Raw genomic sequence first — 54,991 nt, 5'->3', positions numbered from 1 at the left:
GCAGGAAGTGCGGCGAGGTAGAAGCGCGTGTCGAACACCCGCCGCGCGCGGTGCGCCGGCACCCACCGCGCAAACGGCACCAACGCCGCGGGATCGATCGTGAAGCCGCCCGCGTGCAGCGCCGCACCCAGCGCCACACCATCGTGCAACGCTGCCCGCAGGCCCGCCAGCGCCACCGCATCGGGCATCGGCGTAAGGCCGACCGGCACGCCGGCTTCCTCGATCGTCTCGCGGATCGCGGCAATCCGCGCGGCAATGTCGTCGGGATCGCCGTCGAACCCTGCCGCCAGCGCATGATCGCCCGGATCGACCCGCCCGCCGGGGAACACCGTCGCGCCGCCCGCGAACGCCATCGCCTTCGCGCGCTCGACCATCAGCAGGTCCGGCACGGCACCGTCCCGGTCGCGGAAGATCACCAGCGTTGCGGCGGGGACCGAAGTTTGCGGATCATCCATCGCAGCCGATCTAGGGCGGCGCACCCCGCGCGGCAATCCGCGCGCGCTTACTCGACTTCCGCGGTGCCGGCGCGCGTCTCGCCCAATCCCCAGATCGTCACCAGCAACGCCATCGCCACCACCGCCATCGTATACCACAGCCCCGAATACGGGTTGCCGGTGCGCGCGATGATGTACTGGCTGATGAACGGCAGGAACCCGCCGAAATAGCCGGTCCCGATATGATAGGGAATCGACATCGAGCTGTAGCGGATGCGCGGCGGAAACATCTCCGACAGCAGCGCCGCGACCGGCCCGAAGGTCAGCCCCGACAGCGCGCCCAGCATCACGATCGCGACCAGCATCACCGCGATGTTGCGGACCGACGGCACGACCTTGTCGAGCTGGTAGCCGGCCTGCGTCAGCGCCGCGTCCAGCCCCGCGCGGCTGGTATCGCGCACCGCCTCGCCGCCGATCAGCACCAAGGTCACCGGGGTATGCGCCTTGCGGTACGGCACGCCCTTCTTCGAGAAATAATCGAGCAGCTTGCCGCAGGCATCGGTCTGCTTCTTGGCGAACGGATCATAGGCGCAGTGCGGCCCCGACACGACCACCGGCGCGCGGCGCGACGCCTCGGCCAGCGCGGGGTTGGCGGCACTGCCCATCATCCAGTAGATCGGGAACAGCAGCAGGAGCGTCGCCGCATAGCCGACCACGATCGGCGTCTTGCGCCCGATCCGGTCGGACAACCAGCCGAACAGCACGAAGAACCCCAGCCCGCTCGCAGCCCCCACGCCGATGATGATCTGCGCGGCGGTATCGTCGACTCGCATCGTGCCGAGGAACACCAGCACGCTGAACATCGCGGTGTACCAGATCACCGTCAGCCCGGCCGAAATGCCGAACAGGGCAACGAATATCCGCTTGAGGTTACCGGGAAAGGTGAAGCTCTCGACGAACGGGTTCACCGCCGTCTCGCCGCTTTCCTTCATCGCGCGGAACACCGGGCTTTCGGACAGCTTGAGCCGCATCCACAGCGAGATCGACAGCAGCACCAGCGAGAACACGAACGGAAACCGCCAGCCCCAGTCCGCCCACACTGCCGCCGGCATCAACGCCTTGGCCGACAGCACCACGATCAGGCTGAGCAGGAAACCGCCGACCACGCTCGCCTGGATGAAACTGGTGTAAAAGCCGCTCTTCCCCGGCGGCGAATGCTCGGCGACGTAGATCGCCGCGCCGCCATATTCACCGCCCAGCGCCAGCCCCTGCAAGATCCGCAGGCCGATCACGATCACTGGCGCGACCAGCCCGATCGACGCGCTCGACGGCACCAGCCCGACGCCGGCGGTCGCCAGCCCCATCAACGCGATCGTGACGAGGAAGGTGTATTTGCGCCCGAGCCGGTCACCCAGAAACCCGAACAGGATGGCGCCCAGCGGCCTGAACCCGAAGCCGACCGCGAACCCCGCCCACGTCAGCAGCGTCTGCACCGTGACGTTGTCGGTCGGGAAATATGCCTCACCGATATATTTGGCGAGCGTGCCGTAGATGAAGAAATCATACCATTCGAACATGGTGCCGAACGACGATGCGGCGATGACGCGCTGAATGTCGCGCCGCGTCGGCTCGGGCGAGCCCGCTCCTGCTATCATCGTCGCCACGTCCGCGTCTCCCCTGCCCGCACGGATGTTTAACGGCGCGCGCGGCGGCGGCAAGCGGGCCACAGCAAAAAGGGCCGCTGATCCGGCGGATCAGCGGCCCTTTAATGGTGGGCGTGGCAAGGATTGAACTTGCGACCCCTGCGATGTCAACACAGTGCTCTACCACTGAGCTACACGCCCACGCGCTTGGCCCGTAAGCCTTGCGAGCCGCGCCCAATAACGAGGGTTGGCCCCTCGCGCAAGCACGGTTTGTCAGAAAAATCAGCCGCCGCTCACGCGCTCCATCTCGAACATGCGGTCCACCTCCAGCACGAGGTCGCGCAGGTGGAAAGGTTTGGAGAGCACGCGCGCCTGCGGCACTGCGTTTCCGGCCTTGAGCGTGACCGCCGCGAAGCCGGTGATGAACATCACGCGCAAATCGGGCGCGATCACGCCGGCGCGCTGTGCGAGTTCGATGCCGTCCATCTCGGGCATGACGATGTCGGTCAGCAGCAGGTCGAAAGGTTCGGTCTCCAGCAGCGGGACCGCAGCCGTGCCGCGATCGACTGCACTCACCGCATAGCCCGAGCGCTCCAGCGCGCGTGTGAGGTACTCGCGCATCACGCGATCGTCCTCCGCCAACAAGATCCGTATCATCGCGTTTCGCCCAAGCCCTTGGATCGGCGTCTATGCGCAAAGCCCTTAACATTTTCCAGCCGCGATCCCGCGATTGCGGTAGCCCGTGGCCGCGCGTAGGCTCCGCTTGATGGCGCAGGCACTTCCGTCTTTCGATCTGTACGGCGCGGGCGCCCCGGTCAGCCCGATCGTGCTGTCGGTGCCACACGCGGGGCGGGACTATCCGCTGGCGATGCGGGCCGCTCTGCGAGTCCCGCCGGAAACGCTCGTCGGGCTCGAGGATCGCCACGCCGACGCGCTCGCACTGGCGGCGCGCAACGACAAGACGATGATCGTCCAGCGCCGCGCGCGCGCCTGGATCGACCTCAACCGCAGCGAGCAGGAGCGCGATCCCGCGATCGACACGGGCGTCTCCGCCAAATCGCTGCCGGTTGCGACCGCGAAGCTGCGCGGCGGGCTCGGGCTGATCCCGCGCCGCACCGCCAGCACCGGCGAGATCTGGCGGCGCAAGCTCGATGGCCAGGAAGTCACCGCGCGGATCGTTCAGGATTACCGGCCCTATCACGCCGCGCTGGGCGGGCTGCTGGAGGCCGCACGGGCGCGTTTCGGCGTGGCGGTGCTGCTCGACGTGCATTCGATGCCGTCGCTTGGCGGCGGGCAGGCGCGGCTGGTGATCGGCGACCGCTTCGGCCGCGCCGCGCCCTCCCGCATGGTCGCGCGGATCGAGGCCGAGGCCCAGGCCGCCGGCGTGCCGGTCGCGCTCAACGTGCCCTATGCGGGCGGACACATCATCGACACACACGCCGACCCGGCACGGCACATCTTCGCGGTGCAACTGGAGTTCGATCGCGCATTGTATCTCGACACCGCGCTCGACCAGCCCGGCGACGGACTGATCGCGACCGCCGCGCTGCTGCGCCGGATCATCGCCGCGGTCGCCGACGAAGCGCTGCCCAGACCGAGCGCCATCGCGGCGGAATAGCCGCCTGCCCGCACGCGACCCTGCCGAACGCTTCGCACCAGGACACAAAAAAACCACCGCGTGCGGAGCACGCGGTGGCCAAGGTTCAGGGAGGAGATACGCTGAAAGCGTATCGCATGGCCTCGCGAAAGGGGGGACACGAAGCCACGCAACCGCAATATAGGCAGGGGGTATGGGGGCTTCAAGGCTAAAAAATCACATTGCGACGAATGACCGCAAGCGGCGGAAATCTTACGCTTTTGTGACATGTTCACGCCGCATCCGCGGTTGCGCGATCATGATGCGGTGCCGCGCGATGCGCCCACCACCCACCAAACAAAATGGGCTCCCGCGCGTGCGGAAGCCCATTTGTAAACCGGCTCGGAAAAGCGGAGCGGGGTGCGCCCGCCCCGCTCAGCTCGCGAGCGGGGGCAGCGGCACCTTGCCGGCGCGGTTCTGGCGGTCGAACAGTTGCGGCATCAGTTGCAGCGAGAAGAGGTGCGCATACAGCAGCGGCAACATGCCGTTCTTCTGGATTTTCCGTAGCTGGTCGCCGCGCAGCTCGTTGAGCTTCTCCTCGTTGACCATCTGGAAGCCGCGATAGACGAACGGCTGCGGCGCGCCCTCGGGCTGGATCGAAATCTCGCCTTCCATCAGCAGGCCGAGTTCGCGCAGTTCGCGCATGAAATTGCCGGTGCGGGCGCCCGCCTCTTCGAACATCTCGTTGAACTGGAGGATGTTCTGGACGATCGCGGTCGGCTTGCCGTCCTCGAACAGCGGCTCACCCTCCTCGAACGCGCCGATCACGTCGGCGGTCGAATCGAAGCACAGCGACAGTTCCTGCGCATCCGGGGTCAGCCTGGCGAGCATGAACGGATAGCGGCGGACATAGGCCGGAACGTAGGTCGACGGGTCGCTCAGCTTGCCCTCGTCGTCGATGAAGACGTTGACGCCCTCGTTCAGGCCCATCAGCGCGATCGGGACCGGCTCGTCGCCGGCGGTGAAGACGATCGGCATCGACCGCTGGACGTGGATGAACTCATCGACCGTTACGGGAATCGCATGCTGGTTGACGAGGAACGGCGCGCTGTCGATCTGGCGCAGCTTGAACGCGGCATGTGCCCCGCTCGAAAGCGGCTCGAGCGCGTTGTAGAACAAGGGAAGCGAGGCTTGTTGCGGCGCGCTGGCCATATTTCATCTCCAAAGGGTCGTGTAAGCGGGCCTCTATCGAGCGCGCCGATTGGCGGTGGCCTCTATGGTGCGCGCGGGATCGGCGCAAGCGCGACGAGCTTGCCGGGGTTCATAATCCACTGCGGATCGAGCGCGCCCTTGATCGCGCGGAGCGCGGCAAGCCGCGCCGGCGCGGAAAGCCGTTCGAGTTCGTGCAGCTTCATCTGGCCGATACCGTGTTCCGCCGAGATCGATCCGCCGGCGGCGACGACCAGATCGTTGACGAAGCGGGTGATGCCGGGTGCGTCCCCCGCATACCAGAGCGCGGAATCTACGCCGGCGGGCGCACGGACGTGGAAATGCACGTTGCCGTCGCCGAGATGCCCGAACGCCGCGGCGCTGACGCCTGCGAAGCGCGCTTCGCACGCTGTCGCCGCTTCGGTCATGAAGCGCGGCATGTCCGCCACCGGCACCGATATGTCGTGCTGCACCGCCGGGCCGCTGGCGCGCTCAGCTTCGGATAGCGAATCGCGGATTCGCCAGAACGCGTCCGCCTGCGCCTCGCTCGCCGCGATCACCGCGTCGGCGACCTGCCCGTCGGCGATGGCGGGGGCGAGCAGACGTTCGAGCAACGCGGCGGGGGCTTCCTCCTGCGCGTCGCTCGCCGTCGCCTCGATCAGCACATGCCAGCGATGCGCGCCGCCGAGCGGCGCACGCGTGCCCGGGATATGGTCGAGCACGAGCTGCAGCGAATCGCCGGGAATGATCTCAAACCCCTCGATCGCATGAGTCGCCGCTTCCAGCCGGCGCAACAGCGCGAGCGCGTCGGCGGGATCGGCGACGGCGGCCCACGCCACCGCCCGATCTGTCACGGCGGGCACCAGGCGCAGCGTGACCGCCGTGATGATGCCGAGCGTGCCCTCCGCGCCGATCAGCAACTGGTTGAGATCGTAGCCGCGATTGTCTTTTTTCAGCGCTGCCAGCCCGGCGTGCATGCTGCCGTCGGGCAGCACCGCCTCGATGCCCGCGACCAGCCCGCGCATCGTGCCGAAGCGCAGCACCTGCGTGCCCCCTGCGTTGGTGGAGGTCAGCCCGCCGATCGTCGCGCTGCCGCGTGACCCGAGCGTCAACGGGAAACGCCGGCCCCGCTCCGCCGCCGCCGCGTGCAGATCGGCGAGGATCACCCCGGCTTCGGCGACGACGAGGTTGTCCGCCGCAGACATCGCGCGGATGCGGTTCATCCGTCGCAGCGACAGGATCAGCGCCGATCCATCCGCCGGCGGGGTCGCCCCGCCGACCATCGAAGTATTGCCGCCCTGCGGCACCAGCGGCACGCCGCGCGCATGTGCCAGCCTCAGTATCGTTGCGACACCCTCGACGGTGTCGGGCGCGAGGATCGCAGGGGCATGGCCGTGGTAGCGACCACGCCAGTCGTTTTCCCACGGCGCGATATCGTGCCGGTCGGTGACGACGGCCTTGTCGCCAAGCGCGACGCGAACCGCCTCGACGAGCGCGGACTGTGCTGTATTCATGGCAAAGGTGCCTATCATGTGCGCGTTCCGCTCGGCAATCGCGGAGACATGAGCGGCGGTGCGAGTTCATCATCCGTTCAAGCGTTTTCACTAAGCTGAAGAAATCCATGCCGAATCCGGTCACTTCCCTGCTCGCGTTGCTCGCGCTCGCCCCTGTCGCGGCGGCCGACCAGCCGCGTGACGCGCCGATCGAACGGATCGAGATGGCGCAGCTCACTTTCCATTCCCGAATCGTCATTCGCATTCCACGTATGATCGATCCGCGAGCGCGCGAACGGGCGGAGCGGCCGGTGCGCCTGCAGGAAAAGCGCGGGCCGAAATGCGTGCCGCTGACCACGCTCGATCGCGCGGTCATCACCGGGCGCGACAGCATCGATCTGCTCCTGGAAACGGGCGAGCGGATCCGTGCGCGCTTCGACGACAATTGCCCGGCGCTCGACTTTTATCCCGATCTGTACCTGCGCCTGCCCGACGATGGCCTGCTGTGCGCCGGGCGGGACGCGATTCGTTCGCGATCGGGCGGTGTATGTCCGATCGAAACCTTCCGGCGCGTCGTCGAAAGGTGACAACCCGCCCTTTTCCTTGACATTTGCGCGCCAATCCGCAAGCGCTAGGCCGGCCTGCAGGCGCTATCGCCCCGCGGCGCGTTAATATCCGGAACCTTCATGACCTTTGCCGATCTCGGCCTTTCCGACGAACTTCTCGCAGCCGTGACCGAGTCCGGCTATACCGAGCCGACTCCGATCCAGGCGAGTGCGATCCCGAGCGTGCTGATGATGCGTGACATCATCGGCATCGCACAGACCGGCACCGGCAAGACCGCGTCGTTCGTGCTGCCGATGATCGACATCCTCGCGCACGGCCGCAGCCGCGCGCGGATGCCGCGCTCGCTGATCCTCGAACCGACGCGCGAACTCGCCGCGCAGGTTGCCGAGAATTTCGAGAAATACGGCAAAAATCACAAGCTCTCGATGGCACTCCTGATTGGCGGCGTCTCGATGGGCGACCAGATGGCCGCGCTCGAAAAGGGCGTCGACGTACTGATCGCCACGCCGGGCCGGCTGATGGACCTGTTCGGACGCGGCAAGATCCTGCTCACCGGCTGTTCGCTGCTGGTGATCGACGAGGCCGACCGGATGCTCGACATGGGGTTCATTCCCGACATCGAGGAAATCTGCACCAAGCTGCCGCCGCAGCGCCAGACGTTGCTGTTCTCGGCGACGATGCCCCCGGTCATCAAGAAGCTCGCCGATAAATTCCTGAGCAACCCCAAGACGATCGAAGTGGCGCGCCCGGCAACGGCGAACACCAACATCAAGCAGTGGCTGGTGCCGGTAACCGCCTCGAAAAAGCGCGAAAAGCTCGAGGAGCTGCTAAACGCGGTGGATGTGAAGACCGCTATCATCTTCTCGAACCGCAAGACCACTGTGCGCGACCTTAACAAGCTTTTGCAGCGCGCAGGCTTCCGTTCCTCCGAAATCCACGGCGACATGGAACAGGCGCAGCGCATCGCCGAACTCGAACGCTTCAAGAAAGGCGAGGTCAATGTGCTCGTCGCGTCCGACGTCGCCGCGCGCGGACTCGACATCAAGGGCGTCAGCCACGTCTTCAACTATGACGCGCCGTGGCATCCCGACGATTACGTCCACCGCATCGGCCGCACCGGCCGCGCCGGCGCGACCGGCGTCGCCTTCACCTTCGCCACCGCCGACGATGCCGAGAATATCGAGAATATAGAGAAGCTCACCGGGCTTAAGATCGAGCGTTTCGAAGGCGCGATCGACGAAGCCCATGCCGAGGGCGAAGGCCCCCGCAAGCGCACGCGCGGCAAGAAGGTTGAGCCGAAGGCGGCGGCCGCCGCCCCCAAGGCCCAGCCCGTCGCCGAACCCGCTCCGCGCGAAGCCGAGCCGGTCCGCGAGGCGCCCGCGCCCCGCGGGCAACGCCAACCACGCGCCGAACGCCCGGCCCGCGAGGAACGCGCCCCCCGCGACACCCGTCCACCGCGCGACGACCGTGCCCCGCGCCGTGATCGCCGCGAACCCGACGACGGCCCGGACGATGGCTGGAACGGCCCGATGCCCGACTTCCTGATGGCGCGCATCCCGCTCTGATGCCATTGGCAGGGCTGTACGATAACGGCTAGACTCCCGCCAAACGGGAGGAAGTTCAGATGCGTGCCCCAAGTCTCCTGCTGCTGCTCGCAGCCACCGCCCTGCCCGCGCTCGTCACCGCGCGCCCGCAAGCGGCGCCGGTCGCCGAGACGGCGCAGCAGTCGCCCTTCACCTTCGAAAAGGTGATGGTGCCGATGCGCGACGGCGCGAAGATGGAGACCGTGATCCTGCGCCCGCGCGACAGCACCGGGCCGCTTCCGATCCTGTTCCAGCGGACGCCCTACGGCGTGCCCGATGCCGCGCCGAAAGCCGTGCCGCTCGGCTGGCAGTCGCTGGTCAAGGACGGTTACATCTTCGTCTTCCAGTCGATGCGGGGGCGCTTCGGCTCGGACGGAGTTTTCACCCTCTCGACCGCAGTCCACCCGAATGATCCCAAGGCCGTCGATGAGGCCACCGACGCCTATGACGCGATCGACTGGCTGGTGAAATCCGTGCCCGGCAACAATGGCCGGGTCGGGATGTGGGGCGTCTCCTATCCCGGTTTCGCCGCAGCTGTATCGCTGGTCCACCCGCACCCCGCGCTGAAGGCAGTCAGCCCGCAAGCGGCATGGATCGACTATTGGCAGAACGACGACCTCCACCGGAACGGCGCGCTGCGGCTGAGCTATACGACCGACTGGGTCTCCAGCCTTCAGGTCGACAAGACGCAGAACAAGCCGTTCGACTATGGCACTGTCGATACCTACGAATGGTTTCTCGCGCTGGGTGCGGTCGAGAACCTCGACACGCGCTACTTCAAGGGCAGCGTGCCGATGCTGAACGCGCTGCTCGACCATCCCAACCACGACAGTTTCTATACCGGCCAGAACTGGACGACCGCGCTCGGCAAGACGACCGTGCCCACGCTCAACGTGGCCGGCTTCTGGGATCAGGAAGATCCGTGGGGAAGCTGGCAGATCTACCAGAAGCAGCAGGCCAACGATCCCGATCACCTCGCGCAGATGGTGGCCGGGCCATGGGCGCACGGCACCTGGCAGGGCAAGATGGACATGCTCGGCCGCATCCCGCTCGGCCGTGACACCGGCATCGAGTTCCGCGACCAGATCCAGACGCCGTTCTTCCGCTACTGGCTGCACGGCACTGGCGAGCGCCCGAGCTTCGAGGCGAAGATGCTGCAATCGGGATCGAACGTGTGGAAAACCTATCGCCACTGGCCTCCTACCGGAGCCACGCCGACCGATCTGTATTTCCACGCTGACGGCTCGCTCTCGTTCGCTGCGCCGGCCAAGGGCGAGGCATGCCGCGATTACGTGTCCGATCCCGCCAATCCGGTGCCGTTCCGCTCGCGCCCGCTTTCACCGACCTATCCGCGCCCCGAGTGGCGCTGGTGGGAGAGTGAGGACCAACGCTTCGTCGATCATCGTCCCGACGTGCTGAGCTATGTGAGCGCACCGCTCGACGCGGACCTCACCGTAACCGGCAAACTCGCCGCGACCTTGCTGGCGAGCACGAGCGGCACCGACAGCGATTTCGTGGTAAAACTGATCGACGTGCTGCCGCAGACCTACGAGCAGTTCGACATGGCGGCACCGCTGGGTGCCTACACGCGGCAACTCAACGGCTATGAATGGCCGATCGCGATGGAGGTGCGGCGCGGCAAGTTCCTCGCCAGCGATACCGCGCCGCGCGCATTGGTGCCCAACCGCGTTGTCGCATGGGACGTGCCGCTACGCGACCACGACCATGTCTTCCAGAAGGGGCACCGCATCATGGTGCAGGTGCAGTCGAGCTGGTTCCCGGTGATCGACCGCAACCCGCAGACGTTCGTCCCCAACATCGCCCGTGCCAAGCCGGCGGACTTCGTCAAGGCGACGCAGCGGGTTTGCGCGGGATCGCGAATCACGCTGCCGGTGATGCGGTAACACCGTCGCCAAAGGCCAATCGTCATCCCAGCGCAAGCTGGGATCTCGTGGTGTCAGCCGGGCGCCCTCCCCGAAAAGATCCCAGCTTGCGCGGGGATGACGGGCCTTGGATCAGTTTTTAAGCCGCCACCCGGTCCGGAAGATCGCCGCGATCGCCAGCAGGCACGCCACCATGAACGCCGCCGTCACGCCAAGACTTAGGCCGATACTCACGTCACCCTTGCCGAAGAAGCTCCAGCGGAAGCCGCTGATCAGGTACACGACCGGGTTGAACAGGCTGATCGTGCGCCACGGCTGCGGCAGCATGTCGATCGAGTAGAATGCGCCGCCGAGGAAGGTCAGCGGCGTGACGAGCAGCGCCGGCACCACCGAAAGCTGCTCGAACCCGTTCGCCCAGATGCCGATGATGAACCCGAACAGGCTGAACGTCACGCTCGTCAACACCAGGAACGCGATCATCGCCAGCGGATGTTCGACATGCAGCGGCACGAACAGCGCCGATGTGGCGAGGATCAGCAGCCCCAGCACGATCGACTTGGTCGCCGCCGCGCCGACGAACCCCGCCACCATCTCCATCGCGGTGACGGGTGCTGACAGAAGTTCGAACACCGTGCCGGTGAATTTGGGGAAGTAGATGCCGATCGACGCGTTGGAGATGCTCTGCGTCAACAGCGACAGCATGATGAGGCCTGGCACGATGAAGCTGCCGTAGCCGACACCGCCCACCGTGCTGATCCGCGATCCGATCGCACCGCCGAACACGACGAAATACAGGGATGTGGTGATGACCGGGGTTGCGACGCTCTGCCAGATCGTGCGCAGCGAGCGCGCCATCTCAAAGCGGTAGATCGCCCAGACGCCGTGGGTGTTGATGCCGCTCATTGCATGCATTCCTTCAGTTCCGCCGCGAAAGCGGGGCTCCAGAGCCGCATATGCTGCCCTGCGCTGCTCTGGACTCCCGCTTTCGCGCGAGAACGCTGTGGCTCGGCGTTCATGCCGCCTGCTCCTTGTGTTCGACCAGATCGACGAAAATATCCTCGAGGGAAGACTTGCTCGTCTCCAGATCTTTGAAGCCGATGCCGAGTTCGGCGAGCTTGCGCAGCAACGAGGGAATGCCGGTATGCTCGGCCTGCGCATCGAAGACGTAGCGGAGCGTATGCCCCTCATCCTCCAGCGCCAGATGCCATTCGTCGAGGTCCGTCGGGATCGTCGCCATCGGCTCCTGCAGCGAAATCAGCATCTGGCGCTTGCCGAGCTTCTTCATCAGTTCGGTCTTCTGTTCGATCAGGATGATTCGGCCCTTGTCGATCACGCCGACACGATCGGCCATTTCCTCGGCCTCCTCGATGTAGTGCGTCGTCAGGATGATCGTGGTGCCCTTCTCGCGCAGCCGGTGGACCAGCTTCCACATATCGCGGCGAAGCGCGACATCGACGCCGGCAGTCGGCTCGTCGAGGAACAGGATGTCGGGCTCGTGGCTGAGCGCCTTGGCGATCAGCACACGGCGCTTCATCCCGCCCGACAGCTCGCGAATCCTCGCGTTGCGCTTGTCCCACAGCGACAGGTCGCGAAGCACCTGCTCGATATAACTGTCATGCCCGGGCTTGCCGAACAGGCGACGGCTGTACCGCACGCTCGCGAGCACCGTCTCGAACATGTCGACCGAGAGTTCCTGCGGCACCAGACCGATCACACTTCGCGCGGCGCGAAAATCGCGGATCGCATCATGGCCCATCACCGTGATCGTGCCCGTGGACGGCGTGACGATGCCGCAGATGATGCTGATGAGCGTGGTCTTGCCCGCCCCATTCGGGCCGAGCAGCGCAAAGATTTCTCCCTTCGTGATATCCAGATCGACGGGTTGGAGCGCGCGGTGGCCCGAGGCGTAAGTCTTCGAGACGCCCCGGACGGACAGGATCGGTTGCATGTGCTTCCCCTTGTGGCCGCGCAGATAGGGACGACGCTGCGGCACTGCAACGGCGAGCCACGCGATGCGGCTCGTCGCAGCAATGCCACATCCTAAAAGGTTAACGATGTTTTCGCTGCATCTTGTTGTGCACCGCATCGTTCGACCGCGATAAAAGCGTGCGATATTCGGCAAAAAAGGGAGCAACGATGAACTTGGAAGACATGATCGACCTCGCGCGTCGCTCACGCGAATGCGCTGAACGGGCGCAGCAGGAAGCCGCGTTCTGGCAGCAGATGATCGACGAACGTATGCGTACAGACGACCGCGAGATCGATTACGAGGCCGTGCCGGCGTTCTGCTGACAGGCGAAAGAACGGATGCCCTCAGCCCTTCGCCCGTGCCTTTGCAACCAGGTTCTGTAAATCCTCCAGCGGCAGCGCGGAGGAAACGACGTGGTTCCCGATCACCCAGCTCGGCGTACCGGTCAGCCCCAATTGCCGGGCGATTCCCATGTTCGCCGCGATTTCGGCGTCGGCCTTGGGTGCGAACGCCGCGGCTTTGACGGTGTCCACGCCCGCGATCTTTGCCGCGGCGGCGATCGACTGATCGGTGACGGGACCACCCGCATAGAGCGAGTCGTGGAACGGTTTGAACTTGCCCTGCTCGGCGGCGGCGAGGCTCATCCGCGCAGCGCTCGCGCTTGAATCCGCTAGGACCGGGAACTCGCGGAACACGATCCGCAACTTGGGGTCGCTCGCCAGCAATTGCGCGATCGCGGGCAGGCTGGCGCGGCAATAGCCGCAATTATAGTCGTAATATTCCACGATGGTCAGGTCGGGATGCGCGCTCCCCGCCCAGGCGCTGCCGAACGGCTCCAGGATCGCCGCATGATTGTCGGCGATCGTCTTCGCATGCTGCTTGTCGCGCAGCGCATCCATCGCATCTGGCAGAACTTCGGGATGTGCGAGCAGGTAATCGTGAACGACTTGCTCGATCCGTGCCTGATCGCCAGCCGGCGCGAAATGGCCGCTGCCCCATAACATCGCACCCGCGCCGAGCACGGCGCCGAGCAGCGCGGCCAGCGGTATCGTGAATCGGCTCATCGGCGTTTCTTGTACTTTCCAGGATTGTCTTGGATTTCGTTCATCGATGTCATCGCGATATCCTGCGCGCGAATCCAGTCGATGCTGTTCGGCGGCAGCCCGGCCATAGCGGCTCTCGCGCTATAGGCTGCACGAGGTACGTCACCGGTCAGGCTCGCCTGCTCGGCCGTGGCAAGCATCGCGCGCGGCGCGTCGCCCGACAGCTCATAAGCGGTGCCAAGCTGATACCATGCGAACGGATTGTCGTCATCGCGCGCGACTGCGGAGCGCAGCACCTTCACCGCCTCGGGATAATTGCTCTTGTCCTCGGTCGCGATCAACGCGTGGCCGAGTGTCGTCGCGATCAACGGTTCGGTGCGGGTCAGTTCGGTCGCCTCGCGCAAGGGTGCCAGCGCGTCGCGCGGCTTGCCCGCCTCGAGCAGGATCTGCCCGCGCACTTCGAGGAAATACGGGTCGTGCGGCTTGATCGCGAGTAGCGCCTTGGTCTCGGCATCCGCTTTGTCAGGATAGCCGGCCTTGTGCCACGCATACGCGCGGGCATAATACCCGTATTCGGAGGTGTCGCTCGCCGGATAGATGTTGAGCGTGGTCTTCGGATCGGAGACATATCCGGTCAGCTTTGCCTTCACCCGCTTGAAGCGCTCTTCCAGACCGGGGTCGAGCGGAGTGTTATACGCGGGCGAAGCACTCACGTCGGCGGTCAGCGTGGCGATGCGGTCGCCGCTCAGCGGGTGGCTTTGCGCGAACGGGTCGATGTTCTGCAGGCCCACCGCATATTCCTGGCTTTGCAGCTTCTTGAAGAAGGTGAGCATGCCCTTGCCGCTGATCCCGGCCTGGCGGAGAAACTTGGCGCCGGTGGCATCGGCGGTCGATTCCTGGACGCGGCTGAACGCTGCGGCCTTGTAGCCGGCGGCGGTCTGGCCCGCAGCGAGAATACCCGCGCCAGCGTCGCCCGCGCCTGCCGCCATCGCCGCGATACCGAGCACGAGGCTTAGGATCGAAATGCCGAGCGCGGGACGATAGCCGGCATCGGCCAGCACGACATGCCCGTCCGCGATATGGCCGAGTTCGTGCGCGATCACACCCTGCACCTGATTGGCGTTGTCTGCGGCGGCGATCAGGCCCGAATGGATGTAGACGGTCTGCCCGCCGATGACGAAGGCATTGATCGAGTCATCGTTGATGAGGATCACCTTGACAGTGTTCGGCGACAGACCGGCGGCGAGGATCAACGGCCGAGACATATCGTTGAACAGCGCTTCGGTCTCGGCATCGCGCAGGATCGATTGCGCGGCGGCGGGCTGTGTCCACAGCAGGAGCGCGGCGGCAAAGCCGGCGAAGAGGCGTTTCACTCGAAGCATATGTCGGCTCGGCGCTCCTGCTCGGCATGGCGTGAACCCACGGTGAAGCGGTTCCGGCGGGACCTGCCATCAGGCAAGCCCCGCCGGGATCGGTCAGGCCCCGAAGGTGCGCTGCCACCAGCCGCGCCGCGGCGATCCGGCCTCGCCCGGATCGGGATCGATCTCGCCAGGCGTAGCACCTTGCGGGGTTGCGGCGGCTTCGGCCTCCGGCTCCGCTGCGGCGGGAGCCGCCTCGGCTACGGCGTCATCGGCCTTGCGACGCGGCGCACGACGCTTCTTGGGCTTGGCTTCTTCTTCCACCACCGGAGCTTCGACGACGACGGTTTCGGCGGCAGCCATCTCGGCCTTGGTGCGGCGCTTGCGCTTCGGCTTTTCGGCCTCGGCGACGGGCGCTTCCACCGCCGGCTCGGGCGCGGCCTCTACCGGCGCCTCGGCAACGGCCTTGCGGCGACGGCCCTTCTTCTTGGGCGCCTCCTCGACGGCTTCGGGCTCGGCAGGTGCCTCGACCGGAGCATCCGCCACTGCGTCCGCCGCATAGTCGGCAAGCGCTACGGCCTCGATCGAGCCTTCCTCTACGCCTTCCAGCAACGTGCCGGCAGGCGCTTCACCCTCGGACGGAGTCGCCGATGCGGCGGCCTCGCCCTCACCGCGACGACCGCCACGGCGACCGCGCCGGCCGCGGCGACGACGGCCCTCGCCGCCCTCGCCGTCGCCTGCATCGGGAGCGACGACGTCGGCTGGAGCCGCCTCGGTTTCGACCGCGTCCGGCTCGGATGCCGCCACGTCAGTGGCCTCATCCCGATCGCCCTCGGTCTGCTCGCCTTCGGGACGATTGCGACCGCGACGTCCACGCCGGCGACGACGACGACCGCGCGCTTCGCCCTCGGCGCGCGTCTCGCCCGGACGGGGACGGTCTTCAGCGTCTTCGCCCTCCTCGGCTTCGATCTCTTCCTCGGCCTCGATCTCCTCTTCGATCTCCTCGGGATAGTCGTCCTCGTCGACCTCGATAATCGGCGCGTCGAAGCGCGGCGGATGCTCGGGCGGCGGGCCGGAGGCCTCGACCGTCATGCGCGCGCCTTCCTGCTCGCCATCGGGAACGACCTCGATCGTGACGCCGTAGCGATCCTCGATCTCGGCAAGTTCCGCGCGCTTGCGGTTGAGCATGTAGTAGGTCGCTTCCTGGCTCGCGCGCAGCGTCAACTGCGATCCGCGACCGCGTGCGGCCTCGTCCTCGAGCAGACGCAGCGCCGACAGCCCAGCTGACGAGGCGGTCCGAACGAAGCCAGTGCCTTCGCAATGCGGGCACGGGCGCGTCGACGCCTCGAGCACGCCGGTGCGCAGCCGCTGCCGGCTCATTTCCATCAGCCCGAACGACGAGATGCGACCGACCTGGATGCGCGCGCGATCGTTCTTGAGCGCCTCCTTCATCGCCTTCTCGACCTTTCGGACGTTGGACGAATGATCCATGTCGATGAAATCGATGACGACGAGGCCGGCCATGTCGCGCAGCCGCAACTGACGCGCGATCTCGGTCGCGGCTTCGAGATTGGTCGCGGTTGCGGTCTGCTCGATATTGTGTTCGCGCGTCGAACGTCCCGAGTTGATGTCGATCGACACCAAGGCCTCGGTCGGATTGATGACGAGATAGCCGCCCGACTTGAGCTGAACGACCGGGTGATACATCGCGGAAAGCTGATCCTCGACGCCGGCGCGCTGGAAGAGCGGCACGGGATCGGAATAATGCTGCACCTTGCGGGCGTGGCTCGGCATCAGGAGCTTCATGAACTCCCTCGCCTGGCGATAGCCCTCATCGCCCTCGACGATCACTTCCTCGATCTCGCGATTGTAGATGTCGCGGATCGCGCGCTTCATCAGATCACTGTCCGCGTAGACGAGCGCGGGCGCCGACGACTGAAGCGTCGTTTCGCGAATGCCATCCCACAGCCGGGCGAGGTAATCGAAATCGCGCTTGATCTCGACCTTGGTGCGCTGGAGCCCGGCGGTGCGGACGATGCAGCCCATCGAGGCGGGCAGCGTCAGTTCGGCCATGATCGACTTGAGCCGCTTGCGATCGCCGGCGTTGGAAATTTTCCGCGAGATGCCGCCGCCGTGCGACGTGTTGGGCATCAGCACGCAATAGCGGCCGGCGAGGCTCAGATAGGTGGTCAGCGCCGCGCCTTTATTGCCGCGCTCTTCCTTGACGACCTGCACCAGCAGCACCTGCCGACGGCGGATCACGTCCTGGATCTTGTAACGGCGGCGCAGGTTCATGCGGCGTTCGCGCAAATCCTCGACCGCGTCGTCCGACTGGCTTTTGCCGCGGCTGCGGCGGCGGCCGGTTTCCTCGGCGGCGGCTTCGGCATCGACGCCGCCGTCATCTTCGAAACGCTCGACCGAATCCTCGTCGATCTCGTGATCGTCGCCGTCGTTCTCGCCGTCTTCGTAATCGTCGTCCTCGGCATCCTGCTGGGCGCGCAAGGCGGCTTCCTGCTCGGCGTGCTCGGCTTCTTCGCGCAGCAACGCTTCGCGATCTTCCCGCGGGATCTGATAATAATCAGGGTGGATTTCGCTGAAGGCGAGGAAACCGTGGCGATTGCCGCCGTAATCGACGAACGCCGCCTGAAGCGAGGGTTCGACGCGGGTTACTTTGGCGAGATAGATATTACCCTTGAGCTGTTTGCGCTCGGCAGATTCGAAATCAAACTCTTCGATTCGGTTCCCTTTGACGACAGCCACCCGGGTTTCTTCCCGGTGGCGTGCGTCGATCAGCATACGCGTGGTCATTTAATGTTCTCCGGGCGCGCGGGCCACGGCCGTACAGGGCGTTCCGCGCGCAATCATGACGCGGCGCGTGCCGGGCGGAAAACGCGCCCGGCCGGTGGCCGCAATGGGTTTCGAAAATCGCCTCTGCTCGCATCGCACGCCCGGGCGCTTGGCCCACGGCACTCCGCGCGCTCGCGAAGCCGCCGGCAAAAGCCGGTCGGCGCGAGCTTGTGGAGAAATGCATCATGCGAACGTCAACCTGAAAAGTCGCCGCAATAGCTTGCGGGCGACCGGATCGACCGGGGCAGCGCCAAAACAAGCGCTTTCCGGTGCCTGCGCATGCGTAGCATCCCAAACGGTGCGCAGCAACCGGCACATTTTTGTCGCGGCACAGCGCGGATCGATTGCCGAACGCCGCGTTAACCTTGCCGTTTCATCGTGAGGTGACTCGTCCGTGAAAGAACGATCGCAGTAACTGCGTAACCATTGGGATTCTCCCACGATGCCTTTTCGCTGGACCGGTCGCGTGCCGACGCGGCATTACGCTCGCGTGTCGTTGATCCTCGCCTTGCTGGCCTGCTGGTTTGCCGGCGCCCCGGGTTGGGCCGCGACAGTGCGACGGGTCGATGTACATCGCGACCGTATCGTCCTGCACTTCGATCGCAGCGTCGCGGACGCTGCGGACGCTTCGGCCGTCCTGCTCGCCCGCCCTGCCGTGGTTCGCGAGGGCAGTTTCGGCGATGACCGTCGCGACCTAACGATCGCGCTACGCACCGTCGATGACACGGTCCTCGCAAGCGCCGCCAAGAAAAGCCGCGCGCACTTCTTGCCGCTCCCCTTCGACACGAAGACGCAGCCGATCCGCAAATATCAGGTTGCCGTGCCGATTCCGCCGTCGAGCCGCAAGCTCCGTCTGCCCCGCGTCTATGGCGATGATGCCAGCCGGCCGCTGGTGGTGATCGACGCCGGTCATGGGGGGCAAGACCCTGGCGCGATCGCACCCACCGACGGCCGCCGCGAAAAGGACGTGACGTTGCGCATCGCCAAGGCGATCCGCGACGAACTGATCCAATCGGGGCGGGTGCGCGTCGCGCTCACCCGGGAGGACGATCGCTTCATCATCCTCCAGGAGCGGTTCGGCATCGCGCGCAAGCTCCACGCGAGCCTGTTCATCTCGATCCACTGCGATAGCGTCGGCTCGGGTGATGCCAGTGGCGCCTCGGTCTACACGCTGTCCGAAGTGGCGTCCGACAAGGAATCCGCGCGGTTGGCCGCACGCGAGAACAAGGCGGACATCATCGCCGGCGTGAATCTCGCCTCGACCTCGGCCGACATCTCCTCGATCCTGATCGACCTGACCCAGCGCGAGACGATGAACTCCTCGGCCAATTTCGCCCGCCTGCTCGGCCGGGAGGCGCAGCCGCTGGTGCCGATGAAACCGAACTTTCACCGCATGGCCTCGCTGATGGTGCTGAAGGCACCCGACATGCCCTCGATCCTGTTCGAGACCGGCTATATCTCAAACCCACGCGATGCCGACTTCATCGACTCCCCCGCCGGTCGCCGCGCAATTGCGGAAAGCGTGCGGCGCGCGGTGGATGTGCATTTCGCCCGGCGGCTCGCTTCCACGCGGTAACACGCACATTTCACCGGCAAGGCTGGCAACGCGCGTGAAACTTGCTAGAGCCTGCCCCGGATATGGCCGACGATGATTCCAGCGTGAACTTCCGCCTACGTCGCGAGGCGGACGGACTGCCAGGGCTTGCGGGCCGCATTTGGGGCCGCTGGTGGGTGAAACTGCTGCTCGTGCTCGGCGTCCTGGCGGCGATCGCCTATGCCGCGTTCTTCGCGCTGTTCGCGCGGGATCTGCCTTCGGTAGACAAACTGCGCGTCTACGAGCCGCCGCTGCCGACCAATGTGCGCGCGATCGACGGCCTGCCGATCCATTCCTATGCGCGCGAGCGCCGCGTCGAACTCAGCTACAACGAATATCCGCCGCTGCTGGTGCGCGCCTTCCTCGCTGCCGAGGACAAGACCTTCTTCGAGCATCACGGCGTCGATTACGCCGGCATCGCCTCCGCTTTGTGGGACAACCTCGCCCGCAACAAGCGCGCGCGCGGCGCATCGACGATCACGCAGCAGGTCGCCAAGAACCTGCTGATCGGCAACGAGCACAGCTACAGCCGCAAGCTCAAGGAGGCGATCCTCGCTTACCGGATCGAAGATTCGCTGACCAAGCCGCAGATCCTCGAACTCTATCTCAACCAGATCGCACTCGGCCGTAACGCCTTCGGCGTCGAGGCGGCGAGCTACGCCTATTTCGGTAAAGAACTGAGCGAACTCGACCTTGCCCAATTCGCCTATCTGGCGATCCTTCCCAAAGGACCGTCGAACTACGATCCCGATCGCCATGCGGAGCGCGCGCTGGCGCGGCGCCATTATGTGCTCGCCGAGATGCTCAGGAACGGCTTCATCGATCAGAGCCAATATGCGCAGGCCGATGCCGCGCCGCTCGGCACGGTGCCACGCCAGACGCCAAAGACCGAGACTGCCGGCACCGGCTATTTCGTCGAGGAAGTCCGACGCCAGTTGATCGATAAGTTCGGCGAGGACGGCAACGCCGGCCCATACAGCGTCTATGCCGGCGGGCTATGGGTGCGCACCTCGCTCGACCAGCGCATCCAGGATTATGCGCAGACGGCTCTCCGTAACGGGTTGCTGCGCTACGATCGCGGGCGCGGTTGGAGCGGGCCGCTCGGTCACGCCGAGATTACTGGTGATGCCTGGCTGTCGACACTGCTCAACACCCATATCGGCCTCGATTATCAGGATTGGCGCGCCGCGATCGTCACCGCAGTCGACAGCAGTTCGGCGACGCTCGGCTTCTCGAACGGAGAGACCGGCACGATGCCGCGCTGGGCCGCGCAGATGCCGGTACGCGGGCAAGGCGGCACCGCCTTCGCCGCGATCAAACCGGGCGACATCCTCGCCGTCGCCCCCGAGGGTGACCAGTTCGCGCTCCGCGCTGTGCCCAAGATTTCGGGCGCGTTCGTCGTCGAGGAACCGTCGACCGGGCGCGTGCTGGCGATGCAGGGCGGGTTCGACTTCCGCCTCCAGGCGTTCAACCGCGCCACCCAAGCGCTGCGCCAGCCGGGATCGACGATCAAACCGATCGTCTATTCGGCCGCACTGGAAAACGGCATGACGCCGGCCTCGATTATCATCGACGGCCCATTCTGCGTCTTCCAGGGCGCACGGCTCGGGCAGAAATGCTTCCGGAATTTCGGCGGCAGCGCCGGCTCCGGCCCGCACACGATGCGATGGGGCATCGAGCAGTCGCGCAACCTGATGACGGTCCGCGCCGCCGCGCAGACCGGCATGCCCAAGGTTGTCGGGCTGATGGACCGGATCGGGGTTGGCAAATATCCGCCCTACCTCTCGTTCGCGCTCGGCGCGGGCGAAACGACGGTGGCGCGGATGGTCAACGCCTACACCATCCTCGAAAATCACGGACAGGCGCATCAGGGCACGCTGATCGACTTCGTGCAGGATCGGCACGGCAAGGTGATCTGGCCCGAGAACTGGCATGCCTGCGAAGGCTGCAACGCGCCCGACTGGAACGGCAAGGCGATGCCGCGCCCGGTCAACCGCGGCAAGCAAGTCGTCAACGCGATGACCGCGTACCAGATGGTCCACATCGCCGAGGGCGTGATTCAGCGCGGCACCGCGACCATCCTGCGCGATCTCGACCGGCCGATGTTCGGCAAGACGGGCACCAATTCCGGCCCGACCGACGTGTGGTTCATCGGCGGCACCCCGCAGATGATCGGCGGCCTGTATATCGGCTACGACACGCCGCACGGTCTCGGGGGTTACGCGCAGGGTGGTACGATCGCTGCGCCGATCTTCAAGGAATTCGCGGTCAAGGCGTATGAGGGGCTGCCGAAGGTGCCGTTCCGCGCCCCACCGGGCATCCGCATGGTCCGCATCGATCGGGCCTCGGGCAAGCCGGTCTACGGTACGTGGCCGACCGCCGACCCCAAGGCGGCGGTGATCTGGGAAGCGTTCAAGCCCGAGAGCGAGCCGCGCCGAGTGTTCCACCGCCAGACGCCCGAGGAAGCCGCTGCCGCCGCGGCCGCAGCCGCTGCGCGGGCACAGGCGGCGCAAGCGGCGCAGGCCGGTGAGCAACGCCGCGATAGCGACTTCTTGCAAAGAGAGGGCGGAATCTACTAGCCGTCGCCCCGGCGCAGGCCGGGGCCGGTGCGTTTGTCGCGACGGCTTCGCATCACTACATAACGGCCCCGGCCCCATAATTCCTTGGCGCCGGGGCGACGATCAGAACCTGGAGTACCCACCATGCGCGCCGAAGCGCAGGCACATATCGATTCGATCAAGGACTCGCTCGCGCTGCTCCGTCGCTTCCTCGACTGGGACCGCGCTTTGCGCCGGCTCGACGAGCTCAACGCGCGCGTCGAAGACCCGACGTTGTGGAACGACGCGAAGGCGGCGCAGGAGGTGATGCGCGAACGTCGTCGGCTCGACGAGGCGATCAGCGCGACGCGGGCGATCGAGAGCGAGTTGAGCGACACCGCCGAACTGATCGAAATGGCCGAGGCCGAGGGCGACACCGAGATGGAGAACGAGGGCGTCGCCGCGCTCGCCGCCCTGTCGAAGCGTGCCGCCGAGGACAAGGTCAGGGCGCTGCTCGCCGGCGAGGCCGACGGCAACGACACCTATGTCGAGGTCAATGCCGGCGCGGGCGGCACCGAGAGCCAGGATTGGGCCGGCATGCTCCAGCGCATGTATTCGCGCTGGGCCGAGCGCCACGGGCTCAAGGTCGAACTGGTCGATCACCATTCGGGCGAGCAGGCCGGCATCAAATCGGCGACGCTGCTGCTCAAGGGCGAGAACGCTTACGGCTATGCCAAGACCGAAAGCGGCGTTCATCGCCTTGTCCGCATCAGCCCCTACGACAGCGCCGCGCGCCGCCACACCTCGTTCGCGAGCGTGTGGGTCTATCCGGTGATCGACGACAATATCGACGTGCAGTATAACGAGAGCGACCTGCGCATCGACACATACCGCGCCTCAGGCGCTGGCGGGCAGCACATCAACACGACCGATTCGGCGGTGCGTATCACGCACATTCCGACCGGGATCGTCGTGCAGTGCCAGAACCAGCGTTCGCAGCACAAGAACAAGGCCGAGGCGTACAACCAGCTCCGCGCCAAACTCTACGAGCGCGAATTGCAGATCCGCGAAGCCGCCGCGAGTGCGGAGAACGCGAGCAAGACCGATATCGGCTGGGGCCACCAGATCCGCTCCTACGTGCTTCAGCCCTATCAGTTGGTGAAGGATTTGCGCACCGGCGTCACTTCTACCAGCCCGTCCGACGTGCTCGACGGCGATCTCGACGCGTTCATGGCCGCCGCGCTCTCGCAGCGCGTCACCGGCGAGACGGTCGAGGTCGAAGACGTCGATTGATCATGGGGCGGGGGAACCTCCAGGGTTCGTGTCTGGCGCTGCTGGCGCTCGCCGCTTGCACCCCTGCGGCGAAGCAACAGGCCGAAGGCCCCTTCCCCGCCGCCGACCGCCCGGTCGCACGGATCGTATCGCCGCGCTGGTCGACCGAGGAGGATCGTGACAGCCGCGACGAAGCGCAGCAGGTGATGGCCAAAGCCGGCATCAAGCCCGGCATGACCGTAGCCGATCTCGGCGCGGGCGAAGGATATTACACGATCCGCCTCGCCGCGCGCGTTGGCAAGGAGGGCCGCGTGCTGGCCGAGGATATCGTCGCCAGCGTCCACGACGCACTGGCGGAACGCGTCGCGCGCGACCGGCTCGACAACGTCAGCGTGCGGCTCGGCACGCCCGCTGATCCGAAACTGCCGGCGAACAGCTTCGACCGCGTGCTGATGATCCACATGTATCACGAGATCGGCCAGCCTTACGAATTCCTGTGGCGGATGCGCCCGTCACTCAAGCCGAGCGGGCTCGTCGTAGTGCTCGACGCTGACCGCCCGACCCAACACCACGGCACACCGCCCGCGCTTCTGAAATGCGAATTCGCAGCGGTGGGCTACGTGCAGGTCGAAAGGCAGAACCTGCCCACCGCGGGCGGCTATCTCGCGATGTTCAAAGCAGTTGGTCCGAGGCCGGAGCCGACGACGATCAAGGCGTGCGTGAATCGGTAAGGCTGACGACCGGCCCCGCATCGGCGATATCGTCCCCGCACTCATAGCAACCCGATGCGCCGGAAACTCGCGGTCTCGGGGCCTGCGAGCACGAGATGGTCGATCAGTCGCACGCCCACCCCATCGAGCGCTCGTGCCAGCCGCCGCGTGAGCGCGCGGTCACCTTCGCTGGGCGTCGGATCACCGCTTGGGTGGTTGTGCGCCATCACCACGCCGGCCGCGTCGAAGACCAATGCATCCGCGACGATCGCGCGAATCGGCACGTCGACCGTGCCCGTTTCGTTCGATGGCCGGGTCCGGACCCCGAGCAGCCGCCAATCGGAATCGACATAAGCGAACATCGCGACCTCGGTCGCGAGATCGCGGATCGGCGCGAACAGCGCGATCGCGACATGCTCGGCATCGAGTTTGCGGAAGGCCGCCCTGGGCGGCGCGACGGGGATCGATGACAGTTCCACCCCGCAATGATGCCGTGTTCAGCAGGGCGTGGAAGGACACCCCTCCATTTCGGGGCTATTCACATCGGCGGTGACGCGCGAAGCGGCGCGCGCTAGACCGCGCGCATGCAGCAATATCTCGATCTGATGAGGCGAGTCCTCGATACCGGCGCGGAGCAGATGGACCGCACCGGCACCGGTACGCAATCGGTGTTCGGCCACCAGATGCGCTTTGATCTCGCGCAGGGATTTCCGGTTCTCACCACCAAGAAATTGCACCTGCGCTCGATCATCGTCGAACTGTTGTGGTTCCTGCGCGGCGACACCAACGTTCAGTGGCTGCGCGACCGCAAGGTGAGCATCTGGGACGAATGGGCCGATGAGGACGGCGATCTCGGCCCGGTCTATGGCAAGCAATGGCGCGACTGGGCGACGGCGGACGGCCGCCACATCGATCAGATCGCCGAACTGATCGAACAGATCAAAACCAACCCCGCCTCACGCCGCCAGATCGTCTCCGCCTGGAACCCCGGCGACCTGCATGCGATGGCCTTGGCGCCGTGTCACTGCCTGTTCCAGACCTATGTCGCGAACGGACGACTATCACTCCAGCTCTACCAGCGCTCGGCCGATATTTTCCTCGGCGTGCCCTTCAACATCGCCAGTTATGCGTTGCTGACCCATCTGCTCGCACAGCAATGCGGGCTGGAGCCGGGCGAGTTCATCTGGACTGGCGGCGACTGCCACCTCTATTCCAACCATCTTGATCAGGCACGCGAGCAGCTTTCCCGCGCGCCGGGGCCGCTGCCACGGCTGGAGATCCAGCGGCGAGCCGACTCGATCGATGGGTACGAGTATGAGGATTTCGTACTGCACGATTATGTCGCGCAGCCACATATCAAGGCATCGGTGGCAGTGTGATCACGCTGGTTTTCGCGCATGCGCAGAACGCCGTCATTGGCCGTGACGGCAAACTCCCGTGGCATCTCCCCGCCGACCTGAAGCGGTTCAAGGCACTGACGCTTGGCAAGCCGATGGTGATGGGCCGCAAGACGTTCGAGAGCTTCCCCGCGCCGCTGCCCGGCCGCCGCCATATCGTGCTGACGCGCGACGCGGCTTGGTCGGCGCCGGGCGCGGAGGTGGCGCATACCGTTGGGGAAGCCTTCGCACTCGCCGGCAAGGACATGTCGGTGATCGGTGGCGCAGAGATCTTCCGGCTTGTCGAGGATCGGGCCGACCGCGCCGAAGTGACCGTCCTTCACCGCGACTATGAAGGCGACGCGCATTTCGTACTCGATGCCGACGGATGGCAAGAACTGGCGCGCGAGGATCATCCAGCCGAGGGCGAGCGCCCCGCCTACAGCTTCCTCACGCTCGTACCGCGCCGCTGACGCGATGCGTGCGCAACCCCACTGGCGCGCCCTGCGCCGCCCCCCTATAGCCCGCCGACATGGAGCGGCTTGACGGCAGCTCGGTGCTGCCGGCGGCTCTGCGCGGCGGTATCGTGGCGCTTGGGAATTTCGACGGGTTCCATCTGGGGCACCAGGCCGTGGTCGGCCGAGCGATCGAGCGCGCCCGCGCCGAGGGGCGGCCCGCTTTGGTCGCGACGTTCGATCCGCATCCGGTGCGCTACTTCAAGCCCGATGCCGCACCCTTCCGGCTCACCACGCTCGACCAGCGCGAGCGGCTTTTTGCTGAAGCCGGTGCCGATGCGATGATCGTCTTTCGCTTCGACGCCGCGCTCGCCGCCTTGAGCGCGCAAGCGTTCGTCGAGCAACGGCTGATCGCGGCGATCAGACTGGGTGGTGCGGTGACTGGGGAGGACTTCACCTTCGGCAAGGCACGCAGCGGCAATATTGACGTTCTCACGGGCCTTGGCGCGCGCCATGGCTTCTCGGTCGAATCGGTCTCCCCGGTCACGCTCGACGGTGAAGCGGTTTCGTCGAGCCGCATCCGCGCGGCGCTGACCAACGGTGATCCACGCGGCGCGGCGCGGCTGCTCACCCGCCCGTTCACGATCGAGGGCGCGGTGATTCACGGCGCGAAGTTGGGACGGACGATCGGCTTTCCCACCGCCAATCTGGACATGGGAAAATATCTGCGCCCGACCTACGGCATCTATGCGGTGCGCGGCCGCCTGCCCGATGGGCGTGTGCTCAACGGCGCCGCGAACCTTGGCGTGCGGCCGAGTTTCGATCCGCCCAAGGAATTGCTCGAACCCTATTTCTTCGATTTTTCCGGCGACCTTTACGGGCAGACGATCGCGGTCGAGCTCATCGAATTCCTCCGCGCGGAGGCAAAGTACGACACGCTCGACGCGCTCACGGATGCGATTGCAGCGGATTGCGACAGGGCGCGGACAATACTCGCGCAGGGTTGATCCGGGTTTGTTTTGCGAGGCATGAAACCTGAGCGCTGCGCGAACGTTTCGCCTCCGCACTGATCCTTCTGGTGCCGTCATGCCGTAACAGGCTGCGACATCACCGGCGGGGCAAGCCTCACGACAAGGAGACGCATCATGACGACTCGTTCCGGTTCCGCGCGTTACGAAGGCTTTGGCAAGGAGGGTCAGGGCCACGTCTCGACCCAGTCGGGCGTTCTTTCCGATTCGCCGTACAGCTTCACCACCCGCTTCGGCGAGGAACCCGGCACCAACCCGGAAGAGCTGATCGCCGCCGCCCATGCGAGCTGTTTCACGATGGCGCTCAGCTTCGCGCTGGCGCAGGCCGGGTATAGCGCGGGCACGCTCGAGACGACCGCCAAGGTGACGGTTGTGCAAGCTGACGGCGGCTTCAAGATCACCCGTTCGGACCTCGCGCTCACGGCGACGATCGACGGCATCGAACCCGGCCAGTTCGAGAGCATCGCCGCCGACGCCAAGGCGAATTGCCCGGTTTCCAAGGTTCTCAATGCCGAGATCACGCTGACGCACACGCTCAACGGCTGAGCGATTCGATCGATGTTGCGTGAACGGAACGTTGTTTCCCGTTCACGCAACCGCGGCCCAGTGCCGGGGGTTCTGCGTCTATCGAACGAAAAGGATATCGATATGCGCAAGCTGATACTCGCTGCCATCGCGGCGATGACGCTGGTCCCCGCCATCCCCGCCACCGCGCAAGATCGCCAATGGGACAATGGCCGCCCCGGCCGAGACGACCGCGACAGACGCGGGCCGGACGGGCGCGGTCCTGACAGACGCGGTCCGGATGGCCGTGGACCCGACCGTTCCGACTGGCGCGGAAACGGGCGCGGTCCCGGTCGCGACTGGCGCCAGTATCGCGGCTACGACTATAACCGGCCCGAACCCGGCCAGCGCGTCTATTACGCCGATCGCTACTATCGCGACGGCGGCTATTACCAGCCACGCCGGCTCGGTCGCTACGACCGGATCTATCGTGGCAGCAACGGCCGCTATTATTGCCGCCGCTCGGACGGCACCACCGGCCTGATCGTCGGCGGTCTCGCCGGCGGATTGCTCGGCAATGCGCTATCGAATGGCCGGTCAAGCACGCTCGGTACATTGCTCGGGGTCGCTGGCGGTGCGGCGCTTGGCACGTCGATCGACCGTGGCCAGGTGACCTGCCGCTGAGCGGAGGGATCTGGCGAGCAAGCAAAAGGCCCGGCGAGCGATCGCCGGGCCTTTGTTTTAGAACAGCCCGCCGCCGATCATCAGACGAAGCGCGCAGAACACGATCAACACGATATTGAGATTCCGCCCGGATCGGTGCGAGGACAGCATCCCCAGCACCACGCCGAACAAGGCAAGCGGGATTAGCAGCCAGTTGAACCAGCCGAAAAACGGGATGAACCCGATGATCGCTCCGAAAAAGACGAGCACGCCGACGAGAATAGAGAGCAGGTTGAGCATAGGTAGCAGGATGACTTCGCTTGCATCGCAAGGCAAGCGCGCCGAGCTTGGTTAACGGGGATTTCGGCAATTAACCGCGTTCCTGCGTTCCGTCTTAACCGAAAATACGTCAAGCGCGCGCATTGTCCGCCCGAATGATAATGGGAGCGTCTGGAATGCCTGGTAACCGGCTGATCGCCCTGCTCGCGCTCGCGCTGGCGACCGCCGGCTGCGGCGCGCGCAACACCGAGCAGAGCAATCTCGATTCGCTCGACAACCAACTGGCCGATGCCGGTAGCGGCAATGGCCGCGATCCAGCGATGATGGCGGCGTTGCACGATCAGATCATGGTCGATCCCGCGCTCACACAGCAGGCCAACGACAATGCCGTGCGTCCGCCCGCCCAGCCGTATTCGGGCGCGGTCCCGGCTGATAGCGTGACAGCAGCCACGAGCAGCGCCGCCACCGGCGCGGGCGCCGGTACCAGCGAGACGCTCAAATCCGCACCAGCGCCCAAGGCTGACGGGTCGTGCCCGCAATGCGAGGCGGCGCGCCAGTCGCTGACACTCGGGGCGCTGGCATCTCGCCAGAAGGACAAGCGCACCGCGAATTGCGCGGGCGAAATGCACTATTCGGCGAACTGGGCCACAAGACTCCCGGCCGATCTGCCACTTTATCCGAATGCCCGAGTCAGCGAAGCAGCCGGTGCGTCGGAAAACGGGTGCGCGCTCCGCGCGGTCAGCTTCGCGACTACGGCCCCGCTTCAGACCGTGATCGACTGGTATTACACCCGCGCATCTGGCGCGGGCTTCGCCGCCGAGCATGAAGCCGACGGCAGCCAGCACGTACTCGGCGGCACGCGCGGCCGAGACGGCGCCGCCTTCGCGCTGTTCCTCACCACGCGCCGAGATGGGGGAACGGATGTCGATCTGGTGGCGAACAACGGAAGCTGACGCGGCTCGAACCTAAGCACAGGTTCTCTTTCGCGCCGAACCGCGCTAACGGGCGCCATGACACAATTTTTTCTGGTCTTTACGCGTGGCGCGATCGGCACCGCCGGGCGGCGGCACGGTGGCCGTTTGACGACGACGCTGTTCGGGACGAGCGTTCCCTTTGGTACATTAGCGGCCGATGTGATCGGCGGCCTGTCTTCCGCGCGAGCCGTGGCATGAGCGAGACCCCGAGAAACGAAGGCGACGTTCGCAGCTTCCGCGTCGAATCCGACGACGACGGCATCCGGCTCGATCGCTGGTTCAAGCGGCATCTGCCCGACACCAGCTTCACCGCCGTCGCGAAATGGGCGCGCACCGGGCAGCTCCGTGTCGATGGCGCGCGTGCTACGCCGGGCGACCGTATCACCACCGGCCAGACGATCCGCGTACCACCGGCCGAGCCGGTTCGCGCCGACGCGCCGGTGAAGCGTGAACGTCCGCCGTTAAGCGATGACGAGATCGCCTTCGCGCGCGAACTCGTCATTCACCGCGACGCGCAGGCGATCGTCCTCAACAAGCCGCCCGGCCTCGCCACGCAAGGCGGCACCAAGACGACCGAGCATGTCGACGGACTGCTCGACGCCTATCAGGACGATTACGACGGGCGCCCCAAGCTCGTCCACCGGCTCGACAAGGATACCAGCGGCGCGTTGCTGATCGCGCGCACCAGCCGCGCGGCGGCGTTCTTCTCGAAGTCCTTCTCCTCGCGCACCGCCAAGAAGATTTACTGGGCGCTGGTCGTCGGCGTGCCCTCGATCGAGGACGGCATGATCGAGCTGCCGATCGCCAAACAACCCGGCTCGGGCGGCGAAAAGATGCACGTCGACGAGGCCGAAGGCGCTCCCGCCCGCACGCGCTACCGCGTGATCGAACTCGCCGGCACAACCTGCGCATGGGTCGAGTTGATCCCGTACACGGGGCGCACGCACCAGTTGCGTGTCCATATGGCGGCGATCGGCCATCCGATCGTCGGCGACGGCAAATACGGCGGACAGGCCGCGTTCCTGACCGGGAGCATCAGCCGCAAGATGCACCTCCATTCGCGCAACCTTCGCATCGATCATCCCGATGGCGGCGTGATCGACGTCAAGGCCGAACTGCCGCGCCACTTCGCCGAAAGCCTCAAGCATTTCGGGTTCGAGGAGATGCTCGGCGACAACATGCCGCTCGACACGCCCCCGCCCCCCAGCAAGGCGGTGAAGAAACAGCAGGCCAAGCAACACGCCAAGACGGTGCGCAAGGACCGCAAGGGCGAACGCCGGCGGCGCGGTGCCCCGACCAAATGAGCGCGCTGTACCTCGACGATCTCAGCCCGGGCGACGCCTGGACCGGCACGCGGTTCGTGGTGGAAGAGGCGGACGTGGTGCGGTTCGCACGCGAATACGACGCACAGCCGATGCACATCGACCCGGAGGCCGCCGCCTCCGGGCGATTCGGAGGCCTGATCGCGAGCGGCTGGCACGTCGCCGCGCTGGTGATGCGGGATTTCATCGCAAACAACCCGTTCGGCGACACGCCGTTGCTCGGCATCGGGGCGGACGAACTGCGCTGGCTGAAGCCGGTGCGGCCGGGCGCTACGTTGACCGCACGGCGCGAGATCGTCGCTGTACGGCGCTCCGCCAGCAAGCCGCAGCTTGGCACGGTGACGATGCGGACGACCGTGACCGATCAGCGGGGTGACACGGTTATGAGCATGATCAACCTGATGCAGTTTCCCGCGCGGCCGGCGTGATGCACCCCGCTTCCGCTTTCCGCCGGGAAGACCACAACGCGATACGCGCGCTCTCCGGTGAGCAGGAGGCGCGGCTCGCGCCGAAAGCGCCATGGACGCGGGACAAGATGGACGCCGCGCTGTTCGACCGCATGACGCAGGGCATCGTCGGCTTCACGCTGGAGGTGCAGGCGTGGCGCGGCACGCTCAAACTCGGGCAGAACAAACCCGAAGCGGCACGACTGGCGGCGGCGGATGGTGCGGACGCGTCCGGCGGGCGCGACATCGCGCGATGGATGCGCGCCCTATGAACCGGCTCGCTCTGTTCGACTGCGACGGCACGCTGGTCGATAGCCAGGCAAATATCTGCCGCGCAGTCGAGGATACGTTCGCGCTGCACCGGATCGACGTGCCGGAACGCGACGCGATCCGGCGGATTGTTGGTCTCAGCCTCGTCGAAGCGATGCAGGCGCTGCTACCGCAGGCGGAGGCGGCGCAGCACGATGCGCTCGCTACCGATTACAAGGCTCGGTTCTTCGAAATGCGCAGCACCGGTGCGCTTGCCGACGAACCGCTCTTCGACGGGATTATCGACGCGCTCGACCAGCTTGGGGCGGACGGCTGGCTGTTTGGGGTGGCGACCGGCAAGTCCGATCGCGGGCTGGCGCATGTTCTCGCGAAACACGGGCTGACCGCGCGTTTCATCACGCTCCAGACCGCCGACCGCCACCCCTCCAAGCCGCACCCGTCGATGATCGAGCAGGCGATGGCGGATGCGGGTGCGGCACCAGAAACGACGGTAATGATCGGCGACACCAGCTACGACATGCTGATGGCGCGGGCTGCCGGCACGCGCGCGCTCGGCGTCGGCTGGGGCTACCATTCGCCGCATGAACTGCACGCGGCGGGCGCGCATGCAGTCGCCAGTGAAGTGTCCGCGCTGACCGGGTTGATGGTGGCATGAACGACGACGCGAAACATTGGTCGATCATCGTCGGAGCGCGGCTGGCGGCTACGGCGGGGGCGGTGCTGGGGCTGATCCTGATCGCGCGCACCGACGCGGTGGTTCCGAAAATCATCGGCACGGCGCTGGTGCTGTCGGCGCTCTTCATGATGGCGGTGGTGCCGCGCGCGCTCGCGCGCCGCTGGCGGACGCCGCCCGAATGAAGCGTTTCTGGAAAGACGTGACGGTCGATGCCGAACGCGGCGTCCGGCTCGACGGCAAGCCGCTGCGGACCCCCGGTCGAGCGCCACTGCTGCTGCCCACGCACGCGCTGGCCGAAGCGGTTGCCGACGAATGGCGTGCGTGCGGCGAGACGATCGATCCCGGCGCGATGCCGCTGACCGGACTCGGCAACGCGGCGATCGACCGGATTGCAAGCGATACGGCGCTCTTCGCGGCGGGTCTCGCGGCGTATGGCGAAAGCGACCTGCTCTGCTACCGCGCCGAAGACCCCGAGGAACTGGCCGCGCGGCAGGCGGCGGCGTGGGAGCCGCTGCTGGATTGGGCGCGCCGTCGCTACGATGTGCATTTCGAGGTTGTCACCGGCATCATGCACCGCGCGCAACCGCCCGCGACGCTGGCACGGCTTGGCGAGGCGGTTGCGGCGCGCGGCGCGTTCGAACTGGCCGCGCTGTCGCCGATCGTGACGATCAGCGGCTCGCTGATCGCGGCGCTCGCGCTGATCGAGGGGGCGGCAAGCCCGGAAGATGTGTGGACGGCGGCGATCGTCGACGAAGAGTTCCAGGCCGACCGCTGGGGCCGCGACCCGCTTGCCGAGAATGCCCGCGCGGTGCGGCAACGCGATTTCGACGCGGGCGTTCGCGTGCTGGATTTGCTGCGTCTGGCGTGATCAGCGGAGCAGCTTGCGGATGAACCCAATGATCCCGGTCTGGCGCGAGCGCTTCAGCCGCTCCGCCGCGAGGATCGTCTTCACGCAGGCGAAGCATTCCTCGACATCGTCGTTGACGAGGACGTAATCATAGCCGTCCCAGTGGCTCACCTCGTTGGCGGCGCGGGCCATGCGGGCGTCGATCACCGCCATCGAATCGGTCGCGCGGCGTTCGAGCCGTTCGCGCAGGATCTCCATCGAGGGCGGCAGGATGAAGATGCGGACGATGTCGCCACCGGCGAGCTGGTGGAGCTGCTGCGCGCCCTGCCAGTCGATATCGAACAGGATGTCGTGGCCCTTGCCCAGCTCGCTCCACACCTGTGACTTGGGCGTGCCGTAGCGGTGGTCGAAGACATGCGCCCATTCGAGGAACTCGTGGTTCGACACCATCTCGCGGAAGCGCTCGAGATCGACGAAATGGTAATCGACGCCATCCACCTCGCCGGGGCGCATCGGTCGCGTGGTGTACGAAACCGACATATGCAGCTCGGTCTCGTCGGCGAGCAGCTTGCGCGCGATCGTCGATTTTCCCGCGCCCGAGGGCGAGGACAGGACGAACAGCACGCCACGGCGCTTGAAGCCGTGCGGGTCGGCGGGGTTATGTACGCTCATCGCGCGCTACTGGCGCGCCCGGCCCTGCCCCGTCAACCCGCCAAGACGCTTACGCCTGCGGTTCCGACGCGCCGAACGCCGCATCCTTGAGCTTGCCGATGCCGCGCAGCACCAGCCAGCCGGTCGCGAAGGTCAGCGCGAGCGGGATCGCCGCGCGCACCACGGTCGCGACGATCGCACCCTCGATCGCGCCATCGACGGTGCTGTCCTCGCCGTCCGAACCGTCGATGGCTGCGCCGATCGCGGCACCAATCAGAGTGGTGAAGTTCATGTGAGTCTCCTTGTTCGAGCGCTCAAAGCGCGAGGGGAAAGGTTGTTCCTTCCGTCTCCCCTCCCTGGAAGCAGGGGAATCGCATTTGGCGATGAGAGGGCTATCCAAGTTTGATAGATTGGATTCTGTAGTCTCTCCTGGGTTGCCGGGGAGATTGGTATGCGCGGGTTCCGTGAGGTGTTCGATGTCGTGCCGGACCCACGACGTTCGAACAGCAGCCATGCTTTGCCGGATATCTTGCTGATCGCGTTCGCCGCGCTGCTGTGTGGGGCCGAGACATGCGTCGATATCGCCGAGTTCGGCGAGGCGAAGCGGGACTGTCTTGGCCAGTTCCTGAAGCTGGATCATGGAACGCCGAGCCACGACACGTTCAGCCGGGTCTTTCGCACGCTCGATCCGCCGTCGTTCGAGCGGGCGTTTCAGCGCTTCGTCAGTGCTTTTGCCGCAACGCTGGAGCGCCAGGGGATCGCCGGGCCAATCATTGCCATCGACGGCAAGTCGTTGCGGGGGGCCGTCGATAGCGCGCGCCGCACCATGCCTTTGCATCTGGTGAGCGCCTGGGCGGCCGATCATCGGCTGGTGCTGAGCCAGTGCCGCGCGCATAATCGCAGCGAAGTCACCGCGGCCCGCGAGATCATCGCCCTGCTCGACCTGACCGGCTGTACGGTTACCGCCGATGCGCTGCATGCCAGCCGCCGGACGGTCTCGGCGATACGGGCGCGCGGTGGCGACTATGCTCTGATCATCAAAGGCAATCGCGGACCGCTGCACGCCGCGATCCGGGATCTGCTCGCCGATCCCGACGCCGCACAGGCTGCCAGCACCAGCGAGACCGCGCATGGCAGATACGAAGAGCGGCGGGCATGGGTCGTCCCCGCGCCCGCCGACTGGGCCGATCGATATGGCTTCGAGGGTCTGGGCGCCATCGTGCGGATCGACAGTCTGCGCCGCGTCAAAGGCGAGGAGCAAACCGACACCCGCTATGCCATCCTCTCCCGCTTCCTGCCGCCGCGCGAGGCGCTTCGGGTGATCAGGGCACACTGGACGATCGAGAATCAGCAACACTGGCTGCTCGATGTCGCCTTCGGCGAAGATCGCATCCACACCCGATCCGATCACTGCGCCGAAAACCTCGCCCTCCTGCGAAGGCTCGCCCTCAACCTTCTCCAGCACGATCCAAGAAAGCTTTCCATCCGCGCCAAAATCAAACGCGCCGGATGGGATGACCACTACCTCGCAACCCTCCTCCGCCAAATGCGATAGCCCTGCCCTGGAAGGGAGGGGGCGGGGGTGGGTCGGCTCGTGGCGGGGCGGCACCTTCGCTCGCGAACCAACCCACCCCCGGCCCCTCCCTTGTTCAAGGGAGGGGAGCTGGTTGCGAAATCACACCATTGTTTCGGGGCGCACCAGCCGGTCAAACGTGTCGGCATCGACTAGACCCAGGTCCAGCCCGGCTTCCTTGAGCGTCAGCCCTTCGGCGTGCGCGTGCTTGGCGATCTTGGCGGCGTTGTCATAGCCGATCTCGGGCGCGAGCGCGGTCACCAGCATCAGCGAGCGATCGACCAGTTCGGCGATTCGCCCGCGATTGGGTTCGATTCCCTCGACGCACCGCTCCGCGAAGCTCGCCATGCCGACGCTGAGCAGATCGACCGAGCGCAGCACGGCGGCGCCGATCAGCGGCTTGAACACGTTGAGTTCGAGATGCCCCTGAAGCCCGCCGACGGTCACCGCCTGATGGTTGCCGATCACCTGCGCGGCGACCATCGTCAGCATCTCGCACTGGGTCGGGTTGACCTTGCCGGGCATGATCGAACTGCCGGGTTCGTTGGCGGGCAAGTCGATCTCCCCCAGCCCAGAGCGCGGCCCCGAGCCGAGCAGGCGGATGTCGTTGGCGATCTTGGTGAGCGCGACCGCGAGCGTGTTGAGGCGACCGGAGAAATCGACGAGCGTATCGTGTGTCGCCAGCGCCTCGAACTTGTTCGGCGCGGTCTCGAACGGCAGGCCGGTGAGGGACGCGATCTCGGCGGCGATGTCCTCGGCGAAGCCCGGCGGCGTGTTGAGGCCGGTGCCGACCGCCGTCCCGCCCTGCGCGAGCTTGCACAGGCCATGCTCGATCAGCGGCACCATCCGCGTCCGCGCGAGCCGGAGTTGCGCGTAATAGCCCGAGAATTCCTGGCCGAGCGTGACCGGGGTCGCGTCCTGCAAGTGCGTGCGGCCGATCTTGACGATATCGCCCCACGCCTCGACCTTCTTGAGCAGCGAGGCTTCGAGCTGTTCGAGCGCGGGAACCAGCGCGCGGGTCGCGGCGAGCGCGGCGGCGATGTGGAGCGCGGTCGGGAAGCTGTCGTTCGACGACTGGCTCATGTTGACGTGGTCGTTGGGGTGGACGGGCGCCTTGCCGCCGCGTTTGGCCGTAAGGATCTCGTTGGCGCGACCGGCGATCACCTCGTTGACGTTCATGTTGCTCTGCGTGCCGCTGCCGGTTTGCCAGATGACGAGCGGGAACTGGTCGTCGTGTTGCCCTGCGATCACCTCGGCGGCGGCGGTGTCGATCGCGTCGGCGATCTCCGGCGGCAGGCCGTGGCGGCGGTTCACCCGCGCCGCCGCCTGCTTCACGATCGCGAGCGCGTGGATGATGCCGATCGGCATCCGCTCGGCCGCGCCGAACGGGAAATTCTCGATGCTGCGCTGGGTCTGCGCGCCCCAATAGGCGCTGGCGGGGACGTCGATCGCGCCGAGCGAATCGGTTTCGGTGCGGGTGTCGGTCATGCGAACCTCGAGGGGCAAAGATGGCTAACGTTGCCTATCCAGCACGCGGTGGGCGGGATGGCGGCGGCGGACTCAGGCAAGGGAGATGGCCACGCGAACATAGCGTATCAAGCGGGGTGTAGGACAGCGGGAGGCGCGATTTCAGGCCGTCACGGGAATACATCCCGTGACGTCGGACGCGGCTTTGCCGCGTCGGCCGGCGGTTCGCGTCGCTCGCGCGACCGGCTCGCAGCTTTGCTGCTCGCCTCGCTCCCTATTTCTTCCGTTTGAAATCCACGCTCACGACGTTGGAGCCGTCTTCGACCGGGGTCACGGTCGGGCCGTCGTTTTCGGCCGATTCCTGCGGGTCGGGGCCTTCGGGGCCCTCCTGCGCCTGGAAGCGCAGTTCGAAGTTGACCGCCGGATCGTGGAAGCCGGTGATCGCCGAATAGGGAATCACCAGTTTCGACGGCACCTGATTGAAACTCAGCCCGATCGAGAATTTCGAATCGTCGACGAGCAGATCCCAGAAGCGGTTCTGCATGACGATCGTCATCTCGTCGGGGAAACGCTCGATCAGACGCTGCGGAATGTCGACGCCGGGCGCCTGGGTCTTGAAGGTGATGTAGAAATGGTGGTCGCCCGGCAGTCCGCCGTTCGACGCCACCGAACCCAGCACGCGCCCCACCACGGCGCGCAGGGCTTCCTGCACGATCTCGTCATAGGGAATCAGGCTGTCGGGCATACCGTCGCTCATGCGCCCTTGGGTAGCGGGGTTTGGCGCAGGGTCAAGCTTGGGCGAACACGCGACCGGCACGGCCAAGATTGCATGACGGCGCGTGGGCGCTATGGAGGCGCGATGCGTATTGCCACCATCTCGCGCTCGACCCACGAGACCTCGATCGACGTGACCGTCAACCTCGACGGCACCGGGCTTTATGAGATTTCGACCGGGATCGGCTTCTTCGATCACATGCTCGAGCAGCTTTCGCGGCATTCGCTGATCGACCTTTATGTGAAGACCGTCGGCGATCTGCATATCGACCAGCACCACACCGTCGAGGATACCGGCATCGCTATCGGCGAGGCGGTGGCCAAGGCGCTCGGCGACAAGAAGGGCATCCGCCGCTATGGCGATGCGCTTTCGCCGATGGACGAGACGTTGACCCAGGTCGCGCTCGATATTTCCGGGCGACCGTATCTGGTGTGGAAGTGCGACTTCACCACGCCGCGGCTCGGCGAGATGGACACCGAATTGTTCGGCCACTGGTTCCACAGCTTCGCTGGCGCCGCCGGGCTGACGCTGCATGTCGAGCGGCTGTACGGCACCAACAACCATCATCTCATCGAGAGCGCGTTCAAGGGCCTCGCGCGGGCGCTGCGCACCGCGACCGAGATCGACCCGCGCAAGGCGGATGCGATTCCGAGCACCAAGGGGGTGCTGTGATGCCACGCTCGTCGCCCCGGCGCAGGCCGGGGCCGCTGGGTAATTTTGCGAGCGGGGCGCCCTATTACGCGGCGGCCCCGGCCTGCGCCGGGGCGACGAGATGACACTCGCGCTGATCGATTACGGCGCGGGCAATCTGCATTCGGTCGCCAATGCGCTCAAGGCGGCTGGCGCGAGCGATATCGTGATTACCGCCGATGCCGATGTGGTCGCACACGCCGACCGGATCGTGCTGCCGGGCGTCGGCGCGTTTGCCGCCTGCGCGTCGGCGCTGCGCGCGGTGCCGGGGATGGTCGAGGCGATGGAGCGGCGCGTGCGCGGGGACGGCGTGCCGTTTCTCGGTATTTGCGTCGGCATGCAGTTGCTCGCCGAGACTGGCGAGGAGTTCGGCGTGCATCCGGGCCTCGGCTGGGTCGCGGGCAGCGTGCGGCGGCTCACCCCCGCCGATCCGGCGGCGAAGGTGCCGCACATGGGCTGGAACGATGTCGTGCCGGTCGTCGCGCATCCGCTGATCGTGCCGGGCGAGGCCTATTTCCTGCACAGCTATGCGTTCGAAGGCGCCGACGTCGTCGCGACGAGCGACCATGCCGGGCCGGTCGTCGCGGCGATCGGGCGGGACAATATCCTGGGGGTGCAGTTCCACCCCGAGAAGAGCCAGGTTTATGGGCTGGCGTTTTTGCGGAGGTTTCTGACATGGGCGCCGTGACCCGCCCCGCCCCACGCGTCATCCCAGCGCACGCTGGGATCTCCCGGTTTTGGCCGGACGCCCTCCTCGTAGAGACCCCAGCTTGCGCTGGGGTGACGGTTTGCGCACCACATATAACGGACCTGCCATGACCCTCATCGTCTTCCCCGCGATCGACCTCAAGGGCGGTCAGGTCGTGCGTCTCGCCGAGGGCGATATGGCGCGCGCGACCGTGTACGGCGACGATCCCGCCGCGCAGGCGATGCTGTTCGCCGATGCCGGGGCCGAGCATCTCCATGTCGTCGATCTCGACGGCGCGTTCGCGGGCGATTCGGTCAACGGCGACGCGGTACGGTCGATCGTGGCGCGCTTCCCCGGACGGGTGCAACTCGGCGGCGGCATCCGCACGCGCGCGGCGATCGAAGGCTGGTTCGATCTTGGCGTGGCGCGCGTGGTGATCGGCACCGCCGCGCTGGAGAACCCTGATCTGGTGCGCGACGCGGCGCGCGACTTCCCCGGCGGGATCGTCGTCGCGGTCGACGCGCGCGATGGGTTCGTGGCGACCAAGGGCTGGGCCGATGTCTCGACCGTGACCGTGACCGACATGGCGCGGCGGTTCGAGGATGCGGGCGTGGCGGCGTTGCTGTTCACCGATGTCGGGCGCGACGGGCTGCTCAAAGGGTGCAACGTCGAGGCGACGGTCGATCTCGCGCGCGCGGTGCGGATTCCGGTGATCGCGAGCGGCGGCGTCGCCGGGATCGACGAAATTCACGTGTTGGCGCGGCATAACCGCGATGGCGTGGAGGGCGTGATTACGGGCCGCGCGCTGTATGACGGGCGGCTCGATCTGGCCGAGGCGCTGGCGGTGGCGAGGGGGGCGTGAGCATCCTCGCCGCCCTCATAATGTTCGGGCTGGCGGCCTACGCGGGGTCCGTCGTTCTGGACGGCTGGCGCGCGGGTGCGATGCCCGTTGTTTTTCTCGGAGGAATCAATCCGATCGTCTTCTCGCGCATTTCCAGCCCTTCGGCGTTCTGGTTGACGGCGGGAATCGAATTCGTGATCGCCTTGGGTTTCGCGATGAGCGGCGTGCTGCTCCTGTTCCCGGGAGTTTCGCACCTATGACCGTCCGTGCGCGCGTGATTCCCTGCCTGGACGTCGCCAACGGGCGCGTGGTCAAGGGCGTCAATTTCGTCGATCTCAAGGATGCCGGCGATCCGGTCGAGCAGGCGCGCGCCTATGATGCGGCGGGCGCCGACGAATTGTGCTTCCTCGACATCACCGCGAGCCATGAGGCGCGCGGCACGATCCTCGACGTGGTGCGGCGCACCGCCGAGGTGTGCTTCATGCCGGTGACGGTCGGCGGCGGGGTGCGATCGGCCGAGGATGCGCGCGCGCTGCTGCTGGCGGGGGCGGACAAGGTCGCGGTGAACAGCGCGGCGGTGTCGCGGCCCGAGGTCGTCGCCGAGATCGCCGATCGCTTCGGCAGCCAGTGCATCGTCGCCTCGATCGACGCGCGGCGCAGTGGATCGGGCTGGGAAGTGTTCACCCACGGCGGGCGGCGCGGCACCGGCATCGATGCGGTCGCGCATGCGGTGCGGCTGGCGGAACTTGGCGCGGGCGAGCTGCTCGTCACCTCGATGGACCGCGACGGGACTCGCAGCGGGTTCGATCTGGAATTGACGCGGACGATCGCCGATCTGGTCGGCGTGCCGGTGGTCGCTTCGGGCGGGGTTGGTGGACTCGCCGATCTGGTCGCGGGCGTGGTCGAGGGGCATGCCAGCGCGGTGCTGGCGGCATCGATCTTCCACTTCGGCGACGCGAGCATCGCCGACGCGCATGCCGCGCTGGCGGCGGCGGGGATTCCGGTGCGGCGGCCGCTGGCCTGATCGTCGCCCCGGCGCAGGCCGGGGCCGTTGCGTAATTTGGCGAGACGGGTGGCCCAAACCCAGCGGCCCCGGCCTGCGCCGGGGCGACGAGAGATGGCATTTCGTTTTGCCGCTGCTAAAGCGCGCTCATGTCCTTCCTCTCCCTCACCGCCTCCGCCGCGCACACCGGCGTTCCGGTCGAACGCACCGCGCCGGCCGCGTCCGACATCGCCTTGTTCGTGATGGCGGCGATCGGCGTGTTCCTCGTCCGCCGCGCGCTTCGCAAACGCTTCATCAAGCCGCGGCAAAAGCCGCCGGTCGATCGGGACGGAACGGCATGACCGATTTCCTCGACACGCTCGAAGCGACGATCCGCGCGCGCAAGGGCGCCGATCCCGCCTCCTCCTATGTCGCCAGGCTGTTCGGCAAGGGCCGCGCCAAGATCGCGCAGAAGGTCGGCGAGGAGGCGACCGAGGTGGTGATCGCCGCCGTCTCCGAAAGCCCGCAGGCGCTGACCGGCGAGGCGGCCGATCTCGTCTTCCACCTGCTCGTACTGCTCGCCGATGCCGGACTGACCCTTGAAGACGTGCGCGCCGAGCTGCACCGCCGTGAGGGCGTGTCGGGGATCGACGAGAAGGCGGCGCGGCCCGCGTAACGGACATGAGAGATCGCTTTTGAGAGGAACCGGCCATGCCGATCGACGCCACCCTGCCCTATGACGATCAGAACATCTTCGCGAAGATCCTGCGCGGCGAGATTCCGTCGCAGCGAGTCTATGAGGATGACTTCGCGATCGCCTTCCACGACATCAACCCGCAGGCGCCGACGCATTTGCTGGTGATCCCGCGCGGCGCCTATGTGTCATGGGACGATTTCAGCGCGCGTGGCAGCGATGCCGAGATCGCCGGGTTCGTCCGCGCGGTCGGCGCGGTGGCGCGGGCGGCGGGGCTGGTCGCGCCGGGATATCGGCTGCTCGCCAACACCGGACTCGATTCGCATCAGGAGGTGCCGCACCTCCATGTCCACATCTTCGCCGGGCGCAAGCTCGGGCCGATGCTGGCGAGCGCCTGACCCCGGTAAAGGGGATTGCGTGGCAGGAATTTACCACTAGGCTCAGCGACTTTCCGAAAGCCGGCCATGAGAGCCGATCGCCAGCCATTCCGGGGGTTTTTGAATGATTTTTGGGCGTGTCAAATCATTGGACGCGATTCTCGCCACGGCGGAAAAGAAAGGCCTACACCGCTCGCTCGGTGCCTTCCAATTGACCATGCTGGGGGTCGGCGCGGTCATCGGCACCGGTATCTTCGTTCTCACATCGGAAGCGGCGCAAAAGGCCGGTCCCGGCATGTTGCTGAGCTTCGTCGTCGCCGGGTTTGTCTGTGCGGTGGCGGCTTTGTGCTATTCGGAGCTGGCCTCGATGGTGCCGGTTTCGGGATCGGCCTACACCTATACCTACGCCGTTACCGGTGAAGTGCTGGCGTGGATGGTCGGTTGGGCGCTGATCCTCGAATATGCCGTCGGCGCGAGTGCGGTGGCGGTCGGCTGGTCGAACCATTTCGTCGGGTTGCTGAATGGTCTGGGGTGGCATGTGCCCGCCGCGATCAGCAACGCCGATGCGCTGATGGCGAACATGTACCTCGCGTTCGGTGCCGCCCCCAGCCCCGATCTGACGACCGCGCTACAGACCGGCGGTTGGATCAACTTTCCCGCCATCGTCATCATCGCTGCCGTGACCTGGCTGCTGGTGATCGGCACGACCGAAAGCGCGCGCGCCAACGCGGTGCTGGTCGCGATCAAGATCGTCGCGCTCACCGCGTTCATCGCGCTGACGCTGCCGGTGCTCAACGCCAAGAACTTCGACCCGTTCATGCCGACCGGGTTCGGCAATCCGTTCAGCTCGTCGGGGCTCGGCGTGCTCGGCGCGTCGGCGTCGATCTTCTTCGCCTATGTCGGCTTCGACGCGGTTTCGACCGCCGCCGAGGAAACCAAGAACCCGCAGCGCAACGTGCCGATCGGGCTGATCGCGTCGCTCACCATCTGCACGATCTTCTATCTGTTGGTCGCCTCGGGCGCGATCGGCGCGATCGGTGCGCAGCCGGTGCGCTCGCTGTCGGGTGTGGTGCTGTCGCCGGGCACGCCCGAGATCGCCGGCCGCTGCGCCGCGATCGTCGCGACGGGCGCGATCGAGCCTTTGGTGTGCTCGAAGGAAGCGCTCGTCCATGTTCTCGATACGATCAACTGGCCGATGGTCGGGCGGTTCGTCGGGCTGGCCGCCGTGCTGGCGCTGCCGTCGGTGGTGCTGATGATGATGTTCGGCCAGACCCGCGTGTTCTTCACGATGGCGCGCGACGGCCTGCTGCCGTCGAGGCTCGCGTCGATCCACCCGAAGTTCCGCACGCCGCATGTCGTGACGGTGGTGACGGGCATCGCCGCGGCGATCGCGGCGGCGATCCTGCCGGTCGGCAGGCTGGCCGATTATTCGAATGCGGGCACATTGTTCGCGTTCCTGATGGTCGCGGTGTCGGTGATGGTGCTGCGCAAGACCGATCCGAGCCGCAAGCGCCCGTTCCGCACGCCGCTGGTGTGGGTGGTCGCGCCGCTCGCGATCATCGGCTGCGTCGGGCTGTACCTGTCGCTGCCGCTGACCGCGAAGCTGGTGCTGCCGGGCTGGGGCGCGATCGGGCTGGTGATCTATTTCGCCTACAGCCGCTCGCGCAGTCACGTGGCACTTGGTCTGGAGTGACGCGAGCGCTGTAAACTTTCCGCTTTTCCGAACCCTTCCGCCGGATTACGCTTACCCCTTCGGTGTGTTGCCACCAGCGACGCGCCGAGGGGGATGTCCGGGGGGATGACATGAGGGTTTTACGTGCGGGCGCCGGTTCGGCGCTGTTGGCTCTGGGCGCGATCACGCTGTCGCCGGTGGCGGCGCAGACGGCCCCCGCCCCCGCCCCGCTGATCCCGCTCGAAGCATTCGCCACCCTGCCCTTCATCGAAGCGCCGCGCCTGTCGCCGGACGGCACGCGCATCGCCGCGCGGATCGCGGTTCACGGCAAACAGCGGCTCGCGATCATCCCGCTCGCGGACAAGAGCAAGGCGGCGTCGATCGACCCGGCCAAGCAGGATCTCAACGACTGGCAATGGGTCAACGATCAATGGCTCGTGGTCCGCGTTGGCAAGAGCGAGTCGGTCGAGGGCAACGATTTCTACGTCACCCGCGCGATCAGCGTCAGCGCCGATGGCAAGAAGCTCATCCCGCTCGTCGTCGATCCGCTCGGCCAACAGGCTGACGACATCCTGTGGACGGCGCATGACGGCTCCCCGCATGTCCTGATCGCGATGCAGCGCAGCATCTACGCCGACAACGACTTCTGGCCCGAGGTACGCGACTTCGACGTTTCGACCGGGCGCAGCAAGACGGTCGTCCATTCGACCGATACGGTGATGAGCTGGTATGCCGACGGTGCGGGCGTGGTCCGCTACGGTGTCGGCTATACCGACCAGAACCGCAGCTACCGCGCACTCTACCGCGATCAGCCGACGGGGTCGTTCCACGTGATCGAGCGCGCCAAGGGCGCGGGCAATTCGCTCGACAATTATCCCGCCTTGTTCCTGCCCGACCCCGGCAAGGCGCTCGCGATCCACGACGATGCCGATGGTTTCTCGACCGTCTATCCGCTCGACCTCAAGACGATGACGCGCGGCGCACCGCTCTATGCGGTGCCCGGATACGATCTCGACAGTCTGCTCACCTCCGACGACCGGACGCAGATGATCGGGGCGCGCTACACCGATACCTACCAGCACACGCATTGGACCGATCCGGTGCTGGCGGCGATCCAGGCCGATTTCGACAAGGCGCTGGGCAATCGCCGTGGAGAGATCGTGTCGTGGAGCAGCGACCGCTCGCAATTGCTCGTCAAGGTGGCGAGCGCGTCGATTCCCGGCAGCTATTATCTTTACGCGCCAAAGGAAGGCGTGTTGCACCTGCTCGCGCAGATCAACGGCCAGCTCGCCGGCAAGCAACTCGCGCCCGTCAAGACGATCACCTACAAGGCGCGCGACGGGCTTGAGATCCATGCGGTTCTCACCCTGCCGGCGGGGCGCGCCGCGAAAGACCTGCCGCTGATCCTGATGCCGCACGGCGGGCCGATCGCGCGCGACGACGAGAGCTGGGACTGGTGGGCGCAGTTCCTCGCCAACCGCGGCTATGCGGTGCTTCAGCCCAATTATCGTGGTTCCTCGGGCTATGGCACCAAGTTCACCGATCTCGGCAAGGGCCAATGGGGCCTTGCCATGCAGGATGACCTGACCGACGCGGTCGCTTGGGCGACGCACGAGGGGATCGCCGATGCCAAGCGCGTCTGCATCGTCGGCGGTTCCTATGGCGGCTATGCGGCGTTGCGCGCGGCGCAGCGCGACGAGGGCATCTATCGTTGCGCGGTCTCGTTCGCGGGCGTGTCCGACATGCCGGGGATGATCCGCTACGACGGCGCGTTCCTGAACGGCGGGCGCACCAAGGATTATTTCCGCGAGCGCGCACCCGATCTGACCGCGGTCTCGCCCGCCAATTTCGCCGCCGAATTCTCGATTCCCGTGCTGCTGATGCACGGCGACGACGACCGGACGGTGCCGGTCAAGCAATCGCGGCTGATGGTTTCCCGGCTGAAGGCGGCGGGGAAGACCTATCGCTATGTTGAACAGCCGGGCGGCGATCACCATCTCTCGTCCGAAGCCGATCGGGTCCAGTTCCTCAAAGAACTCGAAGCGTTCCTGAAGCAATATAATCCCGCCTGATCCGCCCGCGTGGCGGCACGGTTGCGGGCTGCTTCCCTTTGGGGCGCTTTCCCGCTATGGGCGCGCTTCAATTATAAATTCGCTTTCACCCAGAGGTTTGTTTGGCAAAAGAAGAACTGCTCGAAATGCGTGGACAGGTTGTGGAGCTTCTCCCCAACGCCATGTTCCGCGTGAAGCTTGAGAACGATCACGAAATTCTCGGTCACACCGCCGGCAAGATGCGCAAGAACCGCATCCGCGTGCTGGTCGGCGACGAGGTGCTGGTCGAGCTGACGCCCTATGATCTCACCAAGGGCCGCATCACCTATCGCTTCAAGTGACGCCTGCGGGCCGTCGCGGACTATGTGGCGACCTCCCTTTCCGTTCGGGCCGAGCGCAGTCGAGGCCCCGCTCGCACACGATGCGCGTGCCCCTCGACTTCGCTCGGGGCGAACGGAGGGTGGTGATGAATCACATCTTCCGTGCGAGCTGAACCGATGACGCCCAATCTCGTTCTCGCCTCCTCCTCGCCGCGCCGTCGCGATCTGCTCGCGCGGATTGGCGTCGTGCCTGCGCGAATCGAAGCGCCTGCCATCGACGAGAGCTCGCATCCGCGCGAGCTGCCGCGCGTCTACGCGCTGCGGCTGGCGCAGGAGAAAGCCGCCGCCGTGGCGCGTGCCGACGGCGAAGTGGTGATCGCGGGCGACACCACCGTCGCGGTCGGCCGCCGCATCCTGCCACCGGCCGAGACCGAGGATGTCCAGCGCGAACTGCTCGCGCTGCTGTCGGGGCGCAGGCACCATTGTATCAGCGCGGTGTGTGCGATCGACGCGGGCGGCACGGTGCGCACGCGGATGGTGGATACGATCGTCGCGTTCAAGCCGCTGTCGCCGGCCGAGATCGACGCTTATGTCGCGTGCGGCGAGGGACTCGGCAAGGCCGGCGGTTACGCCATCCAGGGCCGCGCCGAAGCCTATGTGCGCTATCTGGCCGGCAGCCATTCGGGCGTGATCGGCCTGCCGCTGTTCGAAACACGTTCGCTGCTGATCGCCTCGGGTCTCGCGCTTGGCTGAATGGCTGTACGAAGCCGGCATCGGCGAGGCGCGTGCCGCGCTGGTCGAGGACGGCGATATCCTCCAGGCGCGCATTGAACTCGACGACACCTTCCCGCGCCTCGGCGCGGTGCTGGCGGCGCGGCTGATCGAGATCACGACGAAAGGCCGCGAGGGGCGCGTGCGGTTCGAGGGCGGCGAGGCGATGCTCTCACCACTCCCGCCGGGCATCACCCAGGGCGCCGCGCTGACGATCGAGATCACCCGCGAAGCCGTGCGCGAGGCGGGCCGCGACAAACTGCCGCGCGCGACGCCAGCCGAAGGGCCGACGCGCGCCGCGCCGACATTGCTGGAGCGGATCAGCGCCGGCCCCCTGCCCGTTCGTATGTGCCTGCCGCACCAGAGCGATGCGTTCGAGGCGGCGGGCTGGTCCGAGGTGCTGGAAGAAGCGATCGGCGGCGACATCGCCTTTCCCGGCGGCGCGTTGCGGATGATCCCGACCCCGGCGATGACCTTGTTCGACGTCGATGGATCGGGGCCGCTCGAGCCGCTCGCGGTGGCGGCGGCGCATGCGGTCGCCGCCGCGATCGTGCGGCATGACATCGGCGGATCGATCGGCGTGGATTTCCCGACGATCGCTGGCAAGGGGCCGCGCCAGGCGGTCGCCGAGGCGATCGACGCGGGGTTGCCGCAGCCGTTCGAGCGTACCGCCGTCAACGGCTTCGGGTTCCTCCAGATCATTCGCAAGCGTACCCGCGAATCGCTGCCCGAGTTGCTTCGCGCCGATCCCGCCGGCGCGCGGGCGCGAGCGCTGCTGCGCGCGATCGAGCGGACGCCGCCGCCGGTGCCGGCGCTTCACCACGTTTCGCCGGCGGTCCACGCCGCGCTTGCCGCGCGCGCCCACTGGCGCGATGCGCTCGCACGGCGTACCGGCGCCGATATCCGTTTCGAGGTACGATGATGGCCAGAACCAAGCCCTGCCCTTTGTGCGGCAACGCCCCCAGCCCCGAGTACACGCCGTTTTGCAGCCGCGGCTGCCGTGACCGCGACATGCTCAAATGGCTCGGCGAGGGCTATACGATTCCGGTCGATACGAACGAAGATGCCGATAATCGCATCACCGAGCGCAACGGCGGGCTGGACAGCACCGAAAAGCCCGATTAAGGACGCGCCTCCCCGATCCGAAACGGATCATGCCCGGGTAGCTCAGTTGGTAGAGCATGCGACTGAAAATCGCAGTGTCGGCGGTTCGACTCCGTCCCCGGGCACCATTTCCCTACAATAGCGTCGATCGTCAAAACGCGTAGCGCGCAAGCATCCCTGTGCGCTGACCGCCGGCTGGATCTTTTTTGACTGATCCAAGTTTAGATCAGCAAATCTTTGATGAATCTTTCAAAACAACGGTTTTGCACGACGGCGAGCGTGGCATAGGACTGGCGTTTTCTGGCGAGTGGCGAGCGAATGTCGGGCAGCACCATAATATCGACCGGCAACGTCGGGCTGGATACGATCCTGAAGGGCGGCTTACCGGCTAGCCGGCTCTACCTGCTCGAAGGCGCGCCCGGTGCGGGCAAGACGACGCTGGCGCTTCAGTTCCTGCGTGAAGGCGTCGCACAGCGCGAGCCGGTCCTCTACATCACCCTGTCCGAGACCAAGGAAGAGCTTGCGATCGTCGCGGCATCGCACGGCTGGAACATCGACGATTTCGCGATCTTCGAATTCACATCGGCATCCGAGATCCTCGGCGACGCGCGCGACCAGTCGATCCTCCACCCCTGGGAGATGGAACTGGGCGAGACGATCAAACTCATCCAGGACGAGGTCGAGCGCGTAAAACCGACTCGGATCGTGTTCGACAGCCTGTCGGAAATGCGGCTGCTCGCGCAGGATCCGCTGCGCTATCGTCGGCAGGTGCTCGCGCTCAAGCAGTTCTTCGCCGGGCGCAGCGGCACGGTGCTGCTGGTCGATGACATGACCGGATCGGAAAACGGCCGCGATTCGCAGCTGCACAGCCTCTGCCACGGCGTCATCACGCTCGAGCGGTTGACGCTCGACTTCGGCGCGGCGCGGCGGCGGTTGCAGGTGCAGAAGCTGCGCGGGGTCGATTTCATCGCCGGCTATCACGATTTCGTGATCCGCAAGGGCGGGCTCGACGTGTTCCCGCGGCTGATCGCGGCCCATCACCATCGCGATTATGGTGCCGAACCTGTCGCGAGCGGCGTGCCCGCGCTCGACGCGTTGCTTGGTGGCGGGCCGCTACGCGGCACCAGCACGTTACTGACCGGGGCGGCGGGCAGCGGCAAGACGACGATCGCGCTGCAATATATCCACGCCGCCTGCGAGCGGGGCGAATGTTCGACGATCTACCAGTTCGACGAGCGGATCGGTACGCTGCTGGCGCGTGCCAGGGCGTTCAATCTCGATCTGCAAACGCATCTCGACAACGGCTGCCTCAGGATCGAGCAGATCGACCCGGCGGAAATTTCGCCGGGCGAATTCGCGGCGCGTATCCGCAGCGAGGTCGAGGGGCGCGGCGCGCGGATGATCGTGCTCGACAGCCTCAACGGCTATATGGCGGCGATGCCGCAGGAGCAGCAGCTTATCCTGCAGATGCACGAGCTGCTTTCATATCTCAGCCAGCAAGGCGTCGTGACCTTCCTCATCAACCCGCAGCAGGGCCTGCTGGGCACGATGGCGACCAACCTCAACGTCTCCTATGTCGCCGATGCGGTGGTGCTGCTGCGCTTCTTCGAAGCCGGCGGACGGCTCCGCAAGGCGATCTCGGTCGTCAAGAACCGCGCCGGCCCGCATGAGGACGCCATTCGCGAACTGCGCATCGACGCGCACGGGGTTCGCGTCGGCGAACCGTTGACCAAGTTCCGGGGCGTGATGACCGGAACGCCCGAATATGTCGGCGCGGGCAATCCGCTGATGGAAGACCGGCTTGAGCCATAGGCGCGCTCCGCTCGGCCACCGGGTTCTCGTCAGCGCGCCCTATGGGCGCGATGCCGCGAGCGTGTCCGCGCTGCTGGCGGCGCAGGGGTATGATGCCTGTATCTGCGCGAGCGTGGGCGAGTTGGCCAGCGCGCTCGACGATCGCACCGGCGTCGTGCTCGTCACCGAGGAGGCGTTGCGCGGCGGGCTGGAGCCGTTGCAGGCGGCGCTCGACGGGCAGCCTGCCTGGTCGGACATCCCCTTCATCCTGCTCGCCTCGCGCCGTGACATCGAGGGCCGGTCGAGCGAGCGGGCGCGGCTGCGCATCGCCGAGAGTCTGTCGAACACGATCGTGCTCGAACGGCCGATCGGCACCGCCTCGCTGCTGAGCGCGGTCGGATCGGCGATGCGATCGCGCCAGCGGCAGTTCGACATGCGCGACCGGCTGCATGATCTGGCGAAGAACGAGGAACGGCTGCGGCTGGCTACGAGCGCGGCGGACATCGGTACGTGGGAATATGATCCCGGAAACGATGTCCTGATCTACGACGCGCGCTGCAAGGCGTTGTTCGGGCTGCCGGCGGACGCCGAGGTGACGTATCGGGACTCGTTCGTCGCCGGGCTTCATGAGGAGGATCGGGAGCGGGCGCTGACGGCGGTTGAGCAATCGCTCGATCCCGACGGCGATGGCCATTACAACATCGAATATCGCACCATCGGCCTGCAGGACAAGGTGACGCGGTGGATCAACGCGCGCGGACGCACGATCCGCGACGCGGCGGGGCGCCTGCGCTTTCTCGGCACCGTGGTCGATATCTCCGCGCGCAAGCAGGCCGAGGCGGCGCTGGCGGAGTCGCAGGCGGCGCTGCGGCGCGAGGGCGAACAGCTCGACCAGTTGAACCGCACGCTCGAGCAGAAGGTCGCCGAGCGAACCGCCGAACTCGAAGCCGAGATGGCGAGCCGAAGCCGGGTCGAGGCGGCGCTGCGGCAGAGCCAGAAGATGGAGGCGGTCGGGCAGCTCACCGGCGGTATCGCACACGATTTCAACAACATGCTGACCGGCGTGATCGGCGCGATGGACATTATGAAGCGGCGGCTCGCGAGCGGGCGGACCGACGATCTCGAACGGTTCATGGACGCCGCGGCGACCTCCGCACAGCGCGCGGCGGCGCTGACCGCGCGGCTGCTGGCGTTTTCGCGGCGGCAGTCGCTCGACACCAAGCCGACCGACATCAACGCGCTGGCGCAATCGCTCGACGATCTGCTGCGACGCTCGATCCGCGAGAACATCGCGCTCGACTTCGCGCTCGCGCCCGACCTGCCGCTGGCGATGACCGACGCCAACCAGTTCGAAAGCGCGATCCTCAACCTGACGATCAACGCGCGCGATGCCATGCCGGAGGGCGGGCAACTCACGATCGAGACACACGCCATCGAGTTCGATACCGCGTATACGGCGGTAAAACCGGACATCGAGCCGGGCCGTTACGTCATGATCGGCGTGTCCGATACCGGCGTCGGCATGACGCCCGAGGTGCTGGAGAAGGTGTTCGAACCCTTCTTCTCGACCAAGCCGACCGGCCAGGGCACCGGGCTCGGGCTGTCGATGGTCTATGGGTTCGCGCGGCAATCGGGCGGACAGGTTCGTATCCACAGCCGGCCCGGACAGGGTACGTCGGTGAAGATCTACCTGCCGATCGCCGAGCAAGCTCCGGTCGCCGAGGGATTGAAAGCGCCGCCGCTGGTGATCGATGGGCATGGCCAGACCGTGCTGCTGGTCGAGGACGACCAATCGGTGCGCCTGCTGGTGCGCGATGTGCTCGAGGAACTGCGTTATCATACGATCGAGGCGAGCGATGCCGATGCCGCGCTGCCGATCCTGCAATCCGACCAGCATATCGATCTGATGGTGTCCGACGTCGGGCTGCCCGGCATGAACGGGCGCCAACTCGCCGAAGTCGCGCGCGCGCATCGGCCCGATCTGCCGATCCTGTTCGTGACCGGCTATGCCGAGAACGCCGCGATCCGCTCGGGCTTTCTCGGCACCAATATGGCGATGATCACTAAGCCGTTCGCGATCGAGGCGCTGAGCGCCAAGATCGCGGAGATGGTGGCTTCGTAGGCATCCTCCCCACGCCGCGGGACGATCAGGCGGCCCGCTTTCGCTCCAGGAAGAAGCGGACCATTTCGCGCGAAGCGTCGGGGCCGGTCGGATCGGTGTAGGAACCGGACGCATCTCCGCCCGACCAGGCATGGCCGGAGCCGGCGATCGTCCAGCGTTCGATCAGGACCGTGCCGTGCGCGTCGACGCTGGTTTCGCGGGTGTAGGAGCGGCCGGTCGGATTGCGGAGGTTTTCGGTCTTCACGGTGAGCGGCGCAGGCGCTGCGGCGGCAGCGGCGGCGACGATCTCGCGGCTGTTGACCTCGTTGACCGTCGCGTCGCGATCCCCGTGGAAGGTGATGACGGGAACGAAGCGCCGTCCGGTGCCTATCGAGCGCGCACCGCCGCCGCGCTGCATCGCCGCCATCGCGCTCGGCAGATCACGCGCGGCCCCACAGGCGAGGCCTGAGTGGATGCCGACGGCGGCATAGAGATCGGGATATTCGGCCGCCATGATCGCCGCCGCCGCGCCGCCCGCCGACATGCCCGCGACATAGACGCGCGCCGGGTCAGCATGCTCCTCGGCGATCACCTGCCGCGTGACGCCGGCGAGCAGCGCCGGTTCGCCACGATCGCGCTGTTGATCTCCGGGCTTGAACCAGTTCCAGCATTTCTGCGCGTTGGCGGCCTGAGTCTGGCGCGGATACGCGACGAGGAAGCCGCGTTCGTCGGCCAGCCGGTTCATGCCTGTCCCCCGCGCGAAATCCTCAGGGGATTGCGTGCAGCCGTGCAGCATGACGACCAACGGCATGCCCGGCTTCGCCTGCGCCGGCCGGTACAGACGGTAATGCATCGTGCCTTCGGGGCCGCTGTAGCTGCGCTCCTCGAAGCTGCCATCGGTATCGGTCCCGGCGGGTGCCTCCGGCTCGGGCTTCGGCCGCGCGAAGGGCAGATTTTCGATCAGCTTGCCGCCGATCACGCTTGCCGGGGACGGCGCGTCGCCACCGCTGCGCGTAAAGGCGGAGCGGAGCAACGCCGTCGCTTCGGCCAGTTTGCCCGATCGCGTCAGGCGGAGCGCCTCTTCCATCGATGTCTTCAATGCCATGTCAAAATATCCTGCGAATGTTCAGGCGACACGATCGGCAAGCGCGGCCTTGACGGCCGGGCTCGCGTGCAGCGCGCCGAGGACGGTGAGCGACGCGATCGTCGCCTTGGCGAGGTCTGGAGAAACCTCGGGATCGATGCTGGCGAGGCCGAGCACGCGGATTTCGAGCACCTCGCCCGCATCACGCACCGCTTCGAGCTGAGCGCGTGAGAAATAGCTGATGCCGAGATCGAGCCGCTTGCGCACGACCGAGGTCTCGGTCGCCTGGCGATGGCGCTCCAACTGGTTGCGGATCGCGGTGCGGATGAAGTCTGTGCGGTTCGAATAGAAGCCGTCGCGCACCATCAGATCGATATGGCCAAGATCGACATAGCCGAGATTGATGGTGATCTTCTCGCTGTCCGCCTTGGGCTTGAACTCGTGAATTTCGGCCACCTACGATCCTTACCATCCGTGTGGATGGTATATGGATGTTGAGCGATGCCGTTCAAGGGGCAGTTCGCATTGCCGCAGTCGGCGAGGCCGACGTCGCAAAGACCGGCAGCCTCCAGCGGACTGCGCTGTTCGATGGGTGTATCCGACAGGAACTGACCGGAGCGCGAGCGCGACCCGTGCGCAACGGCGCAGGTCGGGGCCGCCCCGATCAAGGATGCCGGCCGATCGGACCCGCCGTCAGCAGGCCAATCCGATCGCTGGGCAGCCGTTATTTGTACGCGATATCGCCGGGTTCGGCGCGGTAGGTTTCGCGGACGAAGGTCTTGGCGGCGGTCTGCGTCTTGAACACATCCTCCAGCATCTCGCTCGATACGAGCGGATAGTTTTGCGAATTGTAGCGCGTGGTCCTGACGGTCACGCGGTACACGCCATTGTCGTCCTTGCAGACCAGATACGGGCGAGAGATTGCTTTGGACATGATGGTTCCCTTTGCGTGAATGTGTGGCTCAGAAGCCATCGGCGCCTGCCGTGACGGGCGAGCGGGGCGAGTGTTCGGTGAAATCGACGATCGCGACTTCGGTGGTGAGAAGCATTCCCGCCACCGACGCCGCATCCTGAAGCGCCGAGCGGACGACCAGCGTGGGATCGATCACGCCGGCGGCGACCAGATTCTCGTAGCGTTCGGTCTGCGCGTTGAACCCGGTATCCGGGTCGTTGCCTTCGATCAGGCGCGCCGCGACGACGCCGCCGTCATGACCGGCATTCTCGGCGATCTGGCGCAGCGGTGCGGACAGGGCCGCACGCACGATATCGATACCGCGCGTCTGGTCGTCATTCTCGCCGGTCAGCCCGTCGAGCGTGCGCGAGGCATAGAGCAACGCCGTACCGCCGCCGGGAACAACGCCCTCCTCGACCGCCGCGCGGGTGGCGTGGAGCGCGTCGTCGACGCGGTCCTTGCGCTCGCGCATCTCGACCTCGGTGGTGGCGCCCACGCGGATGATCGCGACGCCGCCGGCCAGCTTGGCAAGCCGCTCCTGCAGTTTCTCGCCATCATAGTCGCTGTCGGTGAGCGTGATCTGCTGCTTGATCGCCTCGACCCGCCCGGCGATCGCGGCCGCATCGCCGGCGCCGCCGACGATCGTGCTGGTGTCCTTGTCGATCGTCACGCGCCGCGCGCTGCCGAGCATGTCGAGCGTGACGGTTTCGAGCTTCATGCCGAGATCGGGCGACACGACCACGCCGCCGGTCAGGATCGCGATATCCTCGAGCATCGCCTTGCGCCGGTCTCCGAAGCCCGGCGCCTTGACCGCTGCGATCTGGAGCGAGCCGCGCAGTTTGTTGACGACGAGCGTCGCGATCGCGGCGCCTTCGACATCTTCGGCGATGATCAGCAGCGGACGGCCCGACTGGGCGGCGGCTTCGAGGATCGGAAGCAGCGGCTGAAGGTCCGACAGCTTCTTTTCGTGGATGAGGATATAGGGCTGTTCAAGCTCGACCGTCATCTTCTCGGCGTTGGTGACGAAATAGGGCGAGAGATAGCCGCGATCGAATTGCATGCCGTCGACGGTTTCGAGTTCGAAGGCCGTGCCCTGCGCATCCTCGATCGTGATGACGCCTTCCTTGCCGACCTTGTCCATCGCGGCGGCGATCATGCGGCCGATCTCCTCGTCGCCATTGGCGGAGACGATGCCGACCTGCGCGATCTCGTCGGTGTTCGAAACGGGGCGCGATTGCGCCTTCAACGCCGCGACCACGCGCACCACGGCGAGATCAATGCCACGCTTGAGATCCATCGAGCTGACGCCGGCGGCGACCGATTTCATGCCTTCGCGCATGATCGCCTGGGCGAGCACGGTCGCGGTGGTGGTGCCGTCGCCAGCGTGATCCTGCGTGCGCGAGGCGACCGCGCGGATCATCTGCGCACCGAGATTCTCGAATTTGTCGCTGAGGGCGATGTCCTTGGCGACGCTCACCCCGTCCTTGGTGATGCGCGGCGCGCCGTAGCCCTTGTCGAGCAGAACGTTGCGGCCCTTTGGCCCGAGCGTGACCTTGACCGCATCGGCAAGGATATCGACGCCGCGCGCGATGCTCTCGCGGGCGGCCCCGGAGAATCGGATGTCTTTCGCTGCCATGATGGCGTTTCCTTTATCCGGGTAGGATCTTCGACTTGCCGCGCAAGCCGATCGGTTCGGAACCTTGGCCGCTGCGAGGGACATCGCCCTGCATCACCGGCAGCGTCATTCAGGCGCGCGACTGCGCCCCGGTGCGAAAGATTCGCCGGGCGCCGGGCGCCACTCGCAAGAATGTAGGGGCGGCGCGGGCTCAGGCCCGGCCCGCCGAAGAAA

General features: G+C 66.2%; 58 protein-coding genes and 2 tRNA genes (1 of these 60 only partly in view). 39 read left to right on the top strand and 21 right to left on the bottom strand.

Annotated features, from left to right (window positions below; all coding sequences use genetic code 11):
* The 4 genes from J0A91_RS11465 to cpdR form a co-directional block, all read right to left on the bottom strand.
* Positions 1–455, bottom strand: the 5' portion of a protein-coding gene (locus tag J0A91_RS11465; protein WP_069205020.1) for an NUDIX hydrolase. It extends 304 nt beyond the left edge of the window; the window shows 455 of its 759 coding nt (coding positions 1–455); its start codon is at positions 453–455; the stop codon falls past the left edge of the window.
* A 47-nt stretch (positions 456–502) separates the two neighbouring features.
* Positions 503–2,089 carry an MFS transporter gene (locus tag J0A91_RS11460; protein WP_069207250.1) on the bottom strand — a complete coding sequence of 529 codons (1,587 nt, stop codon included), beginning with the start codon at positions 2,087–2,089 and terminating at the stop codon, positions 503–505.
* Between the two features lie 114 nt (positions 2,090–2,203).
* Positions 2,204–2,278: transfer RNA gene (locus J0A91_RS11455), tRNA-Val, on the bottom strand.
* Between the two features lie 81 nt (positions 2,279–2,359).
* Positions 2,360–2,734, bottom strand: coding sequence for a cell cycle two-component system response regulator CpdR (gene cpdR, locus J0A91_RS11450; protein ID WP_069205019.1), 375 nt, complete (start codon positions 2,732–2,734; stop codon positions 2,360–2,362).
* A gap of 109 nt (positions 2,735–2,843) precedes the next feature.
* Here cpdR and J0A91_RS11445 point away from each other — a divergent pair, with 109 nt between their 5' ends.
* The gene (locus tag J0A91_RS11445; RefSeq protein WP_069205018.1) at positions 2,844–3,695 is read left to right on the top strand and encodes an N-formylglutamate amidohydrolase; all 852 of its coding nucleotides are present in this window, start codon (positions 2,844–2,846) and stop codon (positions 3,693–3,695) included.
* Between the two features lie 393 nt (positions 3,696–4,088).
* Here the strand turns inward: J0A91_RS11445 and J0A91_RS11440 are convergent, their stop codons facing one another.
* Entirely contained in the window at positions 4,089–4,865 is a 777-nt protein-coding gene (locus J0A91_RS11440) for a SapC family protein (RefSeq protein WP_069205017.1), read from the bottom strand.
* 62 nt (positions 4,866–4,927) lie between these two features.
* The gene (locus J0A91_RS11435) at positions 4,928–6,376 is read right to left on the bottom strand and encodes an FAD-binding oxidoreductase (protein ID WP_069205016.1); all 1,449 of its coding nucleotides are present in this window, start codon (positions 6,374–6,376) and stop codon (positions 4,928–4,930) included.
* A gap of 107 nt (positions 6,377–6,483) precedes the next feature.
* Here J0A91_RS11435 and J0A91_RS11430 point away from each other — a divergent pair, with 107 nt between their 5' ends.
* From J0A91_RS11430 to J0A91_RS11420, 3 genes are all read left to right on the top strand, one after another.
* Entirely contained in the window at positions 6,484–6,942 is a 459-nt protein-coding gene (locus J0A91_RS11430; RefSeq protein WP_069205015.1) for a hypothetical protein, read from the top strand.
* Between the two features lie 99 nt (positions 6,943–7,041).
* Positions 7,042–8,487 (top strand): DEAD/DEAH box helicase, encoded by a 1,446-nt coding sequence (locus J0A91_RS11425; protein WP_069205014.1) that lies wholly within the window; start codon positions 7,042–7,044, stop codon positions 8,485–8,487.
* Between the two features lie 59 nt (positions 8,488–8,546).
* On the top strand, positions 8,547–10,409 hold the full coding sequence (locus J0A91_RS11420; protein ID WP_069205013.1) for a CocE/NonD family hydrolase: 1,863 nt from the start codon (positions 8,547–8,549) through the stop codon (positions 10,407–10,409).
* A 111-nt stretch (positions 10,410–10,520) separates the two neighbouring features.
* On the opposite strand, the gene J0A91_RS11415 is transcribed toward J0A91_RS11420, so the two are convergent.
* Positions 10,521–11,291, bottom strand: a complete 771-nt coding sequence (locus J0A91_RS11415) for an ABC transporter permease (protein ID WP_206364901.1) — start codon at positions 11,289–11,291, stop codon at positions 10,521–10,523.
* Between the two features lie 109 nt (positions 11,292–11,400).
* Entirely contained in the window at positions 11,401–12,336 is a 936-nt protein-coding gene (locus J0A91_RS11410; protein WP_069207248.1) for an ABC transporter ATP-binding protein, read from the bottom strand.
* Between the two features lie 203 nt (positions 12,337–12,539).
* On the opposite strand from J0A91_RS11410, the gene J0A91_RS11405 reads away from it, so the two are divergent.
* The gene (locus J0A91_RS11405; protein WP_169833133.1) at positions 12,540–12,680 is read left to right on the top strand and encodes a hypothetical protein; all 141 of its coding nucleotides are present in this window, start codon (positions 12,540–12,542) and stop codon (positions 12,678–12,680) included.
* 21 nt (positions 12,681–12,701) lie between these two features.
* Here the strand turns inward: J0A91_RS11405 and J0A91_RS11400 are convergent, their stop codons facing one another.
* The 3 genes from J0A91_RS11400 to J0A91_RS11390 all read right to left on the bottom strand — a co-directional run bounded on the left by J0A91_RS11400 (position 12,702) and on the right by J0A91_RS11390 (position 17,566).
* Positions 12,702–13,421 (bottom strand): DsbA family protein, encoded by a 720-nt coding sequence (locus tag J0A91_RS11400; protein ID WP_069205011.1) that lies wholly within the window; start codon positions 13,419–13,421, stop codon positions 12,702–12,704.
* On the bottom strand, positions 13,418–14,773 hold the full coding sequence (locus J0A91_RS11395; RefSeq protein ID WP_069207247.1) for a M48 family metalloprotease: 1,356 nt from the start codon (positions 14,771–14,773) through the stop codon (positions 13,418–13,420). Before J0A91_RS11395 ends, J0A91_RS11400 begins: the two co-directional genes overlap by 4 nt.
* A 102-nt stretch (positions 14,774–14,875) precedes the next feature.
* Positions 14,876–17,566, bottom strand: a complete 2,691-nt coding sequence (locus J0A91_RS11390) for an Rne/Rng family ribonuclease (RefSeq protein WP_240501982.1) — start codon at positions 17,564–17,566, stop codon at positions 14,876–14,878.
* A 481-nt stretch (positions 17,567–18,047) separates the two neighbouring features.
* Between J0A91_RS11390 and J0A91_RS11385 the strand changes: the two genes are divergently transcribed.
* The 4 genes from J0A91_RS11385 (at position 18,048) to J0A91_RS11370 (ending at position 23,739) form a co-directional block, all read left to right on the top strand.
* On the top strand, positions 18,048–19,181 hold the full coding sequence (locus J0A91_RS11385; protein ID WP_240501981.1) for an N-acetylmuramoyl-L-alanine amidase family protein: 1,134 nt from the start codon (positions 18,048–18,050) through the stop codon (positions 19,179–19,181).
* A 62-nt stretch (positions 19,182–19,243) separates the two neighbouring features.
* Complete coding sequence (locus J0A91_RS11380) at positions 19,244–21,778, top strand: penicillin-binding protein 1A (RefSeq protein WP_069205009.1); 2,535 nt, start codon at positions 19,244–19,246, stop codon at positions 21,776–21,778.
* A 123-nt stretch (positions 21,779–21,901) separates the two neighbouring features.
* Positions 21,902–23,029: a peptide chain release factor 2 gene (gene prfB, locus J0A91_RS11375; RefSeq protein ID WP_069205008.1), complete on the top strand. Its 1,128-nt coding sequence runs from the start codon at positions 21,902–21,904 to the stop codon at positions 23,027–23,029.
* A gap of 2 nt (positions 23,030–23,031) precedes the next feature.
* Positions 23,032–23,739 carry a class I SAM-dependent methyltransferase gene (locus J0A91_RS11370; RefSeq protein WP_083224644.1) on the top strand — a complete coding sequence of 236 codons (708 nt, stop codon included), beginning with the start codon at positions 23,032–23,034 and terminating at the stop codon, positions 23,737–23,739.
* 41 nt (positions 23,740–23,780) lie between these two features.
* Here the strand turns inward: J0A91_RS11370 and J0A91_RS11365 are convergent, their stop codons facing one another.
* Positions 23,781–24,197: a JAB domain-containing protein gene (locus J0A91_RS11365; RefSeq protein ID WP_240501980.1), complete on the bottom strand. Its 417-nt coding sequence runs from the start codon at positions 24,195–24,197 to the stop codon at positions 23,781–23,783.
* Between the two features lie 105 nt (positions 24,198–24,302).
* On the opposite strand from J0A91_RS11365, the gene J0A91_RS11360 reads away from it, so the two are divergent.
* From J0A91_RS11360 to J0A91_RS11340, 5 genes are all read left to right on the top strand, one after another.
* On the top strand, positions 24,303–25,097 hold the full coding sequence (locus tag J0A91_RS11360; protein ID WP_069205007.1) for a thymidylate synthase: 795 nt from the start codon (positions 24,303–24,305) through the stop codon (positions 25,095–25,097).
* Complete coding sequence (locus J0A91_RS11355) at positions 25,094–25,567, top strand: dihydrofolate reductase (RefSeq protein ID WP_069205006.1); 474 nt, start codon at positions 25,094–25,096, stop codon at positions 25,565–25,567. Before J0A91_RS11360 ends, J0A91_RS11355 begins: the two co-directional genes overlap by 4 nt.
* Positions 25,568–25,626: 59 nt before the next feature.
* Complete coding sequence (locus J0A91_RS11350) at positions 25,627–26,556, top strand: bifunctional riboflavin kinase/FAD synthetase (protein WP_069205005.1); 930 nt, start codon at positions 25,627–25,629, stop codon at positions 26,554–26,556.
* 138 nt (positions 26,557–26,694) lie between these two features.
* Positions 26,695–27,123, top strand: a complete 429-nt coding sequence (locus J0A91_RS11345; RefSeq protein WP_069205004.1) for an OsmC family protein — start codon at positions 26,695–26,697, stop codon at positions 27,121–27,123.
* Between the two features lie 102 nt (positions 27,124–27,225).
* Positions 27,226–27,765 carry a glycine zipper 2TM domain-containing protein gene (locus J0A91_RS11340; RefSeq protein ID WP_069207243.1) on the top strand — a complete coding sequence of 180 codons (540 nt, stop codon included), beginning with the start codon at positions 27,226–27,228 and terminating at the stop codon, positions 27,763–27,765.
* 57 nt (positions 27,766–27,822) lie between these two features.
* On the opposite strand, the gene J0A91_RS11335 is transcribed toward J0A91_RS11340, so the two are convergent.
* Positions 27,823–28,080, bottom strand: coding sequence for a hypothetical protein (locus tag J0A91_RS11335; RefSeq protein WP_240502267.1), 258 nt, complete (start codon positions 28,078–28,080; stop codon positions 27,823–27,825).
* A gap of 119 nt (positions 28,081–28,199) precedes the next feature.
* Between J0A91_RS11335 and J0A91_RS11330 the strand changes: the two genes are divergently transcribed.
* The 7 genes from J0A91_RS11330 (at position 28,200) to J0A91_RS11300 (ending at position 32,579) form a co-directional block, all read left to right on the top strand.
* Entirely contained in the window at positions 28,200–28,976 is a 777-nt protein-coding gene (locus J0A91_RS11330) for a hypothetical protein (RefSeq protein WP_069205002.1), read from the top strand.
* A gap of 215 nt (positions 28,977–29,191) precedes the next feature.
* The gene (locus tag J0A91_RS11325) at positions 29,192–30,301 is read left to right on the top strand and encodes an RluA family pseudouridine synthase (protein WP_069205001.1); all 1,110 of its coding nucleotides are present in this window, start codon (positions 29,192–29,194) and stop codon (positions 30,299–30,301) included.
* Positions 30,298–30,747 carry a MaoC family dehydratase gene (locus tag J0A91_RS11320; protein ID WP_069205000.1) on the top strand — a complete coding sequence of 150 codons (450 nt, stop codon included), beginning with the start codon at positions 30,298–30,300 and terminating at the stop codon, positions 30,745–30,747. Before J0A91_RS11325 ends, J0A91_RS11320 begins: the two co-directional genes overlap by 4 nt.
* Entirely contained in the window at positions 30,747–31,037 is a 291-nt protein-coding gene (locus tag J0A91_RS11315) for a hypothetical protein (RefSeq protein WP_240502266.1), read from the top strand. Before J0A91_RS11320 ends, J0A91_RS11315 begins: the two co-directional genes overlap by 1 nt.
* A complete protein-coding gene (locus J0A91_RS11310; RefSeq protein ID WP_069204999.1) occupies positions 31,034–31,690 on the top strand; it encodes an HAD-IA family hydrolase in 657 nt (218 codons plus the stop codon). Before J0A91_RS11315 ends, J0A91_RS11310 begins: the two co-directional genes overlap by 4 nt.
* Positions 31,687–31,893 (top strand): hypothetical protein, encoded by a 207-nt coding sequence (locus tag J0A91_RS11305; protein WP_069204998.1) that lies wholly within the window; start codon positions 31,687–31,689, stop codon positions 31,891–31,893. The genes J0A91_RS11310 and J0A91_RS11305 overlap by 4 nt, the downstream gene beginning before the upstream one ends.
* The gene (locus tag J0A91_RS11300) at positions 31,890–32,579 is read left to right on the top strand and encodes an ATP12 family chaperone protein (RefSeq protein ID WP_069204997.1); all 690 of its coding nucleotides are present in this window, start codon (positions 31,890–31,892) and stop codon (positions 32,577–32,579) included. Before J0A91_RS11305 ends, J0A91_RS11300 begins: the two co-directional genes overlap by 4 nt.
* Here J0A91_RS11300 and gmk read toward each other — a convergent pair whose 3' ends face one another.
* Together gmk and J0A91_RS11290 are read right to left on the bottom strand one after the other, a co-directional pair.
* Positions 32,580–33,230 carry a guanylate kinase gene (gene gmk, locus J0A91_RS11295; RefSeq protein WP_069204996.1) on the bottom strand — a complete coding sequence of 217 codons (651 nt, stop codon included), beginning with the start codon at positions 33,228–33,230 and terminating at the stop codon, positions 32,580–32,582.
* 49 nt (positions 33,231–33,279) lie between these two features.
* Positions 33,280–33,501 (bottom strand): hypothetical protein, encoded by a 222-nt coding sequence (locus tag J0A91_RS11290; RefSeq protein WP_069204995.1) that lies wholly within the window; start codon positions 33,499–33,501, stop codon positions 33,280–33,282.
* A 159-nt stretch (positions 33,502–33,660) separates the two neighbouring features.
* Between J0A91_RS11290 and J0A91_RS11285 the strand changes: the two genes are divergently transcribed.
* Positions 33,661–34,764: an ISAs1 family transposase gene (locus tag J0A91_RS11285; RefSeq protein ID WP_069203655.1), complete on the top strand. Its 1,104-nt coding sequence runs from the start codon at positions 33,661–33,663 to the stop codon at positions 34,762–34,764.
* Positions 34,765–34,884: 120 nt separating this feature from the next.
* Here the strand turns inward: J0A91_RS11285 and fumC are convergent, their stop codons facing one another.
* Entirely contained in the window at positions 34,885–36,270 is a 1,386-nt protein-coding gene (gene fumC / locus J0A91_RS11280) for a class II fumarate hydratase (protein WP_069204994.1), read from the bottom strand.
* Positions 36,271–36,523: 253 nt separating this feature from the next.
* Positions 36,524–37,006: an SspB family protein gene (locus J0A91_RS11275; protein WP_069204993.1), complete on the bottom strand. Its 483-nt coding sequence runs from the start codon at positions 37,004–37,006 to the stop codon at positions 36,524–36,526.
* A gap of 102 nt (positions 37,007–37,108) precedes the next feature.
* Between J0A91_RS11275 and hisB the strand changes: the two genes are divergently transcribed.
* The 17 genes from hisB (at position 37,109) to J0A91_RS11190 (ending at position 51,127) form a co-directional block, all read left to right on the top strand.
* Positions 37,109–37,696 (top strand): imidazoleglycerol-phosphate dehydratase HisB, encoded by a 588-nt coding sequence (gene hisB / locus J0A91_RS11270; RefSeq protein WP_069207242.1) that lies wholly within the window; start codon positions 37,109–37,111, stop codon positions 37,694–37,696.
* 100 nt (positions 37,697–37,796) lie between these two features.
* Entirely contained in the window at positions 37,797–38,402 is a 606-nt protein-coding gene (hisH, locus tag J0A91_RS11265) for an imidazole glycerol phosphate synthase subunit HisH (RefSeq protein WP_069204992.1), read from the top strand.
* A gap of 127 nt (positions 38,403–38,529) precedes the next feature.
* Positions 38,530–39,264 carry a 1-(5-phosphoribosyl)-5-[(5-phosphoribosylamino)methylideneamino]imidazole-4-carboxamide isomerase gene (gene hisA / locus J0A91_RS11260; protein ID WP_069204991.1) on the top strand — a complete coding sequence of 245 codons (735 nt, stop codon included), beginning with the start codon at positions 38,530–38,532 and terminating at the stop codon, positions 39,262–39,264.
* A complete protein-coding gene (locus tag J0A91_RS11255; protein ID WP_069204990.1) occupies positions 39,261–39,503 on the top strand; it encodes a hypothetical protein in 243 nt (80 codons plus the stop codon). The genes hisA and J0A91_RS11255 overlap by 4 nt, the downstream gene beginning before the upstream one ends.
* Positions 39,500–40,267, top strand: coding sequence for an imidazole glycerol phosphate synthase subunit HisF (hisF, locus tag J0A91_RS11250; RefSeq protein ID WP_069204989.1), 768 nt, complete (start codon positions 39,500–39,502; stop codon positions 40,265–40,267). Before J0A91_RS11255 ends, hisF begins: the two co-directional genes overlap by 4 nt.
* Positions 40,268–40,395: 128 nt before the next feature.
* Positions 40,396–40,587 (top strand): hypothetical protein, encoded by a 192-nt coding sequence (locus J0A91_RS11245; RefSeq protein ID WP_069204988.1) that lies wholly within the window; start codon positions 40,396–40,398, stop codon positions 40,585–40,587.
* Positions 40,584–40,901, top strand: coding sequence for a phosphoribosyl-ATP diphosphatase (locus tag J0A91_RS11240; protein ID WP_069204987.1), 318 nt, complete (start codon positions 40,584–40,586; stop codon positions 40,899–40,901). Before J0A91_RS11245 ends, J0A91_RS11240 begins: the two co-directional genes overlap by 4 nt.
* Before the next feature lie 35 nt (positions 40,902–40,936).
* On the top strand, positions 40,937–41,317 hold the full coding sequence (locus J0A91_RS11235) for an HIT domain-containing protein (protein WP_069204986.1): 381 nt from the start codon (positions 40,937–40,939) through the stop codon (positions 41,315–41,317).
* A gap of 103 nt (positions 41,318–41,420) precedes the next feature.
* Positions 41,421–42,989, top strand: coding sequence for an amino acid permease (locus J0A91_RS11230; protein ID WP_069204985.1), 1,569 nt, complete (start codon positions 41,421–41,423; stop codon positions 42,987–42,989).
* A 110-nt stretch (positions 42,990–43,099) separates the two neighbouring features.
* A complete protein-coding gene (locus tag J0A91_RS11225; RefSeq protein WP_069204984.1) occupies positions 43,100–45,040 on the top strand; it encodes an alpha/beta hydrolase family protein in 1,941 nt (646 codons plus the stop codon).
* Positions 45,041–45,141: 101 nt separating this feature from the next.
* Positions 45,142–45,360, top strand: coding sequence for a translation initiation factor IF-1 (gene infA, locus J0A91_RS11220; RefSeq protein WP_010162480.1), 219 nt, complete (start codon positions 45,142–45,144; stop codon positions 45,358–45,360).
* A gap of 156 nt (positions 45,361–45,516) precedes the next feature.
* The gene (locus tag J0A91_RS11215; protein WP_069204983.1) at positions 45,517–46,092 is read left to right on the top strand and encodes a Maf family protein; all 576 of its coding nucleotides are present in this window, start codon (positions 45,517–45,519) and stop codon (positions 46,090–46,092) included.
* Positions 46,085–47,032, top strand: a complete 948-nt coding sequence (locus J0A91_RS11210) for an Rne/Rng family ribonuclease (RefSeq protein ID WP_069204982.1) — start codon at positions 46,085–46,087, stop codon at positions 47,030–47,032. The genes J0A91_RS11215 and J0A91_RS11210 overlap by 8 nt, the downstream gene beginning before the upstream one ends.
* Positions 47,032–47,235 (top strand): DNA gyrase inhibitor YacG, encoded by a 204-nt coding sequence (locus J0A91_RS11205; RefSeq protein ID WP_150126902.1) that lies wholly within the window; start codon positions 47,032–47,034, stop codon positions 47,233–47,235. The genes J0A91_RS11210 and J0A91_RS11205 overlap by 1 nt, the downstream gene beginning before the upstream one ends.
* A 31-nt stretch (positions 47,236–47,266) precedes the next feature.
* A tRNA-Phe gene (locus tag J0A91_RS11200) sits at positions 47,267–47,342 on the top strand.
* A gap of 190 nt (positions 47,343–47,532) precedes the next feature.
* Entirely contained in the window at positions 47,533–49,026 is a 1,494-nt protein-coding gene (locus J0A91_RS11195) for an ATPase domain-containing protein (protein WP_069204981.1), read from the top strand.
* Complete coding sequence (locus J0A91_RS11190) at positions 49,016–51,127, top strand: ATP-binding protein (RefSeq protein WP_069204980.1); 2,112 nt, start codon at positions 49,016–49,018, stop codon at positions 51,125–51,127. Before J0A91_RS11195 ends, J0A91_RS11190 begins: the two co-directional genes overlap by 11 nt.
* A 25-nt stretch (positions 51,128–51,152) precedes the next feature.
* Here the strand turns inward: J0A91_RS11190 and J0A91_RS11185 are convergent, their stop codons facing one another.
* The 4 genes from J0A91_RS11185 to groL form a co-directional block, all read right to left on the bottom strand.
* Positions 51,153–52,211: an extracellular catalytic domain type 1 short-chain-length polyhydroxyalkanoate depolymerase gene (locus tag J0A91_RS11185; protein WP_069204979.1), complete on the bottom strand. Its 1,059-nt coding sequence runs from the start codon at positions 52,209–52,211 to the stop codon at positions 51,153–51,155.
* 21 nt (positions 52,212–52,232) lie between these two features.
* On the bottom strand, positions 52,233–52,646 hold the full coding sequence (locus tag J0A91_RS11180) for a CopG family transcriptional regulator (protein WP_069204978.1): 414 nt from the start codon (positions 52,644–52,646) through the stop codon (positions 52,233–52,235).
* A gap of 268 nt (positions 52,647–52,914) precedes the next feature.
* Positions 52,915–53,124 carry a hypothetical protein gene (locus tag J0A91_RS11175; RefSeq protein WP_069204977.1) on the bottom strand — a complete coding sequence of 70 codons (210 nt, stop codon included), beginning with the start codon at positions 53,122–53,124 and terminating at the stop codon, positions 52,915–52,917.
* 28 nt (positions 53,125–53,152) lie between these two features.
* Positions 53,153–54,778: a chaperonin GroEL gene (gene groL / locus J0A91_RS11170; protein ID WP_069204976.1), complete on the bottom strand. Its 1,626-nt coding sequence runs from the start codon at positions 54,776–54,778 to the stop codon at positions 53,153–53,155.
* Positions 54,779–54,991: the final 213 nt, after the last annotated feature.

Origin of the sequence: Sphingomonas panacis (assembly GCF_001717955.1) — a bacterium.
GTDB lineage: Bacteria > Pseudomonadota > Alphaproteobacteria > Sphingomonadales > Sphingomonadaceae > Sphingomonas > Sphingomonas panacis.
This window is presented reverse-complemented; position numbering and strand designations above follow the sequence as displayed.

Bases quoted from the DNA above. Each gene is read 5' to 3' on its own strand.
- J0A91_RS11285 (WP_069203655.1), top strand. From the start codon at position 33,661: ATGCGCGGGTTCCGTGAGGTGTTCGATGTCGTGCCGGACCCACGACGT.
- J0A91_RS11345 (WP_069205004.1), top strand. From the start codon at position 26,695: ATGACGACTCGTTCCGGTTCCGCGCGTTACGAAGGCTTTGGCAAGGAG.
- J0A91_RS11440 (WP_069205017.1), bottom strand. From the start codon at position 4,865: ATGGCCAGCGCGCCGCAACAAGCCTCGCTTCCCTTGTTCTACAACGCG.
- J0A91_RS11300 (WP_069204997.1), top strand. From the start codon at position 31,890: ATGAAGCGTTTCTGGAAAGACGTGACGGTCGATGCCGAACGCGGCGTC.
- J0A91_RS11390 (WP_240501982.1), bottom strand. From the start codon at position 17,566: ATGACCACGCGTATGCTGATCGACGCACGCCACCGGGAAGAAACCCGG.
- hisF (WP_069204989.1), top strand. From the start codon at position 39,500: ATGACCGTCCGTGCGCGCGTGATTCCCTGCCTGGACGTCGCCAACGGG.
- J0A91_RS11230 (WP_069204985.1), top strand. From the start codon at position 41,421: ATGATTTTTGGGCGTGTCAAATCATTGGACGCGATTCTCGCCACGGCG.
- J0A91_RS11425 (WP_069205014.1), top strand. From the start codon at position 7,042: ATGACCTTTGCCGATCTCGGCCTTTCCGACGAACTTCTCGCAGCCGTG.
- J0A91_RS11405 (WP_169833133.1), top strand. From the start codon at position 12,540: ATGATCGACCTCGCGCGTCGCTCACGCGAATGCGCTGAACGGGCGCAG.
- J0A91_RS11305 (WP_069204998.1), top strand. From the start codon at position 31,687: ATGAACGACGACGCGAAACATTGGTCGATCATCGTCGGAGCGCGGCTG.
- hisA (WP_069204991.1), top strand. From the start codon at position 38,530: ATGACCCTCATCGTCTTCCCCGCGATCGACCTCAAGGGCGGTCAGGTC.
- J0A91_RS11325 (WP_069205001.1), top strand. From the start codon at position 29,192: ATGAGCGAGACCCCGAGAAACGAAGGCGACGTTCGCAGCTTCCGCGTC.
- J0A91_RS11245 (WP_069204988.1), top strand. From the start codon at position 40,396: ATGTCCTTCCTCTCCCTCACCGCCTCCGCCGCGCACACCGGCGTTCCG.
- hisB (WP_069207242.1), top strand. From the start codon at position 37,109: ATGCGTATTGCCACCATCTCGCGCTCGACCCACGAGACCTCGATCGAC.
- J0A91_RS11380 (WP_069205009.1), top strand. From the start codon at position 19,244: ATGGCCGACGATGATTCCAGCGTGAACTTCCGCCTACGTCGCGAGGCG.
- J0A91_RS11340 (WP_069207243.1), top strand. From the start codon at position 27,226: ATGCGCAAGCTGATACTCGCTGCCATCGCGGCGATGACGCTGGTCCCC.
- J0A91_RS11175 (WP_069204977.1), bottom strand. From the start codon at position 53,124: ATGTCCAAAGCAATCTCTCGCCCGTATCTGGTCTGCAAGGACGACAAT.
- cpdR (WP_069205019.1), bottom strand. From the start codon at position 2,734: ATGATACGGATCTTGTTGGCGGAGGACGATCGCGTGATGCGCGAGTAC.
- J0A91_RS11420 (WP_069205013.1), top strand. From the start codon at position 8,547: ATGCGTGCCCCAAGTCTCCTGCTGCTGCTCGCAGCCACCGCCCTGCCC.
- J0A91_RS11435 (WP_069205016.1), bottom strand. From the start codon at position 6,376: ATGAATACAGCACAGTCCGCGCTCGTCGAGGCGGTTCGCGTCGCGCTT.
- J0A91_RS11400 (WP_069205011.1), bottom strand. From the start codon at position 13,421: ATGAGCCGATTCACGATACCGCTGGCCGCGCTGCTCGGCGCCGTGCTC.
- J0A91_RS11235 (WP_069204986.1), top strand. From the start codon at position 40,937: ATGCCGATCGACGCCACCCTGCCCTATGACGATCAGAACATCTTCGCG.
- fumC (WP_069204994.1), bottom strand. From the start codon at position 36,270: ATGACCGACACCCGCACCGAAACCGATTCGCTCGGCGCGATCGACGTC.
- J0A91_RS11430 (WP_069205015.1), top strand. From the start codon at position 6,484: ATGCCGAATCCGGTCACTTCCCTGCTCGCGTTGCTCGCGCTCGCCCCT.
- J0A91_RS11185 (WP_069204979.1), bottom strand. From the start codon at position 52,211: ATGGCATTGAAGACATCGATGGAAGAGGCGCTCCGCCTGACGCGATCG.
- hisH (WP_069204992.1), top strand. From the start codon at position 37,797: ATGACACTCGCGCTGATCGATTACGGCGCGGGCAATCTGCATTCGGTC.
- J0A91_RS11410 (WP_069207248.1), bottom strand. From the start codon at position 12,336: ATGCAACCGATCCTGTCCGTCCGGGGCGTCTCGAAGACTTACGCCTCG.
- J0A91_RS11310 (WP_069204999.1), top strand. From the start codon at position 31,034: ATGAACCGGCTCGCTCTGTTCGACTGCGACGGCACGCTGGTCGATAGC.
- J0A91_RS11460 (WP_069207250.1), bottom strand. From the start codon at position 2,089: ATGATAGCAGGAGCGGGCTCGCCCGAGCCGACGCGGCGCGACATTCAG.
- J0A91_RS11205 (WP_150126902.1), top strand. From the start codon at position 47,032: ATGGCCAGAACCAAGCCCTGCCCTTTGTGCGGCAACGCCCCCAGCCCC.
- J0A91_RS11225 (WP_069204984.1), top strand. From the start codon at position 43,100: ATGAGGGTTTTACGTGCGGGCGCCGGTTCGGCGCTGTTGGCTCTGGGC.
- prfB (WP_069205008.1), top strand. From the start codon at position 21,902: ATGCGCGCCGAAGCGCAGGCACATATCGATTCGATCAAGGACTCGCTC.
- J0A91_RS11385 (WP_240501981.1), top strand. From the start codon at position 18,048: ATGCCTTTTCGCTGGACCGGTCGCGTGCCGACGCGGCATTACGCTCGC.
- J0A91_RS11240 (WP_069204987.1), top strand. From the start codon at position 40,584: ATGACCGATTTCCTCGACACGCTCGAAGCGACGATCCGCGCGCGCAAG.
- J0A91_RS11330 (WP_069205002.1), top strand. From the start codon at position 28,200: ATGCCTGGTAACCGGCTGATCGCCCTGCTCGCGCTCGCGCTGGCGACC.
- J0A91_RS11370 (WP_083224644.1), top strand. From the start codon at position 23,032: ATGGGGCGGGGGAACCTCCAGGGTTCGTGTCTGGCGCTGCTGGCGCTC.
- J0A91_RS11215 (WP_069204983.1), top strand. From the start codon at position 45,517: ATGACGCCCAATCTCGTTCTCGCCTCCTCCTCGCCGCGCCGTCGCGAT.
- groL (WP_069204976.1), bottom strand. From the start codon at position 54,778: ATGGCAGCGAAAGACATCCGATTCTCCGGGGCCGCCCGCGAGAGCATC.
- J0A91_RS11275 (WP_069204993.1), bottom strand. From the start codon at position 37,006: ATGAGCGACGGTATGCCCGACAGCCTGATTCCCTATGACGAGATCGTG.
- J0A91_RS11415 (WP_206364901.1), bottom strand. From the start codon at position 11,291: ATGAGCGGCATCAACACCCACGGCGTCTGGGCGATCTACCGCTTTGAG.
- J0A91_RS11320 (WP_069205000.1), top strand. From the start codon at position 30,298: ATGAGCGCGCTGTACCTCGACGATCTCAGCCCGGGCGACGCCTGGACC.
- gmk (WP_069204996.1), bottom strand. From the start codon at position 33,230: ATGAGCGTACATAACCCCGCCGACCCGCACGGCTTCAAGCGCCGTGGC.
- J0A91_RS11290 (WP_069204995.1), bottom strand. From the start codon at position 33,501: ATGAACTTCACCACTCTGATTGGTGCCGCGATCGGCGCAGCCATCGAC.
- J0A91_RS11445 (WP_069205018.1), top strand. From the start codon at position 2,844: ATGGCGCAGGCACTTCCGTCTTTCGATCTGTACGGCGCGGGCGCCCCG.
- J0A91_RS11350 (WP_069205005.1), top strand. From the start codon at position 25,627: ATGGAGCGGCTTGACGGCAGCTCGGTGCTGCCGGCGGCTCTGCGCGGC.
- J0A91_RS11195 (WP_069204981.1), top strand. From the start codon at position 47,533: ATGTCGGGCAGCACCATAATATCGACCGGCAACGTCGGGCTGGATACG.
- J0A91_RS11315 (WP_240502266.1), top strand. From the start codon at position 30,747: ATGCACCCCGCTTCCGCTTTCCGCCGGGAAGACCACAACGCGATACGC.
- J0A91_RS11360 (WP_069205007.1), top strand. From the start codon at position 24,303: ATGCAGCAATATCTCGATCTGATGAGGCGAGTCCTCGATACCGGCGCG.